The following is a 41,581-nucleotide window of genomic DNA, read 5'->3' as shown; positions in this document are numbered from 1 at the left end:
TATCTTGTCGCCTAATCTATTATGAGGCAACATCCCTTTTACCGAATGTATGAATACTTTATCTGGTGCTTTTGTCATTAACTTTGAGAACTCCTCTTTTTTCAAACCTCCTGGGTAGCCGGTGTAATGATAATAGGTTTTTAGCCTGCTTTTCTTTCCAGTCAGCATAACCTTATCACAGTTTATCACCACCACGTAATCGCCGCTATCCAGATGCGGTGTAAATTTAGGTTTGCCTTTTCCCAGAAGAATTTGAGCCACCTTAGAAGCCAGCCTTCCCAAAACCTTTCCCTGGGCATCCACCAGATACCATTTCTTCTCAATTTCATTCAGTTTGGGCGTATAAGTCTTCATCTAATCTCCTTTCTAATCCCGTCTTTCGAACTGTTTCTTGAATACGTTGCTTCAAGTCGTAACTTTTGAATATAAAAAAAGATATTGGTTTGTCAAGCACAAAAGATGTCCTGGGATAGCTAAACCGATGAAACCGCAGGGGTTCAAAATTTTGACCCCTACGCTTATTAGAACGCGTAGCAGAGGTTTTAGACCTCTGCTATCTACGAGAAGCAGAAACAAGTTTTTGCACTCCGGAAAACAACAAAATCCTTGACCGGAAAAGTGTGTGAATATATACTTGGATACGAGCATATAAGTCTATTTTTTAATCAGGGATAAATTCTCCTATGAATCAGGAAATCAGTAAAATCGAAAGAAAAAACGACACGCTTTTCTTCGGAATAAAAAAGAATATTTTCTTCCTGGGATTGGTAAGTTTCCTGACAGATATTTCTTCTGATATGGTTTATCCTCTGCTGCCGGTTTTTCTGACTGACGTTCTCGGTTCGAGCAAGGTATTTGTGGGGCTGATCGAGGGGATAGCGGAGAGCACTGCCAGCTTGCTTAAAATTTTCTCTGGCTGGTTCTCTGATAAGATCGGGAAAAGAAAGCCGGTAGTGATTTTAGGATATTCGCTTTCCTCGATAAGCAAACCGCTTTTGGCTTTGGTCACTTCTGCCTGGCAGGTTCTTTTCATAAGGTTCGCAGACCGCACCGGCAAAGGGATACGAACATCTCCCAGAGATGCCTTGATCGCGGAAACCTCTGACGGACAAAGAAGGGGAGCTTCCTTCGGCATTCATAGGGCAATGGACTCTGCAGGTGCGATTCTGGGTCCTCTTTTAGCCTTTGTACTTTTACCTCTTTTGAATAAAAATTACCGGCATCTCTTTTTGTTAGCTTCTATCCCGGCTTTTTTCTCAATCCTGGTCCTATTTGTCTGGGTAAAGGAAGCCAAGACCAGGAAGGAAAAAGTTCCTTTGGCTGAAAAAAAAGCAAGCTTCAAGTTTGACGCGAAATTCAAACTTTTTGTCCTGGTGGTGGCTCTCTTCACCCTGGGAAATTCGAGTGATGCTTTTCTATTCCTGAGGGCTAAAAGTCTGGGAGTGAACCTGGTCTTTATTCCTTTGCTCTGGGGACTTTTTAACCTGGTCTATACTCTTTCCTCCACGCCGGCTGGGATTTTATCAGACAAGATCGGCAGGAGGAAAATCATACTCTTCGGATTTCTTGTCTATGGGCTGTCTTACTTAGGTTTTGCCTTTGCTACAAAATCCCTGCACGTCTGGATACTTTTCGCAGTTTATGGAGCCTATTATGGCTTCACAGATGGGGCGCTTCGTGCTTCTGTGGCAGATCTGGTTAAAGAGGAGGATAAAAGAGGAACAGCTTACGGATTTTATCACGGAGCAGTAGGCTTCTGCGCCTTGCCAGCGAGCTTAATTCTGGGTTATCTCTGGCAGACTTTTGGAGCACATGTGGCTTTCTCCTTTGGTGCGGTTCTGGCTCTCCTGGCCGGAGTAATCTTTTATATCGGATTTTCCGAAAAAGATAAATGAGAAGATATTTAGTGGAGAACAGATCTTGGGTGAGAAAAGAGCACAGAGGCTCAGGGTTACCCTGTCACGCTTTAAGGGCGAGCCCACAATTGGCGGGTCGCCCCTACAGGGGCTTCTTGGAGTTGCCTCTGTTAAGGGTGGAAAGTTCTTTTTGATATTATCCTTCTTTTTTTTAATAAGCTGTGCAGCCTATCCCAGATATACTACTCATCCAGTTTCCCAACCCAGTTCTATATCAGAGAGTAAAATCGACAAGTTAAAAATGACCCGGATAATGGAATCTTATTTAGGAGAATCCCATTCTAAATTAGACTGCTCAGCCTTAGTGCATCAGATATATCTTAGATATTCCGGAATCAACCTTCCTCCCGAGACTAAAAAGCTTTTTCTTCTGGTCAAGAAGGTGGAAAAAGAAGAGCTTGCTTTCGGCGATCTGGTTTTTTTCACTGAGGATGGCTTATCCCCTTTTCACGTGGGAATCTACACCGGAAACAATCAATTCGTCCACTCATCCTCTTCCCAAGGGGTGACCATCTCTTCTTTAGACGAGAAATATTATGCCAGAAGGTTTTTAGGTGGAAGAAGGGTCATTCCCTGAAAAATGCTCAAAAGTTCAAAGGCTCAAATGCTCAAGAAAAGTGAGGGTTCAAAATTTTGAACCCCTACAAACTCGCTCTCTGTAGGTCTCCAGACCAACAGAGAAAATGGTTGTCTCTGAATTCAGCAGAATTTCAATTACAGGGCAGACATATAGAGTCTGTTGCTCAACTCATTGAAAGGTAATAGTGAGTCAGGAGTCGTTGACGTAGGGACAGCCCTTGTGGCTGTCCGCATTAGAGTTAGGACAGGGACAAGCCCTGTCCTTACATAAAATTTCTCCCAAAAAAGACTTCGGCAACAGTCTCCACAGGTCTGACCCTACAATCTCCTTTCCTTAAAAGGAGAGGGAAGCAAATCATCTTCCGGTTTTTGAATTACCAGAATAAAAAGAGGCGGGCTCTATTTTGAGAATATACTCATCCCCGGCTATCTTCAGAACAGTGGACTTAAATTCATTGCCTGACAGGCGTTCGATATCGTTAGCAGCCGATTTTCTCACCACGCAATAGGTAACCGGCTGCGATCTTAAGAAACCTCTCACCTTCTGCTCTGAATCTAAAAAAGGAATCGGGTGAGGGCTGAAAAAGGGAGCCCCGTTTATATCCACTGCAGCAACTTCTTTCCCGGTGTAATACTTCACCCCTCTGGCAAAAAATTTAGAACAGAGAACAGTTCCATTCAAATTCTGAATATCAGAAAGATACCGGCTGGCACGCTGCGAAGAAAGGTATGGTTCAAGATCACTGCTTATTGATACGGCTATAACCAGGAGCACAGCAGGCACTAAGGCTAAAAGATAAGTGCTCTTCAATAGTTTATTCTTAAAAATGAAATATAAGATCATTCCACCCAAAAGCGCAAAAGCTGCAATAGTAGCATAGACCGGAATTTTGGAGGAGATATAAGTCGAATATTGATCCCAGGCAATAATCAAACCCACTGGGATTGCCAGAAGGACAAGAGAACTTGCGAGCAAGGCTATCAGAAGTGCCCTATTTCGACTGTTCCTGGACATTGCCTCATACACGAAATCCCCTGCCAGAAGCGCCAGCGCAGGAAACATCGGGAAAATGTAGGAAACTAATTTCGAGTGAGCATACTGAAAAATAAGGAAAACCGCAACTATCCAGCAAGCTAAGAATATGTGGAAGGACCTGTCCTTCTTTAAAAGCCTCTGTGGAAGAAAAACCAGGGAAGCAAATGTAAACAGGCTCCAGGGGAAAGTGCAGAGGACTATAGTCAGAGGATAAAAATACCAGGTGTCATTCCTCGAATGTTCTGCCTCGAGTATCCTCCGGATATGATCATTATAGAAAAATTCATGAGTGAAGCTGTGACCGTATTTGGCGATCATAAAGGCATACCAGGGTATGGCTATCACACTGAAAATCAAAATCCCCCAGAAAGAAGACCGGCAGAAGATAAACTTCAGGTTTTTTTCGATTAATAAGAATGCGGCTACAGTCAAGAACGGCATCAACAGTCCCAAGGGTCCCTTGGTCAGAACGGCCAGGCCGGAAAATGCGAAAAATAAAAGTATCCCGGGAGTCTTCTTATTGTCGGAAGTATAACCCCAGTAAAAAGACACCAGCGACAGCAGGATGAAAATCGAGAAAATCATATCAGTATACACTGTCCTTGCCAACCCGATGTAAACCACGCCTGTCATCAGGACCAGTGCTGACAGAAAAGCCTTTTTTTCGTCCTTAAACCCATACCAGCCCAAAAAGTAAACTGATAGCACTCCTAAGATTCCAAAAACCGCCGGGAAAAATCTGACCCCGAAATTCGAAATCCCGAAGATCAAAAAGCTCAAACGCAAGAACCAGTACGTCAGTACCGGCTTCTCAAACTGCGGCTGGCCAAAAAGGTAGGGGGTCATCCAGGTATGCTGCTGAGCCATTTCTTTGGCTGACTGCACATAGAAAACCTCATCCGGATTGGTAAGGCTCAAAATCCCGTTGCCCAGGACCAAGAAAAAACAACCCAGGACGAGTAAAATCAATACTAACTTAAGATGGTTTATCTTGTGCTCCATTATTTTGCATCCTCAAAAGCTCGGTAATGGTTACAAATCTATACCCTTTCGCCCTTAATTTCTCCACCAGTTGCGGAATAGTCTTGACTGTCTCGCGCCTGTTTCCTCCTTCAGTTGAGAAGACCCCTCCTCCATCGTGAAATAGGATAATATCCCCGGGCCTGACATGATGAACCAAAAACTTTACGATATATTTATCATCAAAAGTTACCCAGTCCTTGGAATTTAAAGTCCACAGGACAACCTCATAACCCATTTCCTTGATTTTATCCTTTTCCTTATTGGTAATCCAGGCTTTTGGAGGTCTGAAGTAGCGGGTGGTTTGCCCGGTAACCTCTCTAATCACCCTCTCAGCATCCTTTATCTCTTTTTCCAGGGCTTCCATTCTATAATAGATGAGAACATGATGGTCGTAGGAATGATTCCCGATCTCATGACCTTCTTCAGCCACCCTCTTAGCTATCTGAGGATATTTTTCCACATATTCGCCAATCATGAAGAAGGTTGCTTTCACATCGGCTTTTTTCAGCGCATCCAGAATCTGGGGAGTCCAGACTGGAGAGGGCCCGTCATCGAAGGTCAATGCTACTACTTTTTCCAGGACTTCAACCTTGTAGATCGTGCCTTTCCTTACAATGACTGCCTGGTCGAAAAAGACGGAAAATGCCGCTACCCCCAAACCCACCACTATGAGCACTATTGCTGAGATGGTGATCAGCTTCTTCCAGTTTTTTCTCTTGGTCATACTGATGCAACCTTACGACGGCTCAGTAAAAGTCATAATTTATCAAGAACCTTCGATGTACAACTCAATCAAAGAAGTCCATGGGTCACTTTTAGTAGTATATACGGTTAAAAAAGAATAGGCAAGAAAAAACGGTGGCGTCTTAATTTCCTTTAATAGGAGAATGTCTTGAAACTTGTAATGATTGAATGGTTAGATTCCCATTCTGGGTCTGGGTGGTAGTCAATTGAACAAATTAAAAATGCCTATGAACCACTTTATTGCAGACAAAAATTTACCTCTCTTCAGAATTTTGTCGGGCAGTCTATGACAGCCCGACCTACGACTACTGTAGCGTTGCCACTCCAGTGGCAACGGATGGAAAACTACAAACCTTAGAGCAAAAAAGAACGTCCTCACTGGAGTGAGGACGCTACAGAATTAAAGCTTTAAGAGTTCAGCAGGTGCATCCATTAGCTGTACTTTTAAGGATTTTTATTTAATTATATGTCCTATCCTATTCCATCTGACCCTTTGCGGGAAATGGATAACATTGTAGGCGATATTTTTCGGAATAGAGAGTAAATCATCCCTCCTTACCTCAGGAGCGTTCAGATCCGGTTCCCAGGAGTAGTGGATGATCATCGCTTGGCCTAATACCAGCCTGCGATCCAGTGGGCCCCAGAATCTGCTGTCGTAACTATTATCCCGGTTATCTCCCATCATAAAGATATTCCCCTGGGGGACAACATAAGGGCCAAAATTATCCCGGTTACCCATCCCCTGAGGTAAGACAGTCTTATCAGTGAATTTAGACTCCGGAGGATTGGGAAATATCCTGCTGTTAACATAAAGTACCTTGTCCTTGATCAAAATCGTGTCTCCAGCCACAGCTACACATCTTTTAATGTAATTCACCTTCTGGTCTTGTGGATATTTGAAGATGACTATATCCCCGGCTTTAGGCTCCCGCAGGGCTGGAAGATGAATATTGGTAAAAGGTATGGGAAGTTTTGAACCGTAAATGAATTTATTAGCCAGGAGAAAATCCCCGATCAACAGAGTATCCTCCATTGAGCCAGAGGGTATCTTGTAAGCCTCCACCACAGAAGTCTTGATCATCAGGGCTAAAATAAGGGCTATGGCAAATGATTCGACATATTCCCTCAGGATAGATTTTTTCTTTTTCGGTTTTTCTTTCTTAGAAAAGAGTTTCATTTTTCCTCCTGTAATCAGTATCTTTTTTAATTATACGCATTTCCAGAGGATAAGTTTAAAAATATATCCTTACCCCTTCTGCTCCTCGACTTTTCCCTCATCCGCCTTTTCTGCCACTATCTCTTCTTGTTTCTGAATTTCGACCCATTCCAGGAAATGCTCTCTTTCCATCTCTTTCTCGGAGATTCTGCCAGTAAGCCAACTGCGGTTCATCGGAAATTTTTCCGGGTTCAGATGGGCATTGTAGAAATGCCAGATGATGATGGCTGAAGTGGCTAACAGGGCTTCGTCCGAATGGGCTTCTTTGGCGATATCGGCTACGAATTTTGGAAAAATCCTAAGAGCAGTACCTAAAAACCAGAGGATTAGCCCGGATAGCACCATAACCACCATACCCCAGTAAACTGCCCAGTAATCGAACTTCTCAATGTAGGTAAATTTCCCGAACTTGGCCTTTTCCCTTTTCCTGCCCAGTAAATAATTGAGCGTGATCCAGAGGTCTTTAACATCCTTGGGCCTGGGAAGGAGTTCCCTGAAGATTTCCCTTCCCTCCCGGCTGAAAGCCAGGAACAGAAGATGGTATAAGGCAATCCCGATAAGACCAGCTGCTCCGACCCGATGTAAAATCCTGCTCACCTGCAGCCCGCCAATTGCGGAGAAGAAAAACTTAGCCCAGGCTAATTCGTGGAACTTAATCGGTAAACCGGTGATGATCAGAATCAAAGTAGAAACCATCAGGATGATATGCTGAATTCTAATATCCAGGCTCAGCCGAGGATACATCACTTCTTCTTTCTTCTTCTCTTCAAGAGGTGGAATCTCGACTTTTTCTTCTCTCAGCTCCGCATATCTATCCTTAAGCTCCTTTTGAAGTTCTTCTCTGGCTCTTTCCTTAACTAACTTTTTTATCTCCTCCTTAAGATGTGGAGTAAGAGAAAGGTCTTTGGTCAGATCGTCCCAGATCTCCTGCTCTATCTCTCCCTGAAGTTTATCCAGGCTTACTTTTGGTTCAAGTTCTTTTTTCTTCTTGCTGAAAAACATTTCCAACTTAGTCTAACCTCTTTTATTACTCTTCACCTTTTCTTTTAACTATTAACTTCTTCCTTAAATCCAGAATAATGTAAATTATTAAAGCCAACATCACTGATAGGGTCAGGTATTTAAAGAACTGGCTTACATAATAGATTATCCCAGCCTCTTTTTTAGCGGGATTTATATGAATCTTCCCTTTGGCGAAATTTTCACTTGCTCCCGGATGGCATTTGCCGCAGGTTTTGGGGATATTATCGACATAGATGGAGGAACGGGGATCATCCGATTTGAAGATGGCATGCACCTCATGGCAGCTGGAGCAATTGGCGACTGTTTTGGCTCCGAATTTAATCGCCACTCCATGAAAGCTTTCCCTGTAGGTCTCCACCGGCTCAACCGGGATGTCATATTTTTTGATCAATTCCATATTAGCATGACATCTGGCGCAGGTGACAGAGACCTGAGTTAAAAACACCTTGGATTTAGGATCAATATGTTCCTTTATATTATGCTCCCCATGACAATCAGCGCAGGATGGGGCTGCCAGAATATGTTTACTCCTGAGCGCCTCACCATGCACGCTTATTTTATATACACTATAAATATTAACATGACAGGCCCCACAGGTCTGAGGAATATGCTCCTTATTGGTTCGAGACAAGGTATCAGCTTTGTCGAAGATATAATGAGAGCCGTGACAGTCCTGGCACATAGGAGCTTTGACATCCCCTAAGGCGGTGGCTCTTCCATGCACGCTTTCACCATATTCTTTATATTTAATTAAATCAGGGGCCCCGGCTAAGTTCCCTTTATAATGACATCTCTGGCAATTAACTTTCCGTAGATTTTTACAGGGGAAATTGGTAGCATCTATATGGCAATAAACACAGGCTTGTTTCTTATGCACTGATGTATAAAAAAGGTCAAAATCGACATATTCTGAGATAACCCTTCCATCTGTTAGAACTTTCTTTAAATTGGGATTAGAATGGCAATGCCTGCATTCCTGGTTAGAGGGAAGCTCTTGAGTCAGCCCGTGAACCGATAAAGAGATTAAAAAAAAACAAAGGTATATTATAATTCTAATTTTTTTCATCAGCTACGCCTTGATATTTACGCTCATATTCCAAGGGGTGCTCGACTTTAAGCTCCTCTAAAGAAACTTTGCCATCAATCCATATACGGGACATCGGAAATCTCTTGGGATTCAAATGAACGATATACAGGTGCCAGAGTAATATGACCACTGCGATTATCACCCCTTGATAGCTATGCATTACTCTGGTTATGTCTATCGCCCATTTGGGAAGCACCAGCATCGCCTGGGTCTGATACCAGAGCACCAGCCCGGTTATTATCATCAGAAAGGAGCCAGCTACTACTGCCCAGTACTGAAATTTATCCTGCGGAGCATATTTATCGATCTTGGGATGTTCAGAGGAAAGGCCTAAAGTAAATGCGACGTTTTGAAAAGCATCTTTAAAATCCTTAAACTTTGGAAGCATTAGTAAAAATTCTTCATGCGCATAACGGGTAAAGATGATATAGAAAAAGTGATAAATTGCTACAAAGATTAAAAGGACTGCGGCAAAACGATGAAAGATACCCCTGGCGATCACCCCTCCTTCCAAATTGATCACCAGCTTGCCGAGCCAGGAATCATGAAATTTCAAAGCCAGGCCCGTGATAATGAGGATTATGAAGCTGATCAGCAGAAGAAAGTGCTGAACCCTCTGGCTACGGGTAAACCTTTGGACCATCATTTTCTCTTCCATATTCTTTCTCTTTTTACTGTTCTTCGGGCGACCCTTTTTACGTTCTGTTGAAAAAATTCGTAATCCTGTCATTGCGAGTCCCCGTAGGGGACGAAGCAATCCACTTCACATATATCAAAGGTCTAACGATTGCTTCGTCGTCCATTGGACTCCTCGCAATGACATCAGAAGGCCTTTTTAACATATCCTTTCAGGGTCGCATTGTCAAAATGATTCAATTTAAAACCCCTTTATTCTTCGCCTTCTCCTTCCTAAAACGTCCAGAATGATATATATGGCAAAAAGAACTCCTAAAATTCCTATGAACCAGGTATAAAACGTTCTCACGATATAAACCCCTAAGGATGATTCCTTAGTAGCTTCGACATGAACCTTCCCCCTGGCAAAATTCTCTGAAGCCCCTTTGTGACATTTTCCGCAAGTCTGGGGTATGTTTTTAGGATTTATTGATGACCTGGGGTCAGAGGAGGGCAATATATCGTGATATCCATGGCAACTGGCGCAATCTGCAACCACCATCTCTCCATACTTGTGAGCAATCCCGTGAAAGCTATTCATGTAGGTATCATAGGCAACTGGCAAGAGCCCATATTTTTTAACGATTCTTTCCTCGGAATGACAGGCGCTGCAGGTCTTGGGGATATTTTTAGGACTGACTCTACCAGAGGGATCTCTGACCGCGGTTATACCATGCTCGCCGTGACAATCAGTGCAGGTTGGCGAATCTAAGATTCCTTTAGCTAAAGTTACACCGTGTATACTCCTTTGATATACCTCATCTATTCCCGGATGGCATTTAGCGCAGGTATGAGCTATATTGACTTTGTTCACTGGCGATTTGGGGTCGTCTGCCGGTCTCATCTCGTGAGCTCCATGACATTCGGTACAGGCTGGTGCAACTAAAAGACCACGTGCTCCAACTGCCATTCCGTGAACGCTTTTCTCAAAGGCTTTAAAAACAACCGGCTGAGGTAGTTGTTCGTATTTTGCCATAATCTTCTCATCCTCGTGACACTTGACGCAGCCCTTAATTATATTGTTATGAAAGATTGGAGATTCAGGATTCTTTCCAGCTAAAATCCCATGAGCACCATGACAGCTCACACAGGAGGGCACATCTGGGTTTTTCTTCTGGAATTCTTTCCCATGCATCCCTTGAAAAAAATCCTCAGTTTCCTTGGAATGACACTCCCGACAGCCGGAGATCTCCTGGGTCAGGCGAGCGAATTTATCCTCCTGTTCTCCTGCTTTTATTTTGTGTTCAGAATGACAGTTTCTACAATTGGGCAGCTCTCTTAATTTAGCCTTAGCATGAATGCTTTTATTTAATTCGGTAAAGATTTTATTATGACAGGTGCCGCAGACTTTTACCGGCTCCGGCAGGGTAGCCCGATGTGAATCATGGCATTGATAGCAAAGAACCTTCCCTTTAGCCCCACCAGGGAACTCAACTGAGCTATGCTGGTAGGTGGAAAAGTAAACGTTTTCCCTGTCCTTATGGCATTTAAGACATAATTCAGCCCGGTTATTCTTGTTTGTGACGGAATTAGGGTCCTGGGTTGATTTAATGTCATGTCCACCGTGACAGGACCAGCACCCGTCCTTAATAAGATTGTGCATTCCTTTGGAGACTATCTCTTTTGTATCCGAGTGACAGCTTCCGCAATCCGGCGCAGCTAATTTCTCAGCGTGGGGTAAGTCCGTAATGCCTTGATGGCAGTTCGTACACTCTAATTCACCGTGAATTGAATTTTTGAATGAAGACTCATCCACATAAAGGGAAATAGTCCTCCCTTTTTCGGTTTTGCTCAGTGTTTTATCCCCGTGACAGTTCAGGCAGTCGGCGTTGGAGAATTGCCCCCAGCTTCTTGCCGATCCCAGTAAGAACAAGACCGTGGTCAATAAAGACAAGTTAAGAGCTTTTTTGATTTTTGACATCAAGTGTCCCTGCCCAAACGAAATTTATCCTTGTTTTTCAGCCTTTCGTACTCAGCCCCGTGTTTTTCCTCTAACTCCTTTTCCGAGATCCTGCCGGTCATCATGCCCAGGTTCACCGGATAGCTTTCCGGCTCAAAGATCATAAAGAACATATGCCAGACTATAATCGCTACAGAGGCTAAGATCGCCTCATAGAGATGAATAGCTCTGAAAACATTCAAAAGCCACAGGGGCATAAACTTCAAGAAGAAGTTCTCAAACCACATCGGGAACCCGGTTACAGTCATCACAATAGCACCCCAGATCAATGCCCAGTACTCAGCTTTCTCCATATAAGCATATCGGTCAAACTTAGGAATATCCTTGGTCAGGCCTAAATAGTAATTTATATTCTGAATTACAAGGAGTATGTCTTTGGGGCCAAAAAATATTGCCCGGAGCTGTGCTCTGCCCCTTGGGGTGAAAATGATATAGTAGAGGTTATACACACACACCAGAATGAAGATCACCGCAGCTATTCTGTGGATATCACTCCTCAGATGTGCACCCGCTTCAGTTTTTACCATCCATTTAGCCCACCAGGCATTCGGAAACTTCAAAGCGAATCCGCTTATGGCTAAAGTAGTGAAGGTTAAAAAAAGCAAAAGGTGCTGGATTATCTCGCTTTGATTGAAGCGGATTACGGTTGCCTCTTTCGCCTCTTTATATTTTTCCCTGACCCTTTTCCATATTATCAAAGAATTGTGCAAAAGCATCCCCCCGATGACCACGACTATCAAAACGATATAAATCCTTCTGACTATATAGACCCCGACCTCCTTTTTCGTAGTAATGGCTGAATGGATTTTACCTTTGGCGAAATTTTCTCCGGCATTAGGATGACAATTCCCGCAGGTCCTGGGAAGGTTAGCGATGTTAATAGAGGATTTAGGGTCGGTTGAGGGCCTGACATCATGATAGCCATGACAACTGGCACAATTAGCCACCCCTTTCCAACCCGCACGACTATCCACTCCATGGTAGCTGTCTAAATATTTAGTCATTCTTTGAGTGACGAATCCGTATCTATCAGTAATCTTTTCTGCTGAATGACACCAGGGACAGGTGGTCCTGGAGATATTGGCTGGATAGACCGTAGAGGTATTAACCCAGGGTGGCTGGATAGAATGTTCGCTATGGCAATCGGTGCAGACCGGAGCTTTAGAATTGCCCGCCAGCGCGGCTTTACCGTGTACTGATTCTTTAAAGACCTGATAATCTCCATAATGACATTCTCCGCAGGTTGAAGGGACATTATGGCGATAAATCAGAGAAGAAGTATCAGTTGGCTCTTTAAGCGCATGACTTTCGTGACAATCAGTGCAGATCGCTGCATTGATCAACCCTTTTTCCTCGATCGCCTTTCCATGTATGCTCTCGCGATAAAGCTTGTAAGGCTCTGAAACCTGCAAATTGTATTTTTTTGCCATTCCAGGGCTTTTGTGGCAATTATCGCACATCTTGGGAATATTCAGGCGGTAAGTAAGAGACTTGGGGTCGTCCTTGCTCCTGATATCGTGCGAGCCGTGGCAGTCCTGACACCAGGGCGCATCCTTTATCCCCTGAATATATTTTCTCCCGTGAAAACTTTCGCGGTATTCTAAAAGCGTAGCCTTATGACATCTGCCGCACTGAACTATACCCGGTTTGACCATATGGACTTCATCTTTGACCTCAGTATGGCAGTCGATGCAGGTTAAATCTTTATGGATTAAGCTTTTGATTATGGAAGGGTCAATATATAAGGAGACTTTTCTGCCATATTCATCTGTCATCAGTAAATCTTTAGCCCCGTGACAGGAAAGGCACCTTATCTCTTTTGCCTGTGAACAGAGAGGTAAAAACAGCGAGATTAAGCCCCAGAGAAAAACGACCTTATATTTTGTTAAACAGCTTTCCTTCACCAGGTATCACCTATGTGAATAATTTCACTATCTATATTTTCAAAGATATTTATTCTTACCTTATTTGTCAAGATATTTTGTCAAGCATTTTATAACTTAAGCAAGTTCCGTCATTATAGAACCTGAGCATAAAGCTTTCCCCTTCGTCTGCCAAATCACTTACGCCACTAAAGTGGCACTTTTATTCATGTTATCCTTTTTTCCACCTCAAAATATCATTATAGCTCACATAGATAATCAAAATCAGGAGAAAAGCCAGTCCGATCTGCTGGATGATCGCTCTTTGCTTAAGCGAAAGAGGTTTCCCCCTTAACTTTTCCAGACCTAAGAAGAGGATATGACCACCGTCCAGCACAGGTATCGGGAGTATGTTTATGATCGAGAGGTTGACTGAAAGTAAAGCTATAAAGGAGAAAAAGTTTGCCAAACCTAATTTCGCAGTCTCCCCGGCTGTGCGGGCAATGAAGATCGGTCCTCCGACCATCTTTAGAGAAGCCGCTCCGGTGAAAAGCCCTACCAGAAATTCTACAGTTTTCACGACGAGGAAAACGGTCCACCCTACCCCCGCAAAAAATGATTGAAAAAGCTTTTTTGGAGGGGTGCGTTCAGGACCGATCCCGATCATTCCAATCTCTATAGTCTTTCCTTCTTCATTTTGCACTTGCTCCTTTACGGTTGTGATCTTAGCCTCAAAAATTTCGTTCCCCCTCCTCCATTTTATAGTAACGGGCTTTCTTACCACTTTATAAATAATCTGAGCCATTTCATCAAAACTTCTAACTTCGGTCCCATTCACCAAAATGATCTGGTCTCCACTTTTGAGTCCGGCTTTTTCTGCCGGGGTATCTTTGCCCACCCGACCAACAGTTGTTTTCTCATAACGATCTATGCCGTTAAAGAAGAATATTCCCCAGGAGATAAGGATAGCCAAGAGAAAATTCATCACAGGTCCCGCAACGATTATTAACCCTCTCTGCCAAACTGGCTTGCCTAAAAATTCAAAAGGCTCCCACTTCTCTTTTTCTTCATCCGGATTTTCTCCAGCCATCTTCACGTATCCGCCCAGAGGAATCCAGGAAATACAGTATTCAGTATCCCCGATCTTCTTGCCTATCATCTTAGGAGGAAAACCTAACGAAAACCTTTCTACCTTTACCCCGGCCTTTTTTGCTACCAGGAAATGGCCAAATTCATGCACGAAAACCAAAATCCCCAGAGCTGCTATGAAGGATATGACATCTATCATGTTTGAGTCCACCTTAAGTTTTATCGGTTATTCTCTCGCTGAATAAACTTCCTGCTCTCTTCTCTTGCCCATCTGTCTGCTTCTAAGATCTTCTCCAGGGTCGGATTATTTTTTACTTTATGTGCGGATAAAACCTTTCTTACCAGCATAGGTATCTTATCAAAGGAAAGCTTTCTGAGTAAAAAGGATTCAACCGCCACTTCATTTGCCGCATTCAGTACGCTGGGGGCAGTGCCGCCAAGCTCCAAAGCGAAATAACAGAACTTTAGTGCCGGAAATCTTCCCAGGTCCGGCTCTAAAAAAATGAGATTTTTTATCCGGGTGAGATTTAGAAAGTTATCATTGGTCTCGATTCTTTCGGGATAAAGCAGAGCATATTGCAAAGGCATCTTCATATCCGGTCTGCTCATCTGTGCTATCAGGGTGCCATCTACGAACTCTACCATAGAATGAACCACTGACTGGGGGTGAATTATCACCTTTATCTGTGAGGCTGGTATCCCGAAAAGCCAGTGAGCTTCGATCACCTCTAACCCTTTATTCATCAAGGTAGCTGAATCTATGGTGATCTTCTTCCCCATTTGCCAGGTAGGATGGGAGAGGGCCTGGCTGATGGTTACCCGGGATAGATCCTTCTTTTTATTTAGATAGAAAGGCCCTCCTGAAGCTGTCAATATCAATCTCTTAACCTCGTTTTTTTCCCCGGCCAGCAGGCATTGTTTAATGGCAGAATGTTCGCTGTCAACCGGGAGAATCTCTGAGCCTTTTTTCTTAGCCAGGTCAGTCAGAAGCTCCCCTGCCATAACTAAGGATTCCTTATTGGCTAAAGCCAAAGTCTTCCCTGCTTGAAGGGTAGCAAAACTGGGTAAAAGACCGGCAGAGCCGACTATGGCATTGATGACGATATCAACCTCAGGTGAAAATACCATCTGGTTGATACTATCAGCCCCGTATTCTATTTTAATTTTATTATCTCTGAACCCACGCTTGACTTTCTCGAAGCTTTCTGTTTGAGTCAATACAGCCATTTTAGGCTTGTATTCTCTAATCTGGCACTTAAACAGTTCAAAATTCCTGTGTGCGGAAAGCCCGAATATCTCGAACCTATCCTCGAAGCTCTTCAGAACCTGAAGAGCGCTTCTGCCGATCGACCCGGTGGAACCAAGAATAACAACTCTTTTCTTTTCTTTGCTTTTTCCCATATCACCCTTAAAGGATTTTGTCTGAGTTAGAATATATATTTACTCTGTTTTTAAATCAAGGGATTTATTAAAGATAAATGTAGTGGCAATTCATGTCCATTTGGATCCATCTGGAAATTCCCTCGACAAAATCCAGCTTTAGAGAATTCAGCTTGAAATTCCTGCCCCGCAAGGGTTTGTTCTGGTAACGGAGCGACGTAGTAGTAGGTAGGTCAACCATACCTGAAAGGTTGGTTGACAATTTATTTTTTGTCTGGTTACATCTGGAGCATCCTTGCGACGGGTGGCACCCTCAAACTCGTTTGAGGGTGATTACAATCCTGATGTGCCCGTCGGGACCTTGACCTGACAAAACGGTAGACCCAGAGCCTGCCCGCAGGGTTGCCCTCAACCTGGGTCTAATCGCAAGCCCACCTTGAAGGCAAGGTGGGCTACCAAGTTATATGTAAATAAAAAAGACCGTCCGTAGGACGGTCTTTTTTTAACCTAACTAAGTCCCCTCTACCTCACCAGCAGCATCTTTTTGGTAGCACTGAATTCTTTAGCACTCAATTTGTAGAAGTAGATCCCACTGGATACATCATAACCTTTGTCATCTTTACCGTTCCAGGTAGAGGTATAATTGCCAGCCTCTATCTCCTCGTTCAACAGGGTCTTGACCTTCTGGCCAAGGATATTATAGACCGAGATCTCCACTTTCGTTCTCTTGGGTACGGAGAATCTGATCTGGGTAACTGGGTTGAACGGGTTAGGATAGTTCTGGGACAGGGCAAATACCTTAGGCACAGAACCATCCTGATCATGTACTGAGGTTACATTAATCGGAAGCTCAACCGAAGGACCACCCGCGTTCCCGGAGAAGTCAATGGCAGTCAGTTTATAGTAATAGGATCCGTTCACCAGATTAGTGTCAACAAATTCAGTCCCAGAAGAATTTCCGATTCGGTTAGAAGGAGATGGCGTGAAGCCTGAGCTGGTGCTGCGGTAAATGGAGAAATAGTTCACGTCCGGATCAGGAGACTGATCCCATCTCAACTGCACGTTATGTCCCTGAATCAGAGCTGCAAGACCGGTAGGTACTGCAGGAACTAAATTATCCAGAGAATATCCGCTGTCCGGTAAGGATTCATAGAAAATCCCCGGATCTGAAGTGTGCCCGGAGACATAGAAAACCGACCAGCGCATCCCGGAGACGACAGTAGAATCAAACAGAGTCGGTGCCACATACCCGTAACGATCATGATGCTGGACAGGTACTGAGTTTATGAAAGTCCAGACCGTTCCTGCAACCGAAACCTTTGCTCCAGGTTTTAGATTCGGATATAATGACAGCATATCCTTGAATGAATTTACCGTTCCAGCCAGAACCTTAGGAGCAGAAGTATCGTCTCTTCTCCAGATACCATAATTTATGACTGGATGGTTTATGTCATCCTCACCGGCGAACATATTCCACAAAATGCTCACCTGTTTCCCCTGATCATTAGGTATATCCGATATCTCCACGATACTTCCCGCATGTGCCTGGGCTGCAACTCTCTTAATAGAATCCCACAAAAGCTTCTGCGCATAAGCGGGATTGTGCATGCCCATACTACCATCGTTCAGCACAAAGTAGTAGTTGTATGCTCCACCCTTCTCTGTGATAGTCAAAAGCGGATCCAGATGGTTTCTAACTACTCCCTGGTTCTTGGGCAGAAGTGCTCCCAGGGAATCCAGAACCGCCTCTATTTGCGCCTGAGCCGTTCTCACGAATACTAAGCTTACACTTCCATGACAGGTTTGACAGCCGGCATCGTTCAGGATATCGTCAGTAGAATCATCCGGAGTGCCATTATCGGAAAAGACCGCAAAAGTATGTTCTCCTACCTTGGTGATCTTATCCGCAGGCGATGTAGCCATATGGCAGGTAACGCACTTTTCGGTGGCATAGGTATGGGCTCCATCAGGATATAACTCGTTAGGGTACTCATACCCGCTTATCCCTTCAAGCATTTCAGACTGGTGCGAGTGATGGAACCCGCGGCTGCTGAGCCTGACTGTGTGACAGTCATAGCACACACCGTACACTTCCGCTCTTCTGACCTGGCTGGGATTCTCTGCGCTATGCGGGTCATGACAGGCTGCACAGGTGATTCCCTCTACGAATTTATAGGGGGCTGCTGAAGTTTGTCCGCCAATCGTCTCGGCGAGATACCCTTGAGCCGTGTGACATCTGGCGCAGGAAGTGCGGTTCATATGCTCAGGATCAGAATCTTCCCCGTATGCAATCGCATGTCTGGAGTATTTCCATTGATATGGCTTTCTATGATTCGTACCTCTATCATGACAAACTGCACAAACGCCAGTGCTGAGGCTGACTCCGATTCGGTTGTATCTATTCTCGCCTCCGTGCCTGCTTCCCGGTCCATGGCAGTTCTCGCACTGGATATTGCCTAAGTTGGCTAAGTCCGGATAATGAACTACCATCGAGTCCCAGTTGCCTGGCTGGGTCGTATCAGGAAAAGTCCAGCTTAATAAAGCAGCTACATCATCGAAACCGTAATTATTGGCTGCAGGATCAGTGTCATAGCCGACTGTATGACAGCTTATACAGTTAGGACCATAGTGGTCACTGGCTATCCCATCTATACCCTCTGTGAACAGTTTGGCATGTCCTGTCCCCTGCCATTCTGCAACTTTGGCGTTATGACAGAAAAATCCGCACTGGGGCCAGTGTGGTGTCATTCCCCCTTCGACTCCGGTCCCTACCCAGGTTCCCGCGCTGATATACATTGTGTCCGGGTTACTGGTCCCGCCTGCTCCAGTTATAACCACGGTAGCTATGTAAGTTCCTTCAATATCCGGAACCATAGTGGGATTCTTGATCGAAGTATTACTTAAAACTGTAGACGACCCGATTGGCCGGGTAAGAACCCAAGAATAGGTATAGGTATTGGTATCGAATGCTACATTAACTGTGAAATAGACTTTGCTGCCTACTCCCACGTTAGGTAACGCGGTAGAGGTCCTGTGCAGAGTGGTATCTTGGGTAAGGTCTCTGGGCGAATACCCTATTAACCTTATCTTAGCCACTGGAACTGCTGCCAAGGAAAACTGGAAACTCAGTAGCAGTAATATGCCAGTAACCATCAAAATTAATCTCTTGTTCATTCTTCTTCCTCCCAAAAAATGAATGTGAAAAAATTCACTAACTAATCTGCATTATTTTCTCTTAGGAAATCACCTCCTTCTTGAAAATTCAAGCAAAGAATTTTATTGTTACTTTTTGGTTAAGTAGCTAAGTATTAATGACTTAACAAACTTAATATAAGTTCTATTCTCCTCCTCGGGCTAACTTAAGCCCAATAAACAAGACTAAATGTATAAAACAAACCTTTTTTGTCAAGTCTTTTTTGATATTTTTTACAAAAAAATATAGTGTTATTTAATCCAAAGACCCTTTTGGATTTCCCGACAATATAGAAAATCCCTTTTTAGCCGCTCCCTCCCCTTATTTTAATTTTAGATTATATCTGGATGTTATTAAAAAATTTGGAAAGAAATGTCAAGATATTTTTTAAAAAACTGCTAATTCTTTTGAAAAGAAGTAAACCTCAAAACTATACGGCGGCTTCTTCATTTTTCCTTTTTCCCGAAAATAGAATAAAGCTCCTCAATTATCCCCTCAGTTTCATAAAGGTCGTCTCTAAGTTTAAATCCGGCTTTTCTCAAGCCCTGCAGAAGTTTTACAGTCTCCGGTACTTCTGTCCCTTGCTCCTGGAGTTCCTCAGTTTGACTGAAAAACTCAGATTTTGATCCGTCAAAAAGGATTTTACCCTCCTTAAGATAGATTATTCGTTTACATACCTCTACTACCAGTTCTAAATTATGAGAGATCAAGGCAATAGTAACTCCCTTTTCATTAAGCTCCAGCAGGATTTTTTTAATTCTGCAAACACCATCAAAATCCAAGCCGGCTGTAGGCTCATCTAAGATCAGAATATTGGGCTCAAAGGCTAAGATGCCGGCTATAGCGACTCTCCTCTGCTCTCCGCTACTTAAGGAAAAAGGTGAACGCTGGGCAAAGGCATCGAAATCCAGACCTATGACTTCAAGCGATTTTCTCACTCTGGTATCGATTTTCTCTTTTTCCAGACCCAGATTTTTTGGACCAAAAGCGATATCTCCATATACCGTTTCCTCGAAAAGCTGTTTTTCTGGGAATTGAAAGACCAGCCCGACTTTCTGGCGGATTTTCTTCAGATAGGATGCCTTCTCTCTTATCTCCAGACCCTCAACCTGGATTAAGCCTGAGGTTGCGAAAAGCAGGCCATCCAGAAGCTGGGCTAAAGTGGTTTTTCCTGAGCCGGTAGGACCTATCAACCCTACGAATTCTCCTCGTGTGATTTTCAGGTCAATCTTCTCTAAAGCCATTTTGGAATTTCTACCGGCGTGATTGTAAGTAAAGCTCACTTTTTCCAGCTCTACTTGCAGGCCCACTAAAGGTTTTGGCTTGAACTGCTCAACTTGCCCAGTTTTCTTTTGAATTATAGGCAGATAATAGTTTACCCCTGGTAAGGACAGAAGTTCTTGAATCAAATCTTCAATCCCTCTGATTTTTCTCTTGAAATTTAAACCTCTTCTTTTAAGGCCGTTGGATATCTCTAAACTCTTAGTGATAGATAATCCTATTTCCTTCAACTTAGTTTCTTCTTCAAATACTCTTTCTGGTGAATCATCCATGAATATTTTCCCCTTGTCTAAAACCAGAAGGCGTTCAGCTAAGAGTGCCTCTTCTGGAAACTGAGTAATATTGATTATGGTGACCTTACCCTCAACTACCAGCTTTTTGACAAGGAGATTGAACATCTGCCTTCCTTCAGGATCCAAAAGTGAGGTCGGCTCGTCCAGGATCAGGTATTTTGGCCTCATGGCTAAGACAGATGCGATTGCCAGTCTCTGTTTTTCCCCGCCTGAAAGTGAGTGAGGTGCGGAATTTTTATAGTCCCACAGATGAAAGGCGGAAAGTGCCCACTCCACTCTTTCCCTGATTTCTTCAGATGGAAGGTTCAAGTTCTCCAGTCCGAAAGCGATCTCCCTTTCTACAGAAGTAGTTATGATCTGATTTTCTGGATTCTGAAACACCATTCCAACCTTCTGTCTAATTAGTTTCAGGTCCTCCTTAATCTTAGGATTTAAACCATCGACTAATACTTCACCAGAAGTGGGAACCAAGAGACCATTCAGAAGCCGAGCTAATGTAGTTTTGCCTGAGCCGTTGGGACCGATTATGGCAACGTATTCCCCTTCTTTGAATTCAAGGTCTATCCCCTGTAAAGCAGAGATTACCTTCCCTTCGGATATTGAGTAATCATAGGTTACTTTCTCTAACTTAATCATATTTCCAGATAAGGATGAAATGAATCCCTCGGGAAAGTGGAGTGTAAACCTTCAGGTTTACCTTTGTGAGTCTATTCGTTTTAAAGAAATAAGTAAAGCTGAGCTTTACGCTCCAGCTATTTTCAAACAAAACCCCGCCTAAGAGCGGGGCAGGATTTAAACTTTGAACTTTTGAACCTTCGATCCACCTCTGGCGGATTGAACCTTTACTTTAAGCTTTCCATCTAACGTTCAAATCTTTCGTAGCTTTAACCTCATCTAAACGGGAGACCGGAGTATTATAGGGTGCCCCTTTGACCAGCTCCGGATTTTCCTCCACCTCCTGGGCGATTTTTTTCATTACCTCTATGAACTGGTCGCAGCTTTCCCTGCTTTCGGACTCAGTCGGTTCTATCATCAAAGCTTCAGACACGATCAGAGGGAAGTAAACAGTTGGCGCGTGTAATCCGAAATCCAAAATCCTTTTTGCTATATCTGCGGTTCTCACTCCTCTGCCTTTCTGTTTACTCCCTGAGAGCACGAATTCATGCATACAGGGACCGGGATAAGGGAGGTTATAAAGCTCCTTCAGAGACTCCATTATATAGTTTGCATTGATAACTGCGCTCTCCGAGATCTGCTTGAGCCCCTCTGCCCCGCAAGCTCGTATAAAGGCATATGCCCTCACCATTATCCCGAAGTTACCGTAGAACCCCTGCAATTTTCCGATCGAGTCAGGTCTTTTATGGTTTAAAGAATAGCTTTCTTCACCTTTTTCGTTTACATTTTTATCTATGACCGGAACTGGAAGAAAAGGCTCCAGAGATTTTTTGACACCCAAAGGTCCTGCTCCAGGACCTCCTCCACCGTGCGGGGTTGAAAAGGTTTTGTGAAGATTGAAATGGACGATATCGAAACCTATGTCCCCTGGACGAACTATTCCCAAAAGCGCATTCAGATTTGCTCCATCCATATAAAGGATTGCCCCTACATTATGAACCGCCTTGGAGATTTCCTCTATCTGAGATTCAAAAAGACCCAGGGTGTTAGGGGCGGTCAGCATAAAACACGCCACCTCTTCGTCTAAAACCTTTTTCAATTCCTCTAAATCCACCAGACCCCGATCATTTGATTTCACCTGAACAACCTGGTATCCGGTTATTGTCACTGAAGCCGGGTTGGTGCCATGAGCAGAATCCGGGATTATGATTTTCGAGCGGGGATTTCCATTCTTGGTGTGGTAGGCACGGGTTATCAAAAGCCCGGTCAGTTCTCCCTGGGCACCGGCAGCCGGCTGCAGGGTAATCCCGTCCATCCCGCCGATCTCTTTCAGATACTCACCTAACTTATACATCAACTGCAGAGCACCTTGAACCGTTTCCTCTGGCTGGTAAGGATGGATGGAAGAAAAACCTGGAAGACGCGCCAGGTCCTCATTCACCTTGGGATTATATTTCATAGTGCAGGAGCCTAAAGGATAGAAGCTTTTGTCAACGTGATGATTCAAAATCGAAAGTGAGATGAAATGACGCACCACATCCACCTGACTTACCTCCGGGAGTCTTAAATCACTCCGTCTCAGACTTTTTTCCGGAATAAGCTGGTCTATCTTTTTCGTAGGTAAATCTGTTTCCGGCAAGTCACAGCCGGTTCTGCCCTTTGAGCTGAGTTCAAAAATCAGTTTCTGACTCATCCATACTCCTTAACGATTTTTGATACTTCCTTACTTAACTTGTTTTTCCTCAGTCCCTTCTAAACCATCAATCCTTTTCTGAACCCAGTCTTTTTCACCCGGATCTAAAGTCGGATGGTCTTTCAGAAACTGTTTGTACAGTGAGAGAGCCTTGGTTGTATCTGCCATCTTTTCATAAGAATAAGGGATATATTCTTCTGCATCTAAAGCCACTTTGCTTTTTGGAAACTCCTTCACGACCCTCTGGTAAGCTTCGATCGCCTTGTCGAACTGCTTTACATTTCTACCCATATACAGAAGCCCGATGTTATACAAAGCTTCTGAAGCTTTTTCGGTTTTGTCAGTGGGGTCCAGGGAGACAACCTTGTTAAAACAGGTTACAGCCTGGTCAAATGACCTGCGCTCCTGATATTTTTCGCCTAACTTGAACCAGAGCTTCACGTCCTCGGGATTTTGTTTAACCTTGTTCTCATAATCAGACAGAGTGCCCTGTCCTTTGAGATATCCTTTAATATCTCGCATGAACTCTGAAGCCGGTGCATATCCCACCCGATCAATTTCCGTTCCTGAAGAATTTGCCAGGATTACTGTAGGATAACCGTTGACCTTATACTTCTCTGCCAGAGCGGTATCCTTTTCTGCATTGGCTTTGAAGAAGACATAGTCCATGGAGAACCTTATGACGCTGGTATCGGTGAAAGTCGAGTCCGCCATCCTCTTGCACCATTTGCACCAATCGGTATAGAAGTCCACGATCATATTTTTGTTCTGGGACTTGGCCATTTTGGATGCCTCATCAAAATTAGCCGCCCAGTTAATCGATTTGGGCACAACCTTTCCGCAGGTGAAAAAATAAAAAGAGATAAGCATAACAAAAAACAGGTAAAACCAGAGAGCGCCCTTTTTACTCAACATACAAACCTCCTCTTCAAAAATTAGGGTTACAGGTTTCCAACAGTTTGCTCTTTAATGGCTAAGCTTTCCTCGTACTTATCCTCCGGCACATATAATCTATACCCGGGCTGGTCTTTGACCACGTAGCCCAAGCCCCCCTCTAAAAAACTCCCGGTGTAGCTCAAGAAACAGGGGATATTGCTGTCCTCCAAAGTCTCTTTTAAGAACTCCGCCAGCACCCGGTTCGGAGTGGTGTAAAGCAGAACTAAATTTTTCTCCGCCTCTTCCTGCTCCTCAGGCAGCTCGTCAACTAAGTCTGCCTCACATTCGGAACATCTTTTAGTGCCGGGAGGATATTCGGTATTGCACAATGGACAAAACGGCATGATTCTCGACTTTTTTTAACTTGTGACCTTCAACTTAGAGATTATCTACTAATTGCTCTTTGATCTTTAAGCTTTTCTTGAAGTCCTTCTCCGCCACATATATTTTTGCATCAGTGAGTGGGTGCCGAATTAAGGCTGGACCTCTCAAATTAATTCCCGATTCCCTCTGAATTAGGCATGGTATCCCATTTTTCTCTAATGTTTCTTTCAAAAAGTTAGCATAAATTAAGTTTCTGCTTACGTATAGCAGTTTCAGCTTGGGCTCGATTAAAGTTTCTTCTTCAGATATGTCCTGATTCGCAGTCCTTTTTCGTTTCTTCTCTTTTAATTTCACTACCAGTTTTCTGCCGCAATCCGGACATATCCCTACTGTCGATTTATACTTATACCTGCATTTTGGACAGTACGGCATAGATTTTAGATTTCTTTTTAACTTGTTACCTTTCTATTTACAAATTATCTACAATTTGCTCCTTGATCTCGCAACTCTTTTCAAAATCTTCTTCTCTCACATAAACACTTATATCATAAAAGGACCGGGGCAGCGAAGGCTGCACTAATCCTGATGGCCCGCGTTTAATTATACACGTAATCCCATTGTTCTCTAATGTCTCTTTTAAAAATCTAACGTAAGCCGCTTTGTTAGTAACGTAAAGCAGTTTCATCCTGGGCTCAATTCTGCTCCCGTGTGTTTTAGTTCTTACTGATTTCATCTCTGTTCTTTTAGTTTCGCTTGGCTTTGCTACTAATCTCTTCCCGCAATCCGGACATATCTCTACTATCGGTTTATACTCATACCTGCATTTAGGACAATACGGCATCAGTGCCTCATTTGACTATTCCTCTAAGACTTTCTACCAGATAATCTATCTCCTGTTTGGTTCTCTTTTCAGTAACTGAGATCAGAAGACTGTTTTTGAGTTTTCTGTCGAACCGGGAAAGGTCAATTCCTGCCAGGATATTTTTCTTCAGAAGAAGCTTTATGACCCTGGAAGCAGGAAATGGAGTTTCCACCACAAACTCCTTGAAAAACTGTCCTGGGAACTGGAGTTTGAAACCGCCGATCCTGGAAATCTGCTCTGCCGCATAATGGCTTTTCTGCAGACACAGCTCGGCTACTTTTCTTAAACCGTTTTTGCCCAAAAGGGATAAGTATACCGTCGCGGCTAAGGCACATAAAGCTTCATTCGTGCAGATATTTGAGGTAGCCTTCTCCCTGCGGATATGCTGCTCTCTGGTCTGCAAAACTAAGACAAAACCCCTTCTTCCTTTGGAATCGACTGTTTCCCCCACAAGCCTGCCCGGCATTTTTCGGATGAGACTTTGCTTGCAGGCAAAGAAACCTAGAAACGGTCCTCCGAAATTAAGACTGTTTCCTAATGGCTGACCTTCTCCCACCGCAATGTCTGCTCCGTACTCTCCCGGAGTTTTTAGAATAGCTAAGGAGATAGGGTCACAAACCATAATCAATAAAGCCCCTGCAGAATGGACTTTTTTCTCGATCTCCTCTGCATTTTCTATCAATCCATAGAAATTAGGAGACTGCAGGATGAAACTAGCGGTCTTAGAGGAGATCTTTGACTCTAGAGATGTGGTATCCGTGATTCCATCCTTTAGCTCGATCTTTCTGACTTTTATACCGCCCCTCTCGCAATAGGTGCATAAGACCCTGTAATAATTTGGATTCAGCGAACTGGACACCAGAATCTCGTTTCTGCCGGTTTCAGCCAGAGACATGAGAGCCGCCTCAGCCACGGCTGATGCGCCGTCATACATCGAAGCATTGGCAACCTCCATTTCAGTAAGCTGGCAGATAAGAGTCTGGTATTCGTAAATGCTCTGCAATGTTCCCTGGCTCACCTCTGGCTGGTAAGGGGTGTAGGCAGTATAAAACTCCGATCTTAAAAGTATGTGATTCACCACGCTGGGGATAAAATGGTCATACGCACCCCCGCCTAAAAAACTGATCAGCTTGTCTGTGCCTTTGTTCTTCCCGGATATGTTTTGAAGTAGTTGAACAAGCTCCAGCTCGGAGATTCCTTTGGGCAGTTTAAGCTCATCCTTTAGTTTTATAGACTCCGGGACAGTCCTCAGTAAATCCTGAAATGCCCTGACCCCCATTTTCTCCAGCATAAGCTTTTGATCATCTTCGGTATTAGGAATATAACCCATAGGTTTTCTCTCAAGTTGGAAGTTATTATCTCGACTCACTAATAAAAAAAATTAGACCTAAATGTCTATTTCTGTTCCAGTAGTTTCTTATAATCCTCTGCTGAAAGGAGCTTATTGACCTCTGACTGATCCTTAACCGTCACCTTGATAATCCAGCCTTCGCCGTAAGGGTCCTTATTGATCAACCCGGCTTCTGATTCAAGCTTTGAATTCACTTCTATCACTTCGCCTGTTACCGGCGAGAAAAGCTCTGATACGGCTTTGACTGCCTCGATAACGCCGAAAGATTTCATCTGTTCGACTTTTGTTCCCACCTTGGGCAGCTCCACGAAGACTATATCTCCTAACTCACCCTGAGCATAATCTGTAATCCCCATAGTCGCCATATCTTTTTCCAATTTTACCCATTCATGCTCTTTGGTATACCTCAGGTCGTCTTTTATAATCAACTTTCCCTCCTGATTAAAAAATTAAATGGATACCTTCTCTTTTAAATTTTCCTTAAACAGGCTTTCCACAAAAGATGTGTCATACTCTCCGCTTATAAAATTTGGATTGGAGAAGACTTTTTTATAAAATGGAATGGTCGTTTTAATTCCCTCAAGGATGAACTCGTCTAATGCTCTCCTCATCTTGAGGATAGACTCTTCCCGGGTATCAGCTACTGAGATCAGCTTAGCCACCAGGGAATCGTAATATGGCGGTATCTCATATCCGGCATAAGCATGCGTATCCACTCTGATACCATGCCCGCCTGGTACGTGAAAACTTTTGATCAAACCGGGGCTGGGCATGAAATCTTTTTCCGGGTCTTCCGCATTGATCCGGCACTCGATGGCATGTCCTTTAAGGATTATCTCCTCCTGGGTCCGGGAAAGCTTTTCGCCAGCCGCTATTTTGATCTGCTCTTTTAATAGGTCGATCCCGGTTACCTCTTCAGTTACTGGATGCTCCACCTGAATCCGGGTATTCATCTCCATAAAATAAAAATTGCCGCTTTTATCTAAAAGAAACTCGATGGTGCCGACGCTCTCGTAACCTATGCGGGAAGCACCCACCACCGCTGCCCTTCCCATTTCGACTCTTAAAGAAGTAGTCAGAGCCGGCGAAGGGGACTCCTCGATCAGCTTCTGGTGTCTTCTTTGAATGGTACAATCCCTTTCACCTAAGTGTATTAAATTACCGTGACTATCACCCATAATCTGAAACTCGACGTGCCTGGGATTTAAAATATACTTTTCTATATAGACTTCGGGATTTCCGAAAGCCGCCTCCGCTTCCATCTTTGCCATTTCATAGCCTTTTTTTAGCTCCTCGTCATTCGTCGCTACCCTCATCCCCTTGCCACCTCCACCCCCTGCGGCCTTGATCAAAAGCGGGTATCCGATTTCGGAAGCCATCTGCTGAGCTTCTTCTATGCTTTTGACTACTCCCTCACTTCCCGGAATAACCGGAACCCCTGCTTCCTTCATCATCTGCTTGGCAACAGCTTTGTCACCCATCTGCCTGATCATCTGTGAGGTGGGTCCGATGAACTTTATCTTGCAGGATTCGCAGATCTCGGCGAAATCGGCATTCTCGGCTAAAAAGCCATATCCCGGATGAATCGCTTCAGCATTGGTCACCTCAGCCGCGCTGATTATTCTCTTTGGATCCAGATAACTCTCAGTAGCTTTGGCCGGACCGATGCAGACTGCCTCGTCTGCAAACCTGACGTGCAAAGAGTTCACATCCGCATCCGAATGCACGGCCACGGCAGCAATTCCTAACTCTTTACATGCCCGGATAATCCTTAGGGCGATCTCCCCTCGGTTAGCTATCAATATTTTCTTAAACAAATTTCATCCTGGTTAAACATTCATACGCTAAAATTATAGGTTGAATTTATCTTTTTTTAGTCAAAATAGCAAGTGAAAATTTATGTTTTGTTGTGAATCGAGTCGCAAAAAAATGCTTGACAAAACAATAAACTATTATATAATGTAATTAGAATTAAAGAAAAAAATTATCTTCTCAGGGTGAGTTATGGAATATAGAGAATACTCTCTCTCTCGAAAGGTATTGGCTTAACTTTAACATTGTAGCCCACCCATCCATCTGGATGGGTGGGCTATTGCTTTAATTAAAAAATCTAACCCTTAACTTTTAGCCTTTTTATGGGGGATTTATGTTAAAAAAGAACAAAGTACTCTTGTATTTGTTGGCCATAGCCTTTTTTTGCTCTATTCTCGCGATCACGATTCTACTCCAGGCCGGAGAGAATCCACCAGCAGAAATTTTTGGAACTGTCTCTTATCCGGATCCTAGGTTACTTCCTGGTGTGACTGATAAAGTTTATCTTTGCGAGTATCCCAGTCATGATGAGATTAAATTTGTAACCATTCAAGGTGGTGGTGGTAAGCACTGGTATAACGCGCTTATTCCAGATGCATCCGGCTACTACTATGTTTGGGGAAAAGGGGAAAATTGCAGTTCTAACTATTATCTGGTTTACTGGGAAATAGGAGATAGACTTGAACAGGAGGTGGTTATGGACCTGCCTAATATGCAACAGAGCCCAGGCAGATGATTTTTAAAGACGGTGGTGATAGTTTCACCACCGTCTAAAGTAAAAAGAAGGTTCACAATATGAATTCTAAATCTTCAAAAAAATATGGATTTGTTAAAATTTTTCCCCTCCTTGCCTTTTTGATCTTAAGTCTGTTTAAATCTTCAGAGGTTCATTCCTCATCTGACACCCTGAATCAACCCATCCTATTCCCCGGCTGGCCCAAGATCTTCCCCTATGATGAACCAAGCGCTCCCACCCAGTCAGTGGTTTTAGCCGATTTAGACACCCTGCCGGATTTAGAGATAATCGGAGGATTCCCCTTTGACAGTCTTTATGTCTGGAGATATGATGGCACCAATCTACCTAACTGGCCTGCTATGGCAGAGCCGGAATCTGCTTACTGGGAATTAGTCCCGGCAGTAGGGGATGTGGATGGAGATGGAGAACCCGATATTGCAGTAACCAAATGGAAGAGAGGGGAATTTGTCAGTTCATTATATGTCTTTAATAAGGATGGTTCTGTAATGCAAGGGTTTCCAGTAGAAATCCTAGGCGCATCTGCAACTGCTCCGGCTCTTTATGATTTGGATGGGGATGGGAAATTGGAAATCATAGTCTCTGGTCAGGTTCACTTTTACATCGATACTTTAGTATATGTCTATGACTCCAAAGGAGAAGTTCTTCCAGGTTGGCCTCAAAGGGTGGCTAATCTACCTTATGAGTATATTGCCCAACAGCCAGCAGTTGGAGATTTAGATGGAGATGGGGAACCGGAGATAGTAGCAACCGGCTCCCAGGCAATCTATGCCTGGCATATAGATGGAACTCCCCTACGGGGCTGGCCGGTTAAAGCAGAAAAAGACCACTTCTTTGGCTGGATCCACCATGTGGTCTTAAGTGATTTAGACAACGATGGTTATTTAGAAGTTTTAGCCAGTGCCTTTCACGACTACCCCATTTTCACCGGCTATGTAGCAGTCTGGAGATACGATGGAACCTATATGCCGGGCTTTCCCAAATATTATGAATATGAACCCAAATCCACACCCATACCCGGAGATATAGATAATGATGGTTATAAAGAGATAGTATTTTTAACTGGTGAATTTATCTTAGGTCTGCCTAATATACACGTTTTAAGAATAGATGGAACAGAACAACCCGGCTGGCCAATTTATCTTGAAGAATTGACTTATAATGATCTGGCACTGGTTGATATTGATGGAGACAACTCAGTGGAGATAATAGTCAGGGGACAAAATAAGAAACCATTACATAAATACGGTAGGATCTTTGCATACCATAAGGATGGAACCTTGGTTCGCGGTTATCCTTTAGATTTTTTTGGATGGACCAATGATTTTTGCCCCAATTTCAGCGATGTGAATAAGGATGGCTTATTGGACATGGCAATGCTTACTCAATACGGCAACTACTACGTTTATCTTTTCAATATGAATGTCCCCTACCATCCTGAAAAAATCTTATGGGGTAAGCTTTTTCATGATAACTGCAACACCAACAACACCGAATTCGGCGTGATAAGAAAAAAGGGGGATTTTAATAACAACGGTTCACCGGATATCACAGATGTGATATTCTTATTGAACTATCTTTTCAAAAACGGCAAAAAGCCCGGTTACCCCTATCAGGCAGATGTCAACTGCAACTCCCGTATAAACGTCTCTGACCTGATTCAACTCTACAGGTACCTTTTTCAAAATGGAGGACCATTATGCCCTTCTTGATCCCAAAAAATTCTCGGTTTCACACTATAAAAAAAACTTGCTTTAAATATGCTTCTAATAAAATGAAGGTTTTGTCAACAAAAAATGCTTGACAAAACAATAAACTATTATATAATGTAATTAGAATTAAAGAAAAAAATCTATCTTCTCAGGGTGAGTTATGGACTATAGAAAATACTCTCTCTCTCTCTCTCGAAAACTATTGGTTTAGCTTTAAGGTTGTAGCCCACTCATCCATATGGATGGGTGGGCTATTGCTTTAAAAGATCAAAAACCTTTAACCTTTTATAGCTTTTTTTGGGGGAGTTATGTCAAAAAAGAATAGAGTAATCTTATGTTTATTGGCCATAACCATTTTCGTCTCTGTCACTACAGTTGCTATTTTGCTAATAGCAGGTGAAGGGTCACCAGGAGGACAAATCTCTGGCTCAGTCTCTTATCCTGACCCTCGCTACCTACCGGGTGATTCCGATTATGTTTGGCTTTATGACTCCACTGCCTATCGTCTTGATATTTATGTGCCTATTATAGGAGGCGGCAATAAGTTCTGGTATAACGAACTCGTCCCGCCCCATCCCGGACACTATTATGTACATGGTGAAGGAGAAAATGCCGAATCAGATATGTATTATGTTTACTGGCCAGATACAACTGCACTTGTTACCCAGAATGTGGTTATGGACAAACCCGTATCGCAACAGAAATAGGCAAACGAGTTTCGAAGAGGGCGGTGATAATTTCACCGCCCTCTTAAGCAAAAAGAAGGTGTAAAAAATGAATTCTAACCCTTCAAGAATGTATCAATTTGTTAAATTTTCTTTCTTCCTCATTTTTCTGACTTTAGATCTATCCGGAATTTCAGAGGCTTACCCTTCATCTGACACCCTGAATCAACCTATCCCATTCCCTGGCTGGCCCAAGTTTCTCCCCAGAGGCAAAACCTGGTCAGTTGTTTTAGCCAACTTAGATACACTTTCGGATTTAGAAATAGTGGGAGGTTTCTACGACAGCCTTTACGTCTGGAGATATGATGGGACAAATCTAACTAACTGGCCTATTGTAGCAGAGCCGGAAGCTGCCCGATGGAGAAGAGTACCCGTAGTCGGGGATGTAGATGGTGATGGAGAATTAGATCTTGCAGCTACAAAGTGGCAGGAAGGGAAGTACAGCGGTTTTCTTTATGTCTTTCATAAGGATGGCTCTTTAATGTCTGGATTCCCGGTTGAATTCTTGGGGACTCGTATCATTGATCCATCTCTCTATGACTTAAATGGAGATGGGAAATTAGAGATTATTGTCTCTGGTGCCCAACACTACTGGACAGATACCCTGATATATGTTTACAACTACAAAGGAGAAATTCTACCAGGTTGGCCTCAAAGGGTGGCTAATCTACCTTATGAGTATATTGCGCAGCAACCTGCAATCGGTGATTTAGATGGAGATGGGGAACCGGAGATAGTCGCAACCGGCTCCCAGTGCATCTATGCCTGGCACGTAGATGGAACCCCCCTACGGGGCTGGCCAGTGAAGGCGGAAAATGGATTCTATTTTGGCTGGATCCACCATGTGGTCTTAAGTGACTTAGACAATGACGGTTATTTAGAGGTTTTAGCCTCTGCTTTCCATGAATATCCTGAGTTCAATGGCTATGTAGCGGTCTGGAGACATGATGGAACTTATATGCCCGGTTTTCCTAAATATTATGAATTCGAACCCAAATCGACACCTATACCTGGAGATATAGATAATGATGGTTATAAAGAGATAGTGTTCGTAACCGGTGAATTTGTGTTAGGGTTGCCTAATATCCATGCTTTGAGAATTGATGGAACAGAAATGCCCGGTTGGCCAGTGTATTATTCTGATGCCTGTTATAACGACCTGTCACTGGTTGACATCGATGGGGACAATTCAATTGAGGTAATTATCAGGGGGTCAGATCGACAAGACCCTTACGATTATAAGGGCATAATCTATGCCTATCATAAAGATGGAACATTAGCTCAGGGGTACCCTTTAGAGCTTGTAGGTTCGACTATCGATTTTTGCCCTAATTTTGGTGATGTGAATAAAAATGGGTCAACAGATATGGCAATGTTGACCCTTTATGCTCCTGAAAATTATCAATATTATTATGTCTATCTTTTCAATATGAACGTCCCCTATCACCCTGAAAAAATCTTATGGGGTAAGCTTTTTCACGATAACTACAACACCAACAATACCGAGTTCGGCGTGATAAGAAAAAAGGGGGATTTTAATAACAACGGTTCACCGGATATCACAGATGTGATATTCTTATTGAACTATCTTTTCAAAAACGGCAAAAAGCCCGGCTATCCTTATCAGGCAGATGTCAACTGCGACTCACGTATAAACGTCTCTGACCTGATTCAACTGTATAACTATCTGTTCAAAAGCGGAAAATCCCTGTGTTCATCTTAATCCTTGAAGGCTCTGTGCTCTTCCTCGCAGTCATCATTCAACAAGAGAATGGGCAAATGATAACATCCGCCCTGAGCAGAAAAAATGAATTCTAAACCTTCAAGAAAATATCAATTTGTTAAATTTTCTTTCTTCCTTATTTTTCTGACTTTAAATCTATCCGGAATTTCAGAGGCTTACCCTTCATCTGATACGCTGAACCAACCCATCCTACACACTGGTTGGCCAAAGGTGTTTCACTATAAAGGACTGAGCACGCCCACCATGTCTGTTGTTTTGTCCGATTTAGACACCCTGTCGGACTTAGAGATAGTTGGCGGTTTTCCTTATGATAGCCTGTATATCTGGAGAGGTAATGGCACTAACCTGAATAACTGGCCCGTTGTTGCAGAACCTGAATCTGCTTACTGGCAAACAATCCCGGCAGTGGGGGATGTGGATGGGGATGGAGAACTTGATATCGCAGTTACTAAATGGCAAAGAGGGCAATATTTCAGCTTATTATACGTGTTTCATAAGGACGGTTCTTTGATACAAGGATTTCCTGTTGAATTCACGGGTGGGTCCGCGACTGCCCCTGCCCTGTATGATTTGGATGGGGATGGGAAATTGGAAATCATAGCCTCTGGTCAGGTTCACTACGATCTCGATACCTTAGTATATATTTACAATTACAAAGGAGAAATTCTACCAGGCTGGCCCCAGCGGGTAGCTAATCTACCTTATGAGTATATTGCGCAACAGCCAGCAGTTGGAGATTTAGATGGAGATGGGAAACCGGAGATAGTCGCAACTGGCTCCCAGTGCATCTATGCCTGGCACGTAGATGGAACACCCTTACGGGGCTGGCCAGCGAAGGCGGAAAATGGATTCTATTTTGGCTGGATCCACCACGTGGTTTTAAGTGACTTAGACAATGATGGCTATTTAGAGGTTTTAGCCTGTGCTTTTCATGAGTATCCCGAGTTCAATGGCTATGTAGCGGTCTGGAGATATGATGGAACTTATATGCCCGGTTTTCCAAAATATTATGAATTCGAGCCCAAATCAACACCCATACCCGGAGATATAGATAATGACGGTTATAAAGAGATAGTGTTCGTAACCGGTGAATTTGTGTTAGGGTTGCCTAATATCCATGTTTTGAGAATTGAGGGGACAGAACAACCCGGCTGGCCAGTGTATCATTTTGGAGCGAATTATGATGATTTGGCTCTGGCTGATTATGATGGAGATAATTCGGTAGATATAATACTTTCCCCTAACTATACGAATCATATCTTAATCTATCATAATGATGGTACTCTATTCTCTGGTTATCCTAAGGACGTCATTGGTTCTCCAATTGCCTGTCCCAATTTCAACGATATAAATAAAGATGGCCTCCTGGATATGGCAATGTTAAATCTATTCGGCTATGGATTTGATGACAACGATTTGTATGTTTATCTTTTCAATATGAACGCCCCCTATCATCCTGAAAAGGTCTTATGGGGTAAGCTTTTTCATGATAACTACAACACCAACAACACCGAATTCGGCGTGATAAGAAAAAAGGGGGATTTTAATAACAACGGCACTCCGGATATTGCAGATGTGATATTTTTGTTAACCTATCTTTTCAAAAATGGTAAGAGACCCGGCTATCCCTACCAGGCAGATGTCAACTGCGACTCCCGTATAAACGTCTCTGACCTGATTCAACTCTACAGATACCTTTTTCAAAATGGAGGACCTCTATGCTCCCCTTAGGCACTGACTTTTTACAATCTGATGTGCCCTCCCCTCTTGTTGGGTTTTGTCATCTCACAAATAAAAAAAACGAATGATAATATTCGCCTGAAGCAAAACGAAAAATCATTCATAACCGACAGAACGGATTAACCAGATAAAAAACAATGATTATCATCTTAATCTTGCTAATCAGCTGTGAGGAATCTCCCCCCAAAAAGCAGGGGCGTTCATTTGAACGCCCCTTCAATTCCAGAATCAAATATTTTTTTCCTTTATTTTTTCTTTCTTGCCTGTTCGAACTCGTTCCAGCCTCGGTCTGCGGCTCCGGTTATGCCTTTGACCCTTAACTCGAAATCATCCGGGTTGGAGCACTGTTGCATAGCCTCCTCATAGGAGATGAACCCGTCTTTATAGAGGTGCATTGTAGACTGGTCAAATGATTGCATCCCGTACTGAATATTCCCGCTTTCTATCAGCTCGATTATCAGAGGGGTTTTCATCGGGTCAATTATATATTCTCTGATAAGAGCGGTTGAGACCAGAACCTCGACTGCAGGGACTCTGCCCGGCCCGTCTGAACGCGGAAGCAGTCTTTGACAAACGATGGCTTTCAGGGTGGCTGCTAAGAGCAGTCTGATCTGCTGATGCTGATGAGGAGGGAAAAATGAAATTATCCGGTTTATGGTTTCAATGGCATTTAAAGTATGCAGGGTAGTTAAAACCAGATGACCCGTATCTGCTGCGGTCAGGGCAATCGACATAGTTTCGAAATCTCTGATCTCACCTACCAAGATCACGTCCGGATCCTGCCTCAGAGCATGCCTTAAGGCAGTTACAAAACTCTCCGTGTCTCCACCTACTTCTCTCTGAAAGATTATGCTCTTGCGATCTTTATGGATATACTCCATCGGGTCTTCAATGATGAGAATATTCTCCGAACGGTTAGTATTGATATGCTCAATCATGGATGCCAGGGTAGTTGATTTGCCACTTCCGGTTGTTCCGGTAAGGATTATCATCCCTCTACGGTTATTGGCTAACCCCTTACAAACCTTGGGAAGGTTCAATTCCTCAAACGTCGGAACCAGGGTGTGCACGGTTCGCAGAGCAATACCCACAGTTCCCCTCTGGCGATAGAAGTTAATCCTGAATCTTCCCATTTTGGAAATGCTCAGAGCTAAATCCAGTTCGTTTCTTTTCAAGAATCTTTCTTTCTGCTCTTCAGTTAATATCTGCTTCATTACCTCGTCCATATCCGCCTGAGTCAAGACCTCAGCCTCTAACGACATAAGCGCCCCATCCACCCTGATAGTGGGCTTCACGCCCACCCTGAGATGCAAATCAGATGCTTTCTTGGAGAGAACCTCTGCCAGCATCTGTTTTAAATTCATCGCCATTTTGACCTCCTCAATCTGATGCTACTTCATTCTATATTTTCGGCTGAATTAGACTACAGCTTAATGTCTTCTAGATTGATTCTTTTGTGGGAAAATAATCTGAGGAGTTGGAGTGTAAACCTTTAGGTTTACCGAGAAATCCGTGTCATTCTAATTCAGCTTCAATAAAAAGGTAAGACTAAAGTTTTACGCTAAGCATATTTTTGTCAAAAATAAAGTGGTGTCAGGAGATAACTCCTGACACCACAGAGAAAAAGGTAAAGCTAAAGTCACCAGGATCTTGAGACTTTACACTCCAAATTCTGGTAATTCTTACAAAGGCTCGATCAGGAAAAGGGTCTGTCCGAATTCGATTGGCTTTCCATTTTCTACCAGAATCTTGACTACCCTGCCAGCTACTTCTGATTCTATCTCATTCATCAGTTTCATCGCTTCAACGACGCAGACTACCTGTCCGGCGCTTATTATCTGCCCTGCTTCCACATAGGGCTTAGCCCCGGGTGCTGGCGCCCGGTAGAAGGTTCCCACCATCGGGGACTTGATCGGGGTCAAGTTGCCTTCCGCCTCCTCCGGCTTGGAGACTTCCACTGAAACTGCTGCTGGCTCATCGTTGACCGGTGTTGCGGCTACCCTTTCCGATGGAGACGGCTGGTTCGCAATTAAGTGCGACGAGCTGTGAGGATTCTGATGGTTTACCCTTCGGGTAATCCTGATCTTCCTGCCCCAGGTGGTAACCTCCAGCTCGTCAATGTTGCTTTCCTCTACTATCCTGATTAATTTTCTAATCTTCGATTCTAACATCTTTACCCCTTTCTCAAAAAGGGTTATAAAAATTTTTCTAGCTTAATTTTTGACTATTTATAACTTTTCGGATTTCCCGCCTTCAAAAATTAGACATATCTTAAGATAGCTCCAATAGCTCTCTGTCTATATGTGTTAAAACCTTACAGCCATTTCTGGTTATGAGCACGTCATCCTCAATCCTCACCCCTCCCCATCCTGGAATATACACACCAGGCTCGATGGTTATGACCATACCGGGCTTGAGTACCTCCTGGCTTTTGGTATTTATGCCCGGGGAATCATGGACTAACAACCCTATTCCGTGCCCTAATCCATGGCCGAAATATTTCTGGTATCCGGCTTTTTTTATAATATCCCGGCTTACCTTGTCTAACTCAAATCCTTTCATTCCAGAACGAGCACTTTCGATTGCTCTGGTTTGAGCTTTTAGTACCAGGTTATAAATCTTTTTTTGCCTGGGAGTAGCATTGCCCAAAACCACTGTCCGGGTTATGTCGCAGACATAACCATCATAAGAGGCACCAAAATCCAGGGTGACGAATTCCCCTTTTTTTAATGTCTTGGCAGAAGCCCTGGCATGTGGCATGGCTGATCTTAAGCCGGAAGCCACAATCGGCTCAAAAGCAGAGCCAGACCCGCCATTTCTCCTGATCCTGTATTCAAGCTCGGCTGCGATGTCCAGCTCTTTTGTCCCCGGTCTAAAGAATGGCAATATCTCCTGATAGGCTTTCGCGCTTATGTCTGCCGCCTTTTTAATCTTTTTTATCTCTTCCTCATCCTTCGTTACCAGTATGGATTCGACCAGATTCTCAGTCGGCACCCAGAGGACCTGGGGCAAAAGTGTTTTGAGCCTTTGGTATAATTGAAAGGTAAGATATTTCTCTTCAAATCCTGCCTTAATCCTTTTTCCTTTAAGCAGGTCGACTTCAGGAAGGAAGGAGAATAGCTCTTTCTGGGGAATTTTTATTTCAGCTCCTTTGACTTCCTTTTTTACCTGCTCCTTGTATCTGAAATCAGTCAGGAAAATAGCTTTGTCCTTGGATATCAGAAGAATCCCGTTAGAGCCGGTGAATCCGCAAAGATACCTTATATTGGGAAGAGAGGTTACCAGCAGGAGGTCCAGGTTTTCCTGATTCAGTTTTTCCCTTAATTTTTTAATCCTTTCTTTCATCCAGACTCCTTATTCAATTCTCGATAACTTTCTCTCTAATTCCTCAACCTTTTTAGCAATTTCTGAGTTGGCAGGATCTTTTGCCAGAATCCTTTTGTAAATCTCCAGCCCCTCCTAGTATTTCTTTGCCTGGATATAGATCTCCGCCATAGTAGCGGTCTCTATATACTTCTTCTCCTCCAGACTTTTATCATCCCTTTCCATCTTGATAAAAAATATTAGCTGGAATATTGTTCCTCTGGTCTTTTTAGAATAATACCTGGGAGTGAGGCTGTCAAGAAAAAAGAGAAAAGAAATTCTCCCTTTCTGGTAGGGTTACATTAACTACGAAATCTATCTAGAATGGTTTGGATGATATTTCTGGTCGATTTTCCTTTGACCATTTTTATGCTCAGAACTTTTCCGCCGTGCGATTCTACTATACCTTTACCCACTATATCTTTTACTTTCCAATCTCCTCCTTTGACTAAAATATCCGGGATCAACGCAGAGATTAATTTTAAGGGGGTCAGCTCACTAAAAATACATACATAATCGACAAAATAAAAAGAAGCTAAAATAGCGGCCCGATCTGCTTGTTTTTGTATTGGTCTTCCCTGCCCTTTGATTTTCCTAACGGAGGAATCGCTATTTAACCCGACTATTAGAATATCCCCCAATTTTTTTGCCTTTTTTAGATATTCGATGTGCCCCCGGTGTAAAAGGTCAAAGCATCCGTTAGTGAAAACCACTTTTTTGTTTACTTTCCTGGCTTTCCTTCTAATCCGAATTAATCCCTGTAATTTGACAATCTTTCCCATTGAAGAAATTTCCTGATTCTTGATAAGAGTTCATGCTGGTGCGGGAAATCCAATTCCCGCACCAACCGGGAGTTAAAAATATATCTTACTCGGTATACTTTTTCAAATCCTGATATAATTCATCTTTAGTAACCTGGGCAGTGCCTATTTCGCCCACTACTATCCCGGCAGCATGGTTGGAGATCAAAGCCGCTTCCTTTAAACTGGCTCCGGCTGAGTATGCGCTGGTCAAAGCTGAGATTACCGTGTCTCCGGCGCCGGTAACATCATACACCTCTTTTGCCACTGTAGGGAAATTGGTAAGCATCTTGTCCTTTTCAAAAAGAGACATCCCTTTCTCCCCGCGGGTGACCAATAGAGCCTCTGCTTCTAGTTTTTCCAATAGTCCCCAGCCAACCTCCTCTAAGCTCTTCTCATCTTTTATCCTCTTGCCATAGGCAAAACCTGCCTCAGAATGGTTCGGAGTAATAATTGATACCTTTTTGTAATTCATAAAATGTGTCTCTTTGGGGTCCACTGCAACAAAGATATCATTCTCTTTGGCAATGCCGATGACCTCACTCAAGAGCTGCAGGCTGATAACTCCCTTTCCATAATCCGAGATTAAGAGCGCTGAGATTTTTTCTGCTTTAATTTTTTTCTTTATAAACTCGACCAATTGGAAAGTCATAGCAGCTGAAAGCTCCTCAGTGTTTTCCCGGTCAGCTCTCACCACCTGCTGGCTATGAGCGATGATCCTGGTCTTGGCTGTGGTCCTGCGAGTTTCGTCAACAAAAATCCCCTGACTTGATATCTCGGCACCTGATAGAAGTTCTTTTAGCCTGTCTCCATTTTTGTCCTTTCCTGCTATGCTGACCAGAAGAGGAATATCACCCAGGGTCTTGACATTCAGAGCCACATTAGCCGCTCCGCCTAATTTCACTGATTCATCCATAACTTCTACTACCGGGACTGGTGCTTCAGGTGAGATCCGGCTGACATTTCCCCAGATATATTCGTCCAGCATCACATCTCCTAAGATCAAAATCTTGTGACCTCCCAACCGGGAGAAGATTTGCTCTAACCGCTGTGCAGGTATTTTTTTCATCTTTCCTAAAAGTTTAACGATACCCCGATCGAATTTAGTCCTATTTTCGGATGAACTGATAGTTCTTTTGATTTCTCTTTTTTGTTTTTATTTAAACGAACTATGGTCTTCCCTACCCAGGTTCCCAGAACTCCTCCGAAGAATACGTCCGAGGTGAAATGGACGTTATCGTTCACCCGAGCCCAGGCAGCAAAAAAAGCCAGGCTGTATGAAGCCCAGTCGATGAGTTTGTTATCATACTGTTCTGCGATTACTGAAGCTAAAGAAAATGCCGTGGAGGCATGCCCGGAGGGAAAAGATAAAGAGTAAGATGAAGGATGAGCTCTAAAACCCTCAAAATGATAAGCTCCCTTATCCGCAAAAGGCCTGGCCCTTCCCACACTATACTTAATCACCTGCGTAATCCCTTGAGTGAACATCACTGCCTCTAAAAGATACCAGGCAGTGTCTTTTTCTTTTTTCCGGTTGAAAATAAGCCCGCCCAGATAAAAACTACCAATCACGACTTGGGGATAGATATGTTCAGAAGGAGTAACCAGCCTTGCCAGATCATCAGAGAAATTACTGCGGTTTCTCCGAGCAACCTTCTGCAGTTCCTCATCTGCAAGGAACAACCCGGCTGTAATTGAGGCAATCGCCAGAAATTCTAACCTCTCTTTCTTATCCCAGTGAAAGGGGGTAAGAAAAAGATTCTTGCCGTCATAATAGAATTGCTTGACAGCCCGGTCTAAGATATTGTCATTATTAGACCCTGCGGCAAGAACGCTTCCTGAGACAAAAATCAAGCAAACGAGCAAAAAGACCGAGAGAATAACTATCTTTACCCTTGACATCGAGGCATAATATATATTAGAATAGGATTCAAATGCAAGCAGATATTTAGAGAGGAGAATGTATGGAGATAAAACCTCAACCCCTTAACGTGGAGCTGGGAGAGAAAGAATCAGAAGGAATCTATTCTAATCTGGCATTGATTTCCCACTCGCCCTCAGAGATTATCATCGATTTCGCCAGAGTGATGCCCGGAGTCCCGAAAGCACGGGTCTATGCCCGTATCATCATGACTCCGGCCCATGCCAAGCTGTTCTTGAATGCCCTGGAAGACAATATCAAGAAATTTGAATCCCAGTTCGGGGCGATCAAGCTTTTCGGAAAAGAAGGAAAGGAGATCGGCTTTTCACGGGGATTGGCCGATATCTCAGAACCTCCCAAGAAAGAGGATTAATTGTCGGTATTCTTTTCCAGAGAACCAGCGAAAACACTCTAAGCAGGGCTGTCCCGCCAGAGGCGGGATGCTTACGAGAGCGCCAGGTATTGATTTCTCGTAGGGCGGGCACCCTTGCCCGCCAAATTTCTTAATCTCTTTTCAGGGTTGTTTTGTTATGTCGTCAAATTCAAATTAGGAAAGGAACTCAAGTGTCAAATAAAATAGGAAGTTTTACTTTCGTTCTGCACTTTCATTTACCTTACGTTATCGCTCACGGGAAATGGCCTCACGGTATGGACTGGCTAAACGAAGCTGCGGCTGAATGTTATATCCCTATCCTGAATATTTTAAACGAGCTGATTGCCGAGGGATATTCTCCTAAATTGACCCTGGGAATTACTCCGGTTTTGACTGAGCAGTTGTCTGACGAGTCTTTCAAGTCTGAGTTTTCCTCTTATCTGGAGCAGAAGATCAAAGCGGCAGAGATAGACATTCAGGAGTTCACCCGTTATAACCG

36 protein-coding genes are annotated in these 41,581 nt (G+C 43.4%); 9 read left to right on the top strand and 27 right to left on the bottom strand.

Annotation, left to right across the window (positions count from 1 at the left end; all coding sequences use genetic code 11):
- A partial coding sequence (gene rplM, locus MUP17_07670; GenBank protein ID MCJ7458854.1) for a 50S ribosomal protein L13 occupies positions 1-354 on the bottom strand: 354 nt, incomplete at its 3' end.
- A gap of 329 nt (positions 355-683) precedes the next feature.
- Between rplM and MUP17_07665 the strand changes: the two genes are divergently transcribed.
- Both MUP17_07665 and MUP17_07660 read left to right on the top strand, forming a co-directional pair.
- Positions 684-1,895 (top strand): MFS transporter, encoded by a 1,212-nt coding sequence (locus MUP17_07665; protein ID MCJ7458853.1) that lies wholly within the window; start codon positions 684-686, stop codon positions 1,893-1,895.
- 25 nt (positions 1,896-1,920) lie between these two features.
- Positions 1,921-2,493, top strand: coding sequence for an NlpC/P60 family protein (locus tag MUP17_07660; GenBank protein MCJ7458852.1), 573 nt, complete (start codon positions 1,921-1,923; stop codon positions 2,491-2,493).
- 357 nt (positions 2,494-2,850) lie between these two features.
- Here MUP17_07660 and MUP17_07655 read toward each other — a convergent pair whose 3' ends face one another.
- From MUP17_07655 to accC, 20 genes are all read right to left on the bottom strand, one after another.
- Positions 2,851-4,533, bottom strand: a complete 1,683-nt coding sequence (locus MUP17_07655; protein ID MCJ7458851.1) for a glycosyltransferase family 39 protein — start codon at positions 4,531-4,533, stop codon at positions 2,851-2,853.
- Positions 4,508-5,278, bottom strand: coding sequence for a polysaccharide deacetylase family protein (locus MUP17_07650; GenBank protein ID MCJ7458850.1), 771 nt, complete (start codon positions 5,276-5,278; stop codon positions 4,508-4,510). Before MUP17_07650 ends, MUP17_07655 begins: the two co-directional genes overlap by 26 nt.
- Before the next feature lie 474 nt (positions 5,279-5,752).
- Complete coding sequence (gene lepB, locus MUP17_07645; protein ID MCJ7458849.1) at positions 5,753-6,475, bottom strand: signal peptidase I; 723 nt, start codon at positions 6,473-6,475, stop codon at positions 5,753-5,755.
- Positions 6,476-6,544: 69 nt separating this feature from the next.
- Positions 6,545-7,516 (bottom strand): cytochrome b/b6 domain-containing protein, encoded by a 972-nt coding sequence (locus MUP17_07640; protein ID MCJ7458848.1) that lies wholly within the window; start codon positions 7,514-7,516, stop codon positions 6,545-6,547.
- A 25-nt stretch (positions 7,517-7,541) separates the two neighbouring features.
- A complete protein-coding gene (locus tag MUP17_07635; GenBank protein MCJ7458847.1) occupies positions 7,542-8,603 on the bottom strand; it encodes a cytochrome c3 family protein in 1,062 nt (353 codons plus the stop codon).
- Positions 8,590-9,282, bottom strand: coding sequence for a cytochrome b/b6 domain-containing protein (locus tag MUP17_07630; protein MCJ7458846.1), 693 nt, complete (start codon positions 9,280-9,282; stop codon positions 8,590-8,592). The genes MUP17_07635 and MUP17_07630 overlap by 14 nt, the downstream gene beginning before the upstream one ends.
- 219 nt (positions 9,283-9,501) lie before the next feature.
- Positions 9,502-11,220 carry a cytochrome c3 family protein gene (locus tag MUP17_07625; GenBank protein ID MCJ7458845.1) on the bottom strand — a complete coding sequence of 573 codons (1,719 nt, stop codon included), beginning with the start codon at positions 11,218-11,220 and terminating at the stop codon, positions 9,502-9,504.
- Positions 11,220-13,163, bottom strand: coding sequence for a cytochrome b/b6 domain-containing protein (locus MUP17_07620; protein MCJ7458844.1), 1,944 nt, complete (start codon positions 13,161-13,163; stop codon positions 11,220-11,222). The genes MUP17_07625 and MUP17_07620 overlap by 1 nt, the downstream gene beginning before the upstream one ends.
- Before the next feature lie 190 nt (positions 13,164-13,353).
- Positions 13,354-14,409, bottom strand: coding sequence for an RIP metalloprotease RseP (gene rseP / locus MUP17_07615; protein ID MCJ7458843.1), 1,056 nt, complete (start codon positions 14,407-14,409; stop codon positions 13,354-13,356).
- A 20-nt stretch (positions 14,410-14,429) separates the two neighbouring features.
- Complete coding sequence (locus MUP17_07610) at positions 14,430-15,611, bottom strand: 1-deoxy-D-xylulose-5-phosphate reductoisomerase (GenBank protein ID MCJ7458842.1); 1,182 nt, start codon at positions 15,609-15,611, stop codon at positions 14,430-14,432.
- A 501-nt stretch (positions 15,612-16,112) separates the two neighbouring features.
- Positions 16,113-18,764 (bottom strand): T9SS type A sorting domain-containing protein, encoded by a 2,652-nt coding sequence (locus tag MUP17_07605; GenBank protein ID MCJ7458841.1) that lies wholly within the window; start codon positions 18,762-18,764, stop codon positions 16,113-16,115.
- 465 nt (positions 18,765-19,229) lie between these two features.
- Positions 19,230-20,993: an energy-coupling factor transporter ATPase gene (locus MUP17_07600; protein ID MCJ7458840.1), complete on the bottom strand. Its 1,764-nt coding sequence runs from the start codon at positions 20,991-20,993 to the stop codon at positions 19,230-19,232.
- A 211-nt stretch (positions 20,994-21,204) separates the two neighbouring features.
- Positions 21,205-22,665: an aminomethyl-transferring glycine dehydrogenase subunit GcvPB gene (gene gcvPB / locus MUP17_07595; GenBank protein MCJ7458839.1), complete on the bottom strand. Its 1,461-nt coding sequence runs from the start codon at positions 22,663-22,665 to the stop codon at positions 21,205-21,207.
- 30 nt (positions 22,666-22,695) lie between these two features.
- Positions 22,696-23,580 carry a tetratricopeptide repeat protein gene (locus tag MUP17_07590; GenBank protein ID MCJ7458838.1) on the bottom strand — a complete coding sequence of 295 codons (885 nt, stop codon included), beginning with the start codon at positions 23,578-23,580 and terminating at the stop codon, positions 22,696-22,698.
- A 26-nt stretch (positions 23,581-23,606) separates the two neighbouring features.
- A complete protein-coding gene (locus tag MUP17_07585) occupies positions 23,607-23,945 on the bottom strand; it encodes a DUF2007 domain-containing protein (protein MCJ7458837.1) in 339 nt (112 codons plus the stop codon).
- A 34-nt stretch (positions 23,946-23,979) separates the two neighbouring features.
- Complete coding sequence (locus MUP17_07580) at positions 23,980-24,357, bottom strand: DUF2007 domain-containing protein (GenBank protein MCJ7458836.1); 378 nt, start codon at positions 24,355-24,357, stop codon at positions 23,980-23,982.
- 37 nt (positions 24,358-24,394) lie between these two features.
- Complete coding sequence (locus tag MUP17_07575) at positions 24,395-24,766, bottom strand: DUF2007 domain-containing protein (GenBank protein ID MCJ7458835.1); 372 nt, start codon at positions 24,764-24,766, stop codon at positions 24,395-24,397.
- A 7-nt stretch (positions 24,767-24,773) separates the two neighbouring features.
- Positions 24,774-26,117 (bottom strand): aminomethyl-transferring glycine dehydrogenase subunit GcvPA, encoded by a 1,344-nt coding sequence (gcvPA, locus tag MUP17_07570; protein MCJ7458834.1) that lies wholly within the window; start codon positions 26,115-26,117, stop codon positions 24,774-24,776.
- A gap of 65 nt (positions 26,118-26,182) precedes the next feature.
- A complete protein-coding gene (gene gcvH, locus MUP17_07565; GenBank protein ID MCJ7458833.1) occupies positions 26,183-26,566 on the bottom strand; it encodes a glycine cleavage system protein GcvH in 384 nt (127 codons plus the stop codon).
- A gap of 21 nt (positions 26,567-26,587) precedes the next feature.
- A complete protein-coding gene (gene accC / locus MUP17_07560; protein MCJ7458832.1) occupies positions 26,588-27,955 on the bottom strand; it encodes an acetyl-CoA carboxylase biotin carboxylase subunit in 1,368 nt (455 codons plus the stop codon).
- A 329-nt stretch (positions 27,956-28,284) separates the two neighbouring features.
- On the opposite strand from accC, the gene MUP17_07555 reads away from it, so the two are divergent.
- The 5 genes from MUP17_07555 (at position 28,285) to MUP17_07535 (ending at position 34,616) form a co-directional block, all read left to right on the top strand.
- The gene (locus MUP17_07555; GenBank protein MCJ7458831.1) at positions 28,285-28,686 is read left to right on the top strand and encodes a hypothetical protein; all 402 of its coding nucleotides are present in this window, start codon (positions 28,285-28,287) and stop codon (positions 28,684-28,686) included.
- A 59-nt stretch (positions 28,687-28,745) separates the two neighbouring features.
- Positions 28,746-30,416: an FG-GAP-like repeat-containing protein gene (locus tag MUP17_07550; GenBank protein ID MCJ7458830.1), complete on the top strand. Its 1,671-nt coding sequence runs from the start codon at positions 28,746-28,748 to the stop codon at positions 30,414-30,416.
- 308 nt (positions 30,417-30,724) lie between these two features.
- Positions 30,725-31,123: a hypothetical protein gene (locus MUP17_07545; GenBank protein MCJ7458829.1), complete on the top strand. Its 399-nt coding sequence runs from the start codon at positions 30,725-30,727 to the stop codon at positions 31,121-31,123.
- A gap of 67 nt (positions 31,124-31,190) precedes the next feature.
- Positions 31,191-32,864, top strand: a complete 1,674-nt coding sequence (locus MUP17_07540; protein MCJ7458828.1) for an FG-GAP-like repeat-containing protein — start codon at positions 31,191-31,193, stop codon at positions 32,862-32,864.
- A gap of 84 nt (positions 32,865-32,948) precedes the next feature.
- Positions 32,949-34,616 (top strand): FG-GAP-like repeat-containing protein, encoded by a 1,668-nt coding sequence (locus tag MUP17_07535; protein MCJ7458827.1) that lies wholly within the window; start codon positions 32,949-32,951, stop codon positions 34,614-34,616.
- A gap of 254 nt (positions 34,617-34,870) precedes the next feature.
- Here the strand turns inward: MUP17_07535 and MUP17_07530 are convergent, their stop codons facing one another.
- From MUP17_07530 to MUP17_07505, 6 genes are all read right to left on the bottom strand, one after another.
- Positions 34,871-35,989 carry a PilT/PilU family type 4a pilus ATPase gene (locus tag MUP17_07530; GenBank protein ID MCJ7458826.1) on the bottom strand — a complete coding sequence of 373 codons (1,119 nt, stop codon included), beginning with the start codon at positions 35,987-35,989 and terminating at the stop codon, positions 34,871-34,873.
- 318 nt (positions 35,990-36,307) lie between these two features.
- Positions 36,308-36,796: an acetyl-CoA carboxylase biotin carboxyl carrier protein gene (accB, locus tag MUP17_07525; GenBank protein MCJ7458825.1), complete on the bottom strand. Its 489-nt coding sequence runs from the start codon at positions 36,794-36,796 to the stop codon at positions 36,308-36,310.
- Between the two features lie 100 nt (positions 36,797-36,896).
- Positions 36,897-37,970 (bottom strand): Xaa-Pro peptidase family protein, encoded by a 1,074-nt coding sequence (locus MUP17_07520; GenBank protein ID MCJ7458824.1) that lies wholly within the window; start codon positions 37,968-37,970, stop codon positions 36,897-36,899.
- Positions 37,971-38,290: 320 nt separating this feature from the next.
- Positions 38,291-38,770, bottom strand: a complete 480-nt coding sequence (rfaE2, locus tag MUP17_07515; GenBank protein MCJ7458823.1) for a D-glycero-beta-D-manno-heptose 1-phosphate adenylyltransferase — start codon at positions 38,768-38,770, stop codon at positions 38,291-38,293.
- 85 nt (positions 38,771-38,855) lie between these two features.
- A complete protein-coding gene (gene rfaE1, locus MUP17_07510) occupies positions 38,856-39,857 on the bottom strand; it encodes a D-glycero-beta-D-manno-heptose-7-phosphate kinase (GenBank protein MCJ7458822.1) in 1,002 nt (333 codons plus the stop codon).
- A 5-nt stretch (positions 39,858-39,862) separates the two neighbouring features.
- Entirely contained in the window at positions 39,863-40,690 is an 828-nt protein-coding gene (locus MUP17_07505) for a phosphatase PAP2 family protein (protein MCJ7458821.1), read from the bottom strand.
- Between the two features lie 62 nt (positions 40,691-40,752).
- Here MUP17_07505 and MUP17_07500 point away from each other — a divergent pair, with 62 nt between their 5' ends.
- Positions 40,753-41,082, top strand: a complete 330-nt coding sequence (locus MUP17_07500; GenBank protein ID MCJ7458820.1) for a DUF3467 domain-containing protein — start codon at positions 40,753-40,755, stop codon at positions 41,080-41,082.
- A gap of 191 nt (positions 41,083-41,273) precedes the next feature.
- A partial coding sequence (locus MUP17_07495) for a hypothetical protein (protein MCJ7458819.1) occupies positions 41,274-41,581 on the top strand: 308 nt, incomplete at its 3' end.

The sequence above is a fragment of the Candidatus Zixiibacteriota bacterium genome (genome assembly GCA_022865345.1).
In the GTDB taxonomy this organism is placed as follows: domain Bacteria; phylum Zixibacteria; class MSB-5A5; order MSB-5A5; family RBG-16-43-9; genus RBG-16-43-9.
This window is presented reverse-complemented; position numbering and strand designations above follow the sequence as displayed.

Bases quoted from the DNA above. Each gene is read 5' to 3' on its own strand.
- MUP17_07580 (MCJ7458836.1), bottom strand. From the start codon at position 24,357: ATGCCGTACTGTCCAAAATGCAGGTATAAGTATAAATCGACAGTAGGG.
- MUP17_07610 (MCJ7458842.1), bottom strand. From the start codon at position 15,611: ATGGGAAAAAGCAAAGAAAAGAAAAGAGTTGTTATTCTTGGTTCCACC.
- MUP17_07540 (MCJ7458828.1), top strand. From the start codon at position 31,191: ATGAATTCTAACCCTTCAAGAATGTATCAATTTGTTAAATTTTCTTTC.
- rseP (MCJ7458843.1), bottom strand. From the start codon at position 14,409: ATGATAGATGTCATATCCTTCATAGCAGCTCTGGGGATTTTGGTTTTC.
- MUP17_07545 (MCJ7458829.1), top strand. From the start codon at position 30,725: ATGTCAAAAAAGAATAGAGTAATCTTATGTTTATTGGCCATAACCATT.
- MUP17_07590 (MCJ7458838.1), bottom strand. From the start codon at position 23,580: ATGTTGAGTAAAAAGGGCGCTCTCTGGTTTTACCTGTTTTTTGTTATG.
- MUP17_07530 (MCJ7458826.1), bottom strand. From the start codon at position 35,989: ATGAATTTAAAACAGATGCTGGCAGAGGTTCTCTCCAAGAAAGCATCT.
- MUP17_07555 (MCJ7458831.1), top strand. From the start codon at position 28,285: ATGTTAAAAAAGAACAAAGTACTCTTGTATTTGTTGGCCATAGCCTTT.
- gcvPA (MCJ7458834.1), bottom strand. From the start codon at position 26,117: ATGGGTTATATTCCTAATACCGAAGATGATCAAAAGCTTATGCTGGAG.
- MUP17_07500 (MCJ7458820.1), top strand. From the start codon at position 40,753: ATGGAGATAAAACCTCAACCCCTTAACGTGGAGCTGGGAGAGAAAGAA.
- MUP17_07535 (MCJ7458827.1), top strand. From the start codon at position 32,949: ATGAATTCTAAACCTTCAAGAAAATATCAATTTGTTAAATTTTCTTTC.
- MUP17_07585 (MCJ7458837.1), bottom strand. From the start codon at position 23,945: ATGCCGTTTTGTCCATTGTGCAATACCGAATATCCTCCCGGCACTAAA.
- MUP17_07505 (MCJ7458821.1), bottom strand. From the start codon at position 40,690: ATGTCAAGGGTAAAGATAGTTATTCTCTCGGTCTTTTTGCTCGTTTGC.
- MUP17_07625 (MCJ7458845.1), bottom strand. From the start codon at position 11,220: ATGTCAAAAATCAAAAAAGCTCTTAACTTGTCTTTATTGACCACGGTC.
- MUP17_07605 (MCJ7458841.1), bottom strand. From the start codon at position 18,764: ATGAACAAGAGATTAATTTTGATGGTTACTGGCATATTACTGCTACTG.
- MUP17_07635 (MCJ7458847.1), bottom strand. From the start codon at position 8,603: ATGAAAAAAATTAGAATTATAATATACCTTTGTTTTTTTTTAATCTCT.
- rfaE2 (MCJ7458823.1), bottom strand. From the start codon at position 38,770: ATGGGAAAGATTGTCAAATTACAGGGATTAATTCGGATTAGAAGGAAA.
- rfaE1 (MCJ7458822.1), bottom strand. From the start codon at position 39,857: ATGAAAAAAATACCTGCACAGCGGTTAGAGCAAATCTTCTCCCGGTTG.
- MUP17_07650 (MCJ7458850.1), bottom strand. From the start codon at position 5,278: ATGACCAAGAGAAAAAACTGGAAGAAGCTGATCACCATCTCAGCAATA.
- MUP17_07520 (MCJ7458824.1), bottom strand. From the start codon at position 37,970: ATGAAAGAAAGGATTAAAAAATTAAGGGAAAAACTGAATCAGGAAAAC.
- MUP17_07665 (MCJ7458853.1), top strand. From the start codon at position 684: ATGAATCAGGAAATCAGTAAAATCGAAAGAAAAAACGACACGCTTTTC.
- MUP17_07550 (MCJ7458830.1), top strand. From the start codon at position 28,746: ATGAATTCTAAATCTTCAAAAAAATATGGATTTGTTAAAATTTTTCCC.
- MUP17_07575 (MCJ7458835.1), bottom strand. From the start codon at position 24,766: ATGCCGTATTGTCCTAAATGCAGGTATGAGTATAAACCGATAGTAGAG.
- accB (MCJ7458825.1), bottom strand. From the start codon at position 36,796: ATGTTAGAATCGAAGATTAGAAAATTAATCAGGATAGTAGAGGAAAGC.
- lepB (MCJ7458849.1), bottom strand. From the start codon at position 6,475: ATGAAACTCTTTTCTAAGAAAGAAAAACCGAAAAAGAAAAAATCTATC.
- MUP17_07600 (MCJ7458840.1), bottom strand. From the start codon at position 20,993: ATGATTAAGTTAGAGAAAGTAACCTATGATTACTCAATATCCGAAGGG.
- gcvPB (MCJ7458839.1), bottom strand. From the start codon at position 22,665: ATGAGTCAGAAACTGATTTTTGAACTCAGCTCAAAGGGCAGAACCGGC.
- MUP17_07655 (MCJ7458851.1), bottom strand. From the start codon at position 4,533: ATGGAGCACAAGATAAACCATCTTAAGTTAGTATTGATTTTACTCGTC.
- MUP17_07640 (MCJ7458848.1), bottom strand. From the start codon at position 7,516: ATGTTTTTCAGCAAGAAGAAAAAAGAACTTGAACCAAAAGTAAGCCTG.
- MUP17_07630 (MCJ7458846.1), bottom strand. From the start codon at position 9,282: ATGGAAGAGAAAATGATGGTCCAAAGGTTTACCCGTAGCCAGAGGGTT.